Annotated in this window: 54 protein-coding genes (1 of these 54 running past the window's edge); 25 read left to right on the forward strand and 29 right to left on the reverse strand. The window is 46.4% G+C overall.

The genetic code is table 11. From position 1 onward, the window contains the following. The 3 genes from LQZ19_RS01415 to LQZ19_RS01425 form a co-directional block, all read left to right on the forward strand. Positions 1-1,177, forward strand: a 1,177-nt coding sequence (locus LQZ19_RS01415; RefSeq protein ID WP_411045846.1) for a leucine-rich repeat protein, incomplete at its 5' end; no start/stop codon positions are given. Between the two features lie 27 nt (positions 1,178-1,204). After that, a complete protein-coding gene (locus LQZ19_RS01420; protein ID WP_411045847.1) occupies positions 1,205-1,642 on the forward strand; it encodes a hypothetical protein in 438 nt (145 codons plus the stop codon). Between the two features lie 86 nt (positions 1,643-1,728). Beyond that, complete coding sequence (locus tag LQZ19_RS01425) at positions 1,729-3,006, forward strand: HDIG domain-containing metalloprotein (RefSeq protein ID WP_411045848.1); 1,278 nt, start codon at positions 1,729-1,731, stop codon at positions 3,004-3,006. 5 nt (positions 3,007-3,011) lie between these two features. On the opposite strand, the gene LQZ19_RS01430 is transcribed toward LQZ19_RS01425, so the two are convergent. The 5 genes from LQZ19_RS01430 to LQZ19_RS01450 all read right to left on the reverse strand — a co-directional run bounded on the left by LQZ19_RS01430 (position 3,012) and on the right by LQZ19_RS01450 (position 8,478). Continuing rightward, on the reverse strand, positions 3,012-4,196 hold the full coding sequence (locus LQZ19_RS01430; protein ID WP_411045849.1) for an aryl-sulfate sulfotransferase: 1,185 nt from the start codon (positions 4,194-4,196) through the stop codon (positions 3,012-3,014). A 117-nt stretch (positions 4,197-4,313) separates the two neighbouring features. Further along, complete coding sequence (locus tag LQZ19_RS01435) at positions 4,314-5,795, reverse strand: aryl-sulfate sulfotransferase (RefSeq protein WP_411045850.1); 1,482 nt, start codon at positions 5,793-5,795, stop codon at positions 4,314-4,316. A gap of 15 nt (positions 5,796-5,810) precedes the next feature. Continuing rightward, entirely contained in the window at positions 5,811-6,848 is a 1,038-nt protein-coding gene (locus LQZ19_RS01440) for an ABC transporter substrate-binding protein (protein WP_411045851.1), read from the reverse strand. Positions 6,849-6,872: 24 nt separating this feature from the next. Beyond that, a complete protein-coding gene (locus LQZ19_RS01445; protein WP_411045852.1) occupies positions 6,873-7,658 on the reverse strand; it encodes an ABC transporter permease in 786 nt (261 codons plus the stop codon). A gap of 13 nt (positions 7,659-7,671) precedes the next feature. Continuing rightward, positions 7,672-8,478, reverse strand: coding sequence for an ABC transporter ATP-binding protein (locus LQZ19_RS01450; RefSeq protein WP_411045853.1), 807 nt, complete (start codon positions 8,476-8,478; stop codon positions 7,672-7,674). Positions 8,479-8,705: 227 nt separating this feature from the next. Here LQZ19_RS01450 and LQZ19_RS01455 point away from each other — a divergent pair, with 227 nt between their 5' ends. From LQZ19_RS01455 to LQZ19_RS01470, 4 genes are all read left to right on the forward strand, one after another. Next, a complete protein-coding gene (locus LQZ19_RS01455) occupies positions 8,706-9,578 on the forward strand; it encodes a 4Fe-4S binding protein (RefSeq protein WP_411045854.1) in 873 nt (290 codons plus the stop codon). After that, positions 9,553-10,449: a DMT family transporter gene (locus tag LQZ19_RS01460; protein ID WP_411045855.1), complete on the forward strand. Its 897-nt coding sequence runs from the start codon at positions 9,553-9,555 to the stop codon at positions 10,447-10,449. The genes LQZ19_RS01455 and LQZ19_RS01460 overlap by 26 nt, the downstream gene beginning before the upstream one ends. A 61-nt stretch (positions 10,450-10,510) precedes the next feature. Next, the gene (locus LQZ19_RS01465; RefSeq protein WP_411045856.1) at positions 10,511-10,765 is read left to right on the forward strand and encodes a sulfurtransferase TusA family protein; all 255 of its coding nucleotides are present in this window, start codon (positions 10,511-10,513) and stop codon (positions 10,763-10,765) included. Between the two features lie 10 nt (positions 10,766-10,775). Beyond that, entirely contained in the window at positions 10,776-11,600 is an 825-nt protein-coding gene (locus LQZ19_RS01470; protein ID WP_411045857.1) for a HesA/MoeB/ThiF family protein, read from the forward strand. A 3-nt stretch (positions 11,601-11,603) separates the two neighbouring features. On the opposite strand, the gene LQZ19_RS01475 is transcribed toward LQZ19_RS01470, so the two are convergent. The 11 genes from LQZ19_RS01475 to LQZ19_RS01525 form a co-directional block, all read right to left on the reverse strand. Next, the gene (locus tag LQZ19_RS01475) at positions 11,604-12,965 is read right to left on the reverse strand and encodes a nitrogenase component 1 (protein ID WP_411045858.1); all 1,362 of its coding nucleotides are present in this window, start codon (positions 12,963-12,965) and stop codon (positions 11,604-11,606) included. Positions 12,966-12,967: 2 nt separating this feature from the next. Further along, on the reverse strand, positions 12,968-14,377 hold the full coding sequence (locus LQZ19_RS01480) for a nitrogenase component 1 (protein ID WP_411045859.1): 1,410 nt from the start codon (positions 14,375-14,377) through the stop codon (positions 12,968-12,970). 9 nt (positions 14,378-14,386) lie between these two features. Next, the gene (locus tag LQZ19_RS01485; RefSeq protein ID WP_411045860.1) at positions 14,387-15,265 is read right to left on the reverse strand and encodes a nucleotide-binding protein; all 879 of its coding nucleotides are present in this window, start codon (positions 15,263-15,265) and stop codon (positions 14,387-14,389) included. 98 nt (positions 15,266-15,363) lie between these two features. Beyond that, entirely contained in the window at positions 15,364-16,200 is an 837-nt protein-coding gene (locus LQZ19_RS01490; protein WP_411045861.1) for a phosphorylase family protein, read from the reverse strand. A gap of 61 nt (positions 16,201-16,261) precedes the next feature. After that, positions 16,262-17,620 (reverse strand): sulfate adenylyltransferase subunit 1, encoded by a 1,359-nt coding sequence (locus LQZ19_RS01495; protein ID WP_411045862.1) that lies wholly within the window; start codon positions 17,618-17,620, stop codon positions 16,262-16,264. Next, a complete protein-coding gene (gene cysD / locus LQZ19_RS01500) occupies positions 17,620-18,516 on the reverse strand; it encodes a sulfate adenylyltransferase subunit CysD (RefSeq protein ID WP_411045863.1) in 897 nt (298 codons plus the stop codon). The genes LQZ19_RS01495 and cysD overlap by 1 nt, the downstream gene beginning before the upstream one ends. Then, positions 18,513-19,220, reverse strand: a complete 708-nt coding sequence (locus LQZ19_RS01505) for a phosphoadenylyl-sulfate reductase (RefSeq protein ID WP_411045864.1) — start codon at positions 19,218-19,220, stop codon at positions 18,513-18,515. The genes cysD and LQZ19_RS01505 overlap by 4 nt, the downstream gene beginning before the upstream one ends. Beyond that, positions 19,192-20,259, reverse strand: a complete 1,068-nt coding sequence (locus LQZ19_RS01510) for a sulfate/molybdate ABC transporter ATP-binding protein (protein ID WP_411045865.1) — start codon at positions 20,257-20,259, stop codon at positions 19,192-19,194. Before LQZ19_RS01510 ends, LQZ19_RS01505 begins: the two co-directional genes overlap by 29 nt. A gap of 11 nt (positions 20,260-20,270) precedes the next feature. Next, a complete protein-coding gene (cysW, locus tag LQZ19_RS01515) occupies positions 20,271-21,107 on the reverse strand; it encodes a sulfate ABC transporter permease subunit CysW (protein WP_411045866.1) in 837 nt (278 codons plus the stop codon). Next, positions 21,104-21,949: a sulfate ABC transporter permease subunit CysT gene (gene cysT / locus LQZ19_RS01520; RefSeq protein ID WP_411045867.1), complete on the reverse strand. Its 846-nt coding sequence runs from the start codon at positions 21,947-21,949 to the stop codon at positions 21,104-21,106. The genes cysW and cysT overlap by 4 nt, the downstream gene beginning before the upstream one ends. Positions 21,950-21,963: 14 nt before the next feature. Then, positions 21,964-23,037, reverse strand: a complete 1,074-nt coding sequence (locus LQZ19_RS01525) for a sulfate ABC transporter substrate-binding protein (protein ID WP_411045868.1) — start codon at positions 23,035-23,037, stop codon at positions 21,964-21,966. Between the two features lie 216 nt (positions 23,038-23,253). Between LQZ19_RS01525 and LQZ19_RS01530 the strand changes: the two genes are divergently transcribed. The 12 genes from LQZ19_RS01530 to LQZ19_RS01585 all read left to right on the forward strand — a co-directional run bounded on the left by LQZ19_RS01530 (position 23,254) and on the right by LQZ19_RS01585 (position 36,894). Beyond that, positions 23,254-24,159: an ABC transporter ATP-binding protein gene (locus LQZ19_RS01530; protein WP_411045869.1), complete on the forward strand. Its 906-nt coding sequence runs from the start codon at positions 23,254-23,256 to the stop codon at positions 24,157-24,159. Between the two features lies 1 nt (position 24,160). After that, the gene (locus tag LQZ19_RS01535; protein WP_411045870.1) at positions 24,161-25,006 is read left to right on the forward strand and encodes an ABC transporter permease; all 846 of its coding nucleotides are present in this window, start codon (positions 24,161-24,163) and stop codon (positions 25,004-25,006) included. A 20-nt stretch (positions 25,007-25,026) separates the two neighbouring features. Beyond that, entirely contained in the window at positions 25,027-26,061 is a 1,035-nt protein-coding gene (locus LQZ19_RS01540; protein WP_411045871.1) for an ABC transporter substrate-binding protein, read from the forward strand. Positions 26,062-26,079: 18 nt separating this feature from the next. Beyond that, positions 26,080-27,132 (forward strand): ABC transporter substrate-binding protein, encoded by a 1,053-nt coding sequence (locus LQZ19_RS01545; protein ID WP_411045872.1) that lies wholly within the window; start codon positions 26,080-26,082, stop codon positions 27,130-27,132. A gap of 22 nt (positions 27,133-27,154) precedes the next feature. Next, on the forward strand, positions 27,155-28,453 hold the full coding sequence (locus LQZ19_RS01550) for a radical SAM protein (RefSeq protein WP_411045873.1): 1,299 nt from the start codon (positions 27,155-27,157) through the stop codon (positions 28,451-28,453). A 15-nt stretch (positions 28,454-28,468) separates the two neighbouring features. Continuing rightward, positions 28,469-28,939 (forward strand): hypothetical protein, encoded by a 471-nt coding sequence (locus LQZ19_RS01555; protein WP_411045874.1) that lies wholly within the window; start codon positions 28,469-28,471, stop codon positions 28,937-28,939. Positions 28,940-29,007: 68 nt separating this feature from the next. Next, complete coding sequence (locus tag LQZ19_RS01560; protein ID WP_411045875.1) at positions 29,008-29,856, forward strand: acyl-CoA dehydratase activase; 849 nt, start codon at positions 29,008-29,010, stop codon at positions 29,854-29,856. A gap of 52 nt (positions 29,857-29,908) precedes the next feature. Further along, positions 29,909-30,955, forward strand: a complete 1,047-nt coding sequence (locus LQZ19_RS01565; protein WP_411045876.1) for an ABC transporter substrate-binding protein — start codon at positions 29,909-29,911, stop codon at positions 30,953-30,955. A gap of 77 nt (positions 30,956-31,032) precedes the next feature. Next, entirely contained in the window at positions 31,033-32,331 is a 1,299-nt protein-coding gene (locus LQZ19_RS01570) for a radical SAM protein (RefSeq protein ID WP_411045877.1), read from the forward strand. Positions 32,332-32,393: 62 nt separating this feature from the next. Next, positions 32,394-34,433 (forward strand): 2-hydroxyacyl-CoA dehydratase, encoded by a 2,040-nt coding sequence (locus LQZ19_RS01575; protein ID WP_411045878.1) that lies wholly within the window; start codon positions 32,394-32,396, stop codon positions 34,431-34,433. Next, positions 34,433-35,647: a 2-hydroxyacyl-CoA dehydratase gene (locus tag LQZ19_RS01580; RefSeq protein WP_411045879.1), complete on the forward strand. Its 1,215-nt coding sequence runs from the start codon at positions 34,433-34,435 to the stop codon at positions 35,645-35,647. The genes LQZ19_RS01575 and LQZ19_RS01580 overlap by 1 nt, the downstream gene beginning before the upstream one ends. Positions 35,648-35,664: 17 nt before the next feature. Then, positions 35,665-36,894, forward strand: a complete 1,230-nt coding sequence (locus LQZ19_RS01585) for an MFS transporter (protein WP_411045880.1) — start codon at positions 35,665-35,667, stop codon at positions 36,892-36,894. An 87-nt stretch (positions 36,895-36,981) separates the two neighbouring features. Here LQZ19_RS01585 and LQZ19_RS01590 read toward each other — a convergent pair whose 3' ends face one another. Continuing rightward, positions 36,982-38,235, reverse strand: a complete 1,254-nt coding sequence (locus LQZ19_RS01590; protein WP_411045881.1) for a radical SAM protein — start codon at positions 38,233-38,235, stop codon at positions 36,982-36,984. A 408-nt stretch (positions 38,236-38,643) separates the two neighbouring features. Here LQZ19_RS01590 and LQZ19_RS01595 point away from each other — a divergent pair, with 408 nt between their 5' ends. Further along, entirely contained in the window at positions 38,644-39,984 is a 1,341-nt protein-coding gene (locus LQZ19_RS01595; protein WP_411045882.1) for an MATE family efflux transporter, read from the forward strand. Between the two features lie 65 nt (positions 39,985-40,049). On the opposite strand, the gene LQZ19_RS01600 is transcribed toward LQZ19_RS01595, so the two are convergent. The 10 genes from LQZ19_RS01600 to LQZ19_RS01645 form a co-directional block, all read right to left on the reverse strand. Beyond that, the gene (locus LQZ19_RS01600) at positions 40,050-41,363 is read right to left on the reverse strand and encodes a radical SAM protein (protein WP_411045883.1); all 1,314 of its coding nucleotides are present in this window, start codon (positions 41,361-41,363) and stop codon (positions 40,050-40,052) included. 33 nt (positions 41,364-41,396) lie between these two features. Beyond that, complete coding sequence (locus tag LQZ19_RS01605) at positions 41,397-42,383, reverse strand: ABC transporter substrate-binding protein (RefSeq protein WP_411045884.1); 987 nt, start codon at positions 42,381-42,383, stop codon at positions 41,397-41,399. Positions 42,384-42,568: 185 nt separating this feature from the next. Beyond that, entirely contained in the window at positions 42,569-43,801 is a 1,233-nt protein-coding gene (locus LQZ19_RS01610) for a radical SAM protein (RefSeq protein WP_411045885.1), read from the reverse strand. 85 nt (positions 43,802-43,886) lie between these two features. Next, positions 43,887-44,657, reverse strand: a complete 771-nt coding sequence (locus tag LQZ19_RS01615; RefSeq protein ID WP_411045886.1) for an ABC transporter ATP-binding protein — start codon at positions 44,655-44,657, stop codon at positions 43,887-43,889. A 19-nt stretch (positions 44,658-44,676) separates the two neighbouring features. After that, on the reverse strand, positions 44,677-45,501 hold the full coding sequence (locus LQZ19_RS01620; RefSeq protein ID WP_411045887.1) for an ABC transporter permease: 825 nt from the start codon (positions 45,499-45,501) through the stop codon (positions 44,677-44,679). 102 nt (positions 45,502-45,603) lie between these two features. Further along, positions 45,604-46,623 (reverse strand): ABC transporter substrate-binding protein, encoded by a 1,020-nt coding sequence (locus LQZ19_RS01625; RefSeq protein WP_411045888.1) that lies wholly within the window; start codon positions 46,621-46,623, stop codon positions 45,604-45,606. Positions 46,624-46,668: 45 nt separating this feature from the next. Next, positions 46,669-47,880, reverse strand: coding sequence for a radical SAM protein (locus tag LQZ19_RS01630; protein ID WP_411045889.1), 1,212 nt, complete (start codon positions 47,878-47,880; stop codon positions 46,669-46,671). Positions 47,881-47,910: 30 nt separating this feature from the next. Next, positions 47,911-49,086 (reverse strand): methionine adenosyltransferase, encoded by a 1,176-nt coding sequence (metK, locus tag LQZ19_RS01635; RefSeq protein ID WP_411045890.1) that lies wholly within the window; start codon positions 49,084-49,086, stop codon positions 47,911-47,913. Positions 49,087-49,257: 171 nt separating this feature from the next. Further along, complete coding sequence (locus tag LQZ19_RS01640; protein ID WP_411045891.1) at positions 49,258-50,469, reverse strand: radical SAM protein; 1,212 nt, start codon at positions 50,467-50,469, stop codon at positions 49,258-49,260. A 298-nt stretch (positions 50,470-50,767) separates the two neighbouring features. Then, on the reverse strand, positions 50,768-51,316 hold the full coding sequence (locus tag LQZ19_RS01645; RefSeq protein ID WP_411045892.1) for a pyruvate kinase alpha/beta domain-containing protein: 549 nt from the start codon (positions 51,314-51,316) through the stop codon (positions 50,768-50,770). Between the two features lie 146 nt (positions 51,317-51,462). Here LQZ19_RS01645 and thiS point away from each other — a divergent pair, with 146 nt between their 5' ends. The 5 genes from thiS to cobA all read left to right on the forward strand — a co-directional run bounded on the left by thiS (position 51,463) and on the right by cobA (position 55,265). After that, entirely contained in the window at positions 51,463-51,672 is a 210-nt protein-coding gene (gene thiS, locus LQZ19_RS01650; RefSeq protein WP_411045893.1) for a sulfur carrier protein ThiS, read from the forward strand. Beyond that, positions 51,666-52,070: a M67 family metallopeptidase gene (locus tag LQZ19_RS01655; RefSeq protein WP_411045894.1), complete on the forward strand. Its 405-nt coding sequence runs from the start codon at positions 51,666-51,668 to the stop codon at positions 52,068-52,070. Before thiS ends, LQZ19_RS01655 begins: the two co-directional genes overlap by 7 nt. A 4-nt stretch (positions 52,071-52,074) precedes the next feature. Further along, complete coding sequence (locus tag LQZ19_RS01660; RefSeq protein ID WP_411045895.1) at positions 52,075-52,644, forward strand: precorrin-2 dehydrogenase/sirohydrochlorin ferrochelatase family protein; 570 nt, start codon at positions 52,075-52,077, stop codon at positions 52,642-52,644. A 4-nt stretch (positions 52,645-52,648) separates the two neighbouring features. Beyond that, positions 52,649-53,584, forward strand: a complete 936-nt coding sequence (gene hemC, locus LQZ19_RS01665) for a hydroxymethylbilane synthase (RefSeq protein WP_411045896.1) — start codon at positions 52,649-52,651, stop codon at positions 53,582-53,584. Positions 53,585-53,762: 178 nt separating this feature from the next. After that, the gene (cobA, locus tag LQZ19_RS01670) at positions 53,763-55,265 is read left to right on the forward strand and encodes a uroporphyrinogen-III C-methyltransferase (protein WP_411045897.1); all 1,503 of its coding nucleotides are present in this window, start codon (positions 53,763-53,765) and stop codon (positions 55,263-55,265) included. 24 nt (positions 55,266-55,289) lie between these two features. Here the strand turns inward: cobA and LQZ19_RS01675 are convergent, their stop codons facing one another. Further along, on the reverse strand, positions 55,290-56,777 hold the full coding sequence (locus tag LQZ19_RS01675) for a mechanosensitive ion channel family protein (protein ID WP_411045898.1): 1,488 nt from the start codon (positions 56,775-56,777) through the stop codon (positions 55,290-55,292). Positions 56,778-56,796: 19 nt separating this feature from the next. Continuing rightward, positions 56,797-57,671 carry the 3' portion of a threonine synthase gene (gene thrC / locus LQZ19_RS01680; protein WP_411045899.1) on the reverse strand. Its footprint extends 430 nt past the window's final position, so only the last 875 of its 1,305 coding nucleotides appear in the window; the start codon falls outside the window, past its right edge; its stop codon occupies positions 56,797-56,799.

Genomic DNA, 57,671 nt, shown 5'->3' on the forward strand with positions numbered 1-57,671 from the left:
TGCGAACATTACCAGCGGGAACATGGGCGAGAACATACGGAACGATATTGCCTGGAGCAAACAATGGACTGCCCGTTTGGAGGAGGCCGAGAAGGTCTACGCGGACAATGTGAAGGGACCCACTCCCTACTATCTGGTGTATGATTTCAATATTCAGCAGGGAGCGGTCGATTATAAAAACGAAACCGTAACTATCAGTGGAGTTACCGTTGATCTGGTGCCGGTTGCGGCCTGGTTTAACGCATCTGCAAGCGTGGTGAATGTGGTCAATGTGGTGCGGCAGGGCTTATTGGCGACCGGGAGGGCCGAGACCTGGGGGCTGAACTGGCCCCGCAACAGCGTGGGTCGAAACTATCCCTTCGGCGGCCAGAGCGAGAGCTTTACGGTGGTGGTAGAACTGGTGAACCAGGACGGCACAACCATCGGGAGCGAGCGGGTTACCGTGGAGGGCGGCTGGAATCTGCGGTGGAAAGATAATGACAAAGCTCTCTGGGGACTCATTCCCCGCATACAAGGCTCCCGAAGCCTGTCCTTTCAGCGGGTGAACGCCAACCTGATTACTCCCCAGTTGACTATCCGGATAGCAAGCATCGACGGGGTGAATGCGGAAACCGCGTCAAAAACCAAGGCCATCAATATTCTGCGGGAAGCGGAATATGCGCAGCTGCCGGAGGTTAGGGCGGGAACAGACAGCCGGAGTGTTGCCCGCCTGATGCCGGATATTGAAATAAGCCCCTCCGGAGAAATTACCAAGTATAAAGGCGCCGGCGGAAATGTTGTTATACCCGCCAGTATCTTTGGGATTCCGGTTACTGCGATTGGTGCCGAAGCTTTTACGAAAAGAATTTATACAGGACCTAATAATTTTCAATATCAGTCAGTAGAATTAACCAGCATAACCCTTCCTAACGGCCTTACCCGTATTGGAGATTCTGCGTTTTTTGCCACTCATTTGGCTGGCATCGCTATCCCCAACAGTGTTACCGAGATTGCTAAACACGCGCTTGGTGGTTCTGTATTAAGCATAACCATCCCGGCTAATGTTACACTTACCGATGAAATAATATTTTATAGCAAATTTGTATCCTTTTATAACAAGAACGGGAAAAAAGCCGGAACCTATACGCGGCCCAAATCCAAATATATTATATCCACGAGGTGGACATATACGCCGTAGGGCGCCAGATACTTTAGGAGGTAAACTATGGCAAAGAAAATTTTATTGTTGGGAATGCTTGTAACAAGTTTGGCATTCGGTTTTAAGTCGGCCGCTTGTGATGAGTTAGCAAGCGATGATTCATCCCACGGCAGCTACACGATTGAGTTCAAGGTAGAATATTTCAATGGCTTTATTAACAGCGGGGCTATCACCCAGATTGAGTTTATCAATGGATCCAGCAGCGGGTCCCCGGTGCTGGCAACGGAAACGGTCAACCTTGTCTCCCGTGATTTGTCCAATGTATACCGTGTATCCGGCTTTTCTAATAAAGAAGGTGACGGCCGCATTTTTGGTGTTAGGGTTACTCTTAAAAGCGGAAAAACCCACTTTGACTGGTCAACTGCCGCTGAAGACGGAGCCAAGGTCAAGGTTCGTTTTTCCGGGCCGCTTTGGGTAATGCAGTTTTCCGGCGGAAACTGGTAACTCATCACGCCGGGTTTATGGCGCCTCTCGTAAAGGTATAATCCTGATGGTTTGACAGGAAAAGTTGATATGCTAAACTGTGAATCATGGACCATTCAGCAATCTTCGGGCCCCTTGTTTCCGCTGGTTATTCGGTAAGGCTTCATAGTTTCAGCGCCCTGGATTGCTATATGGGACTGGCCCCCCTGCCCTATACCCTGGCGGAAACCAACGCCGATATTCCGGTATTGGCACGGCTCCTGGAAGGGCTGCGTTTTCCCGGCGCGGATATCGCCGATGGCGCTGTTGATATGGACGGGCATAGCTGGTACTTCCGCTGTATCGATCCCGAGGAAATTCGTCATGCGGATTCAAATGCCCCTTCCTATACCCTGTTGTCTTTCCGTCGGGACTGGAATACCAAACGTTTTCAAGATCCCCTGGATCTATACCCCCTGCTCCGGGCGCTCCGCAGGGAACTTCCCCGGAACATCCGGGAAAACCTCCCGCAAAACAACGACAGCCCCCGTCCCGATCCCGGTAACCGGAAAGAATACAGTCTGCCGGTCCAAGAGTACCCGTCTTGGGAGGCCGGCCTTAACCCCGGGGTTGACCTCTTCCGGGCGCTCATGGACGGCGCCCTTATCCTGGCCCGGTACGGCCCCGAACAGGGCGGGCCGTCCCCGGCGAAAATGGCCCGGCTTATAGAGACCCTAGCCCCGGGATTCCCGCCGAAACCCGAGGCGCAGCGGCTCCTCCTGACGGGTATCCTGGTATCCCCCAATCCCGGCCGGGGGCTGGAACTCCTCAAGTCCGCCGGGTTCATTCGGGAATTCTGGCCGGAACTGGCTGCCCTGGACGATGTGGATCACTCCAAGGAATTCCACCCGGAAGGCAACGTATGGAAACACACCCTGGAAACCTTCCGGTACCGAAAAACTATTGTCCATAACCAATCGGCCTACGATCTCCGGCTTTCCCTGGGACTCCTGCTCCATGATGTGGGTAAGCCCCTGTCGGCATCCTCGGGAAGCCATCGTTTCAACGGCCATGCCGAACTGGGCGCCGAAGCGGCACGAAAATTTTTAGAACGCCTGGAATTCAAATCATCCCTTATCAGTGATATTTATTATCTGGTAAAAAACCACATGCTTCCCGCAGCTCTACCCCGGCTGCCCTTAATCAGAACCCAGGAAGTTTTGGAATCCCCCCTGTTCCCCACCCTGCTGGAACTCTACCGTTGTGACGAGTCATCGTCCTTCAAGGGCTTGGACGGCTACTATGAAAGCAGCGCCGCCTATCAGAGCTACCTGCGGAACCGCCGTAACCCCTACCGGTCCGCAGACGGGAAAAAGATGGGGAAACGGAGTATCCGCAGATATTAAGCGGCCTAAATCGATTCTTCTTTCGGGACCGCAAGCTGGGGTATCCACTCATAGGGAACACGGTATGCGCGATACACCATATTTAATACTCCCCCAAGGGATTCTGAATAATAGGGGTTGATATATTCCCAAACGGTCCGGTAATCCGGAGTTACCTCAAAAATACGCCCATCGGAACCTTCGGTAATCATAGTATTACCGTTGGGAAGCCGTTGTGCGGCACTGATATAGGGGCTGTAAAACCGGTAGTTATCCGCAAATCCCGCTTTGGGGGCGGTGTATTCCCAGACAATTTCCAAGGTAACCGGATTAAATTCGGTTACCCGCGAATAGTCCCGATGAACACTGTTAATGCCGTAGCGGGAAGTCCCCGCCGGTGATCCGTAACCGCCCCAACCGCCGTTATCAAAGACCAACAGATTACCTTCCCCAGGAAGTCCCCGGGGAATCATATGCAGATGATGCTGCCCGATAATCCAACCGAGTTTTTTTAATTCCGGGGTTTCGTTAAAATCAGGACCTATCCGCCAAACTATCTTCCCCGTCTTCTTGTCCGTGATAGCAAGGATATTCGCATTCCTTGCATCCCAGATAATATTATCCGGGTGGAAGCGCTGGTCCCCCGCATCGTACCATTTATTCGGTCCCAAGGTAGAAAGCGAATTAATATGAAGCCAGTCGCCTCGTCCGGTTGCAACCACCGAGGGATCCCGAAACAAAAGGTTTTTAGCCGGTTCATCAAACCCCAGTTCATCAAAATGTTCGTTTGGAAGCCATTCCCAAATAACAGCACCCTTCCAGTCAACCTCAATAAACCGATCATCCAAAAGAATTTTGTCGGATATACCGGAATTAGTAATTTCCTTGTGTACTAAAATCAGCGTATTACCACTATCGACTTTTGGTTCCAACCCCGGTGCATAATATCCAACCGGAGATCCTTCACGCTGAAAATCATGATGCTGCCGCGCAACATACCTGGGATTTGAACCGGGATCACTGATATGCTCGTTTTGCTCATATTTCCAAACTATATTTCCATCCCAATCAACCTGAAGTAAATCAAGTTGATCCTGATAGCCGTATTGGGGGGCGCGTGACCCGGAAGATCCAAATACATATCCACCGGGAAGAATTTTATTCGGAAATCCATCAAGTCCTGCCCAAAGCTGTACTTCATTGCCCCGCATATCAATCAGGAGCGCACCCTTTGCGGATGGAAAAATTGTATAACCACTCCAAGCCGTATCTGCATTATATAAAGTTGTACCGGTTGGATATATTCTTGGATGTCCCATGATTCCTCCTTATTTATCGTTGCCTGAATTCAACACACAGAAATTTGACGGCTCCTTACGGACCGCAACCGCCGCCTGAAAGGGATCATCAATCAGTTTTTCCCTGTTTGGATTAATACCTTGAATTGTAGTTACCTTCCCTCCGGGGCCAGGGGGAGCGCCGGGAACACGGAGCTTGGTGACATTCTGTGCCGGCACATCTGTTTCCACGGGTTTTTTCAACTGCGGAATCCATTCATAAGGAACACGGTACGCACGGTATACCCGGTTTTCCTTTAAACCGTTCTTAGCGGTTCTGAAATAGGGGTTAACGTATTCCCAAATAATTTTATAATTCCGGGTTATTTCAAAAATACGGCCATTTACTCCTTCGGTAATCAAGGTGTTACCATTCGGAAGCCGCTGGGCCGAGCTGATAAAGGGACTGTACAGTTTGTAGGAATCCAGGGGATGTATATACCCCGCTTCAATCGGCGTATACTGCCACTCGATCTTTTGAGTAAGCGGGTTAAATTCCAAGATCCGTGAATAATCTCTCCGCTGATTTGCCGTACCATGGATCGACACATCCCGGGGCGCCCCATATCCGGCCCATCCGCCGTTGTCGAATACCAGAAAATTTCCTTCCCCCGGAAGCCCCTGGGGTATCAGGTGAAAATGATGGGGGCCAATAATCCATCCAAGTTCGGTCTTGCTGAAATCCGGCCCTATACGGTATACAATCTTGCCGGTTTTTTTATCGATAATCCCAAGAATATTCGCATTCCGGGCGCTCCAAATGATATTATCAGGATGAAACCGTTCGTCCCCCGCATCATACCATTTGTTTTTTCCCAGGGTAGAAATACTGTTGATGGCAAGCCAGAACCCATGTCCGCCATGGGCTAATTCATCGGAGGGCAGACGGTAAATTACGTTTTTTGCCGCCTCATCAAAGCCCAGCTCCTCAAAGTGATCGCTGGCGTTCCATTGCCAAAGAATTTTTCCATCCCAGCTTACTTCAATAATTTTACTGTCCAACAGCGTCTTCCCGGAAACATGGGGGTTATTAACTTCATTATTCACAATAAGAAGCGTATTCCCTCCCTCTGTTTTCGGCTCCGCTCCGGGCGAAAAATAACCGGTGGGCGACCCTTCACGCTGATAATCATGATTCTGCCGTGCTGCCCACCTTGGAGCCTGGCCTGGATCGGATATATACTCCAGGCGGTCAAATTTCCAAACCGTATTCCCATCCCAGTCTTTCTGGACTAAGTCCAGGTTGTCAAAGGGATGGGCCTCCGGGTCCCGTGATCCCGTACTGCCTAACACATACCCGCCGGGAAGTATTTTATTCGGATTTCCCCCAAGACCTTCCCAAAGGTGTACTTCCCGTCCGTTCATATCAATCAGAAGAGCCCCCTTTGCGGAAGGGAAAATAGTATAACCGTTCCAGGCCGCTTTCTTGTCATAAACCGTTACCCCGGTTGGGTAAATTGTCGGATGCCCCATACTTTTTATCGCTCCTTATTTAAAATTACCCCGGCCAGGGAAGGCCTCCTGTAAGGCCGTTGTATCCACATATGTATGCAGATCATAGGGATATTTAATGATACCGCTCTGTTCCGTCCACCCATATAAGCTGCTGAGCGCATCAAAAAATCTTTGATCCAAATCAACATAGTTAACCTGACTGCGTATGGTGATAAGCGCTTGTTCAACCGGAGTAGCAGTACGTTTGTTAACAATTTCCGCCGCCCGTTGAGGGTCCTTCTCTATGAGATCATAGACCTCCTGAACCACTTTTACATATTTTACCACCGCACTATGATGTTCCTTAAGAAACTTGTCTGTTGTAAGCGCTATATTCAGCGTAGGCGCACCCACTGGGGTAAGATCGGTAATCGGATGTACTCCATCAATCTTATTAAGTGACTCGGCGGGACGGGCGTTTGCCCACATTGCCACCGCAGCTCCACTCTGAATAAGGGCCACACCTTCCATGGTACTCTCCACCGGAAGGAAATTAATTTTACTACTGTCAACCCCGGTTGCGGCATAGGTCTTGGCATGCCAATACTCAATCACGGTACCAAGCTGGGTAACCACCGATTTCCCCGGTAAATCCGCAGGGCTGTTAATTCCGGCGCCCCGGCCATAGAGTTTCCATGAATCAAAACGTCCTTCCCCTAAACCTGAAAAAATCCGTAAAATCGTATTTGGCGAACCACCTAAACGGTTGATCATTGCAAAATCCGCTGCGTACCCTATATCCATCTGTCCAACAGTTACCGCATCAACCGTATTAATACCTACCGCAAAGGACGCCACATCGGTTTTGAGACCATATTTGGCAAATAGCCCCTCCTCATTTCCGATTTCTGCGATGTACGCAGAGATCGTATCGGCCATTACCCCAAGCCGAATCGTTTCAAGTACGGGTACATTACCCTGTCCTCCGGCCGCCTCTTTTTTACTGCACCCGGTAAATAAAACCAGCGCTGCCGCAAAAATACTTAATGTCTTGCAAGCGATAATTTTGAACTTTTCTACTCTTTCTTTCATTTCTGTACTCCTATTAATTGTACTTTATTTTCGATCGGTAACACCGAATCTTTTTAAGACTGTTCTTCCGAAATAACGCAACAACCGGTCTGAAAAATAACCGGTTAACCCCAGGGTCAGGATACCGACAAAAATCCAATCGGTTCTAAAATACAAACGGGATGTATAAATCAGGTAGCCAATGCCTTTTTGAGCCGCCAACATTTCTGCAGCAACAATAGAAATAATCGCGCCGCTTAAACCAAGCCTCACGCCGGTAAAAATATGGGGTACCGATGCAGGAACCGTAACGGTAAAGAATATCTGGCCGGCGCTGGCCCCCTGAGACTGCGCTACCTGGATCATTACCGGGCTGATGCTTGACACCCCGGCAATGGTATTAATGATAACGGGAAACATGGTGGCGTATATAATGATGGCGATTTTTGATTCTTCCCCGACACCGAGCCACATTAAAAACAGGGTTAAAAACCCTATTGCCGGTATAAAACGGAAAAAATTAATAAAGGGCTCAAGGATACGTCTGACTATACGGAATTGTCCGATTAAAAGCCCGATAGGGACGGCGGTCACTATCCCTAAGGCCCACCCGGTAAAAATCCGCATAAAACTAATTCCCATATACTGAAACAAGACCCCGTTTACTACAATTTCCTTTCCGCCCCGCAGGGTTGTAAGCGGACCGGGTAAAAATTCAGTACCGTTAATCAGCGCAGCAATCCCCCAGATCAAAACTAAAAGCGCCCAAGTCACCAGGCCCTTGTTCAGTAAAAAATCAAAAATTTGGGCCGCCAGCTTTTTCATATCCATCCTTTTATCCAGTCTAGATTGTGTATTCAACATCAAACAACGTTTGAATTTGTTGAATAATATCTGCCGTATTTCGTTCCGACAGATCCCTTGGGTACAAAAAAGGTAATTCAATTGTTTTCATAATTTTTGCATTTGGCGCACGGGACAAAATACTGATCCTCTGTCCAAGGTACACCGCCTCATGAATATCATGGGTAACAAAAAGGATGGTTTTACGGGTTTCCGTCCATATATTTATCAACTCGTTCTGCATTAACCTTCTCGTCTGGGCATCCAGCGCACCGAAGGGTTCATCCATGATAAGTATCTTTGGATTATTCGCCATGCTTCGGGCAATTTGTACCCGCTGTTTCATACCGCCGGATAATTCATGGGGATATTTTTTTTCGTGTCCATCCAGACCAACAAGGCTGATGCAGCGCCTGACCGTTTCGTTCCGTTCAGAAACCGGGACTTTTCTAATTCGTAACCCATATTCCACATTTTTCCAAACCGTAATCCACGGGAAAATAGCGGAATCGGCATTTTGAAAAACAACCCCACGGTCAACTCCGGGCTTTTTTACCTCCCTGTTGTCAACCAGTACCCGGCCGGATGTCTTTTCCACAAAACCGGCGATAATATTCAATAATGTCGATTTACCGCATCCGCTCCAGCCGAGAAATACATGGAATTCCCCCTGCTGAATATTGAGGCTGATATCATCAAGCACATAACCGGCTTTTTCTTCACCGGTCTTTATTAATCCCTTGCCCCCCGCAGACTGGGCATAGCTTTTTGATAAATGATCAATACAAATAATGGCTTCATCTTCCATATCAACCAGCCTTTGTTAAAAAGTCCTCATCGCTTATGTCTTTTATCATATACTATAAAGCAGATATATTTAATAGGATAATGAATTATTTGTCAATAACCTTTAGAAAAAACATTAAAAATTTCATCTTTACCTCCCAATTGACAAGACACTTTAAATCAATATAGCCTAGAACACCTAGTATATTAATAAGTGAACTAAAATCCTAATATATCGCGGAGGTAATAATGGCGGAAGTTGATTACGCCACCCTAAAAAAGGGTGGTTTTATGCGGCAAGTTCAGAAGGATCAGTTTTCCATGCGCCTTAAAGTAATAGGCGGACAACTCAAATCGGAACATCTGCAAAAAATTAGCGAGATCGCAGAAAAATACGGCAAAGGCTATATTCACCTGACCAGCCGTCAAGGGGTGGAGATTCCATTCATCGCTCTAAAGGATATTGAGGAGGTAAAGAAGGAACTCGCCGCCGCGGGGGTTAGTATCGGCGTCTGCGGGCCCCGGGTACGGACCGTTACCGCCTGCCAGGGCTCGACCATCTGCCCCTCCGGCGCAATTGAAACCACCGACCTTGCGGAGGAACTGGACGCCCGGTATTTTGGCCGGGAGCTGCCCCATAAATTCAAGATAGGTATCACGGGCTGTAAAAACAACTGCCTCAAGGCGGAGGAAAACGATCTGGGTATTAAGGGGGGTATCTCCCCTCAATGGAACAAACAGGGCTGTACCTACTGCGGGGTCTGCGAAGCGGTATGTCCTACAAATGTAGTAAAGGTTGATAAGAATAAACAGGACCTCGCCTTTACCGATTCCGGCTGCGTCTACTGCGGCAAATGCGTTAAGAGTTGCCCCACCGGCGCATGGGAGGGAAAAAACGGCTACTTCCTTGCCTTCGGGGGTATGTTCGGCAACGAAATAAAGGAGGGACTCCATCTCCTGCCCCTGCTCTTTGACAAGGAACAGGTTTTTAAAGCGGTGGACACCACGGTTCAGTTCTACCAGAAAAACGGTAAGGGCGGAGAACGGCTGGGACGAACCCTTATCCGGGTTGGAACTACGGAATTAAAAAAAGAACTTGAGACGGCGGTGCAATATTCTTAAACCGTTTCGTTTACGCGGTCAGCATGCGATTATTTGCTGCGCTATTCTCTGGAGTACCAGCGGACTTTTCATCAAGCTGGTTAATTGGCATCCCATAGTTATAGCCGGAATGCGGAGCCTTACGGCAGCTGTTTTTATGCTGATCGTCCGCGGTTTTTTCCCTCCAAAAAAATCCCAAAAAAATCCCCCGGGTCTGCTCTGGGCCGGGGCCTTGGTCTATTCCTTTACCATGCTTGCCTTTGTTACTGCGAATAAACTTACGGCGTCGGCAAACGCCATAGTGCTCCATTACAGCGCCCCCATTTGGGCAGCCTTACTGGGATGGTTCCTTATCAAGGAAAAACCCCGGCGGGAACATTGGGGAGCCCTGGTGATGATCCTTGGGGGGCTTTTCCTGCTTTTTAAGGACGGGCTAAAAAGCGGCAATTTGTTAGGGGATGTAATCGCCATGTTTTCCGGTATCTTTTTCGGCGCCCATTCGGTGGTACTTAGGATGATGAAGGACGGGAACCCCCGGGATTCTATGATTCTCGGCCATGGAATTAATTTTATTATAGCCATCCCCTTTCTCTTTCTCTTTCCCCCCGATGTAAACCCCGGCTCGGTTCTCCCCATTCTTTTCTTGGGGATCTTTCAGATCGGCTGCGCTTCTTTGTTGTTTGCCTATGGCACCAGCCGGATCAGTGCAATTCAGGTTATGATCATCACCATGATAGAACCGGTGTTAAGCCCTCTCTGGGTATTCTTAGCCATAGGGGAAAAACCATCCTCTTCGACGCTTATCGGCGGACTTATCATTATTGTTGCTGTGGCCGGATCGTCAATCATCGGAAAGCGGCGGGAATTGTCCGTCCGCCAAACCCTATCTTGAAAAAGATCGCCATAAAACTTAGAATACCGAAAGGCTTAATACAGTATAATTTGGAGGTACAATGAGCGATACCCAACATATAGACGCCCGGGTGGACATCACCACGGTGGTATGCCCGGTAACCTTTGTTAAAACAAAGGTGGCCCTGGAAGAACTGGATGACGGCCAGGTGCTGGAAGTCCGGCTCAATGATGGCGAACCCATTCAGAACGTACCCCGCAGCCTCAAGGACGAAGGACACCGGGTAACCAATGTTACTAAAACTGAGGACGGAACCTGGCTTCTCACGGTAGTGAAGGGCGGGCTGTCCGCTTAACGGAGTAATCATGGCTTTTACGGATGAACAACTGGAGCGGTATTCCCGCCACATTATTTTAAAGGAAGTCGGCGTCAAGGGACAAAAAAAGCTCATGGCAGGAAAGGTCCTGATCATCGGCGCCGGCGGCCTTGGAGCGCCTGCGGCAATGTACCTGGCCGCGGCCGGGGTGGGAACCATTGGCATTGCCGACGCCGACTCGGTGGATCTTTCCAACCTTCAGCGGCAGATCATTCATTCAACTCCGGACGTGGGGAAACACAAGGTCATCTCCGCAAAGGAAACCATGAACGCCATGAACCCCGATGTGGAGGTGGTGACCTACCGGGAATGGATCAACTCCACCAATATTACCGACATTATCAAAGACCGGGACTACGATTTTATCATCGACGGGACCGACAACTTCCCGGTAAAGTTCCTAATCAACGATGCCTGCGTTATGCTGGGCAAGCCCTTCTCCCATGCGGGGATTATCCGCTTCCAGGGCCAGCTTATGACCTACATACCCGGCAAAGGCCCCTGCTACCGCTGTGTATTCAAAGAGCCGCCTCCGCCCGATGCGGTCCCTACCTGCCGTCAAGCGGGGGTTATCGGCGTCATGGGAGGAGTCATCGGAACCCTCCAGGCCACGGAAGCCCTGAAGTACCTCATGGGCCTGGATGGCCTTCTTAACGGCTATCTTTTAACCTACAACGCCATGACCATGGAATTCCGTAAGATCAAGCTTGCCCCCAATCATGACTGCCAAGTCTGCGGGGAGCATCCTACCATCACCACGCTGATCGATTACGAACAGGCGGTGTGCGATCTGAAGGAATACCATAACAACTGACCATCAAGATAAGGGATCTAAGAAGCCAGTATCGAGACCCTTCAGAAAACGTTCCTTTTCCTCCCGTAGTTCTGCATTGTTCCGCAGAACTGCGCTTGCATAGTCTTCCAGAAGAAAATACGCGCCCGATATTCCGGCGTAGGTCTTATGAAGCAAAACCTGATCCCCGTTCGGGGCCGAAATCGTAAGGTGAGGGATTTTAAGACGCTTCGATACACCGGCTTCCAGGACACTGCCCAGGACCATCTCCACATCGGCGTCGCTGAGGATCTGATCAATCTCCGCACTGTCATCGGTCTTAAAAACTTCTCCTGCCAATCCTTCAGGAATCGCGGGACGGCTGTCTTCTTTACCATGGGTATATACATCGGTCAGCACCGCCGTATGGATCACCGCGCCCAGGGAATGTTCCAGAAAGGGACCTATCCGTTTTACGGCGCTGATATCTCCCACCAATGCGATGTTTTTCTGCAGAGTTTCCCCAAAATACACGTCCGTTATGGATTTGAGGTAATACCGGTATTGTTCTTCTTCCCGCTCCAGAAAAGCAGCAGCCCCCGTCTCATCGGTTTTAAGCGCCAATGAAAGTTGTTTATAAAAATCTGCTGTTCCTTCAATTCCCAGCGGCAGGCTTTCAAAGACCGTATAGGGAATGCCGTATTGCTCTTTCAACTGCTCCGCTGCGGCAAGCCCCCAATGGGAAAATACCAGGCTATGTTCCGCCCGGGCGCTCCGTTCCAGTTCAGCCACACCGTCCCGGGGACCGAAAAAAATATTGGCCTCCAATCCTACGGCTTCCAAAAGACGGCGGATTTCCCGGAGGTCCCCTTTGTAAAAAATATCCGTCTTAGGCAGTATCCCCAGGACATTGACCAAGCCCGGTATTTTTTCAGTTGATATTTTTTTTACCGTCGGTATCTGACGGATTAGGCTCTTCATAAGATTGGCGTGGCCCCAGTGGCTGCCCCCCTTAAATCCTGCGGAAAAATAAAAAATTACCGGTAGTGCAATATCAATGGCCTCTTTGGTTATGGCCGCCAGATCGTCTCCCACCATGGCGGCTTCACAGCTTCCCAGGATGATATATAATGAACCGTCAATTACCTTAACTGCATTTTTGAGTTCTTCCCGCAGACGGGATGCTCCGCCGAAGACTATCTGCTTTTCAATGACTTCGGTGGCGGGAATCTCCGGCCCATAGAGACTTCCGCCCGCCAGAAAACTCGCCCTGTCCGCCAGATAATGCTGATACACACAGCCGGCATTGGCATGGACAACAGCGACCGCACCGGAAATTTCTTCCAGGGACTGCAAGGCGCCGTGCAGATCGCACCCATGACGGGAATTCTTCAGTACCTCATGCATGATTACTTTACCTCAAATTTGACATACCAATTTCCACTCCGCTTAAGCCATGATTCAGAATAAGAGGCTCCCGAATTTTGACCCAGTAAAGAAGCATGGTTATTATTCGCCATCGGCTTCAAAGCCCGCTTTACCACTTCGCCGATTCCCCGGTACCCATAATAAGTAATCCCGTCAAGCGGAAGAGGGTGCACACCAAACCGGGCTGCCGCTACTGCAGTTTCGGATCTTCCTATATAAAAGTCCGCCGGATACTTGTTCAGAACATTGACAATTTCAAACTGTTGCCCATGGGCCACTATAAAAGGGACGGTTCTGGACAGTATCGAAAGATCTTTTAATTTACCTGCATTCTGAATATCCAGATGGGGAATTACAATACCGGATACTTCTCCCCCCAGTTCTTCAACCAGAGAGGAAAAGCTCACTACCCGGTGCAAATCCATCTCCAACAGAATCCGCTTTCCCGCAAATGGTTTTTTACTGCGCCGGCCGCCAATTTTCTGTTCTTCGTTTTTTATCAACGATTCCGCCTGTTCGCTTCGGTCAAAACGGGCGGCAATTTTTTTAACAAAATCGTAGACCGCTGCGGTTCCTATAGGCGGATTTGTTTTTACTGCGGGAACTCCATACTGTTCTTCAAGTCCAAGCATAATATATTCATTTTCCGCGTCATCCAGCGAAACACTGCAAAGGGCCCCGGAAGCGCTGCATATCCCCTTCACACCGGAAAACTGCGGAATAATATTGCAAGGAATATCCAGGGCCAGGAGCAATTCCACGATGGCAGCCACATTGTCGGGACTTTCCGATACGGTAAAAAGATTAAGAAAAGGCCTAACCGGATTTTGCCTTGGTTCCACCAGATGTTTCAGGAATGCATGGAATACCACATCATAGCCGGAAATGGCGTTTTTAGTTTTAAAGCCGTTTACGTCTATATAAATAATTTTACATCCCAGCTCATCTCCAAGCTCAATGACCACCGAATCCACATCATCATTATTGATTGCGATTATGGGAGTCCCGATGATAAAAATTGTTTCCGGATGATTTTCGTTATAAGCCCGCAGGATAGCGGCCCGCAGTTTTTCATCACCACCAAGAATAGTATCGCTTTCATTCAGGTTGGTAGTATACCAGGAATGATTTCCGCCTGAATTAAACCATACCCCCGATGCCGCGCAACCCAGAGCGCCGTGAATAATCACCACCGCATCATGGATGCCGCTTACCGCCTGCAGGGCGTATACTATTTCACCGGGAGAACTCTGGGATAAAGTACGGACCCGGGGCTGAAGTTCTTTCCCCGAACTGTCTTCCAAAATGGACGCCAAGGTTCCATGATAATGGCTGAGCGCACCGTTTCGTTTCTCTCTGGTTAATGCCTTTCTGGTATCAAGTAATGCCATTGGTTTTCCTTAAATCGCTTCTCTACTGCCTGCGACTACCCCTTCTTCCAGTTTAAAAACCTTATCGCCCCAATCCTTGGCCCAGGAACGCAGCTCGGTGGTAGCCAAAGGGTTGGGTATCATCAAATCCTCATTCTCCGCTACGGACTTGGCCAATTTGCGGTATAACTTGGCGTGTTCCGATTCGGGACTGGCTTCAATCACTGTTTTTCCATAGAGCTCGCTCTGGGAAACAACCAGCGATCGAGGAATATAGCCCGTCACTTTTGTGCCGGTCTTTTGGGCAAAGTCATCGATAATGTTCTGGGAGTATCCCGCCGAAAGACCGTTCCCAATAATACCCCCCAGCTTTGCTCCCCCCGAAGGGGCATATTTACTGATGGCCTTAAAAAGATTATTGGCGGCATAAATTGCCATGAAGTCCGAAGAGCTGACCACATAGGCCCGGTCGGTAATCCCGTCCCGGATGGGTACCGCAAATCCGCCGCATACAACATCGCCTAGTACATCATACAGTACATAATCGGGTTTGAACTCATCAAAAAGGTGCAATTCCTGCAGCAAGGTTACTGCGGCATTGATCCCCCGGCCGGCGCAGCCAACCCCCGGTACCGGGCCGCCTGATTCTATACAGAGTACTCCGCCGAATCCAAGGCGGGAAATATCGTCCAAATGGACCTTGCTGCCGTCCCGCATACTGTCCAGTACGGTGGGCAGATATTCATTCCCCCGCAGGACATTGGTGGAATCGCTTTTTGGATCACAACCAATCTGTATTACTTTGAAACCCGCCTCAGCCAATGCGGCGCTGATGTTCGAGGTAGTGGTTGATTTTCCAATACCACCTTTGCCATAAATGGCAATGTGCTTTCCTTCTTGATTACCCATGATCTAATCCTCAAATTTTATTCTTTACATTATTAATTACATATTATTACTAGGAATTATATCCTTTGTCAACCCCTTTTTACAAAAATCTCCTTAATTTAAGGAAGTGAGTCTATAACTATCCGGGTTATTATCTCATTCCGGATAAAATCCCTTTTTTCCCTTTCCTCTCTGAAGTCGTTTCCGTAAATTGATTTTCCTCCAATAGAGTTATCGGAAACAAAAAAAACTGCCCCGGCCTTTATGTCACAGACCTCAGCGGTCCGGAACAGCAGGGCGGTTTCCATTTCGATACTGTCGCACCCCAGGTTAATAATTTCCTCCAAATGAGCGAATTCGGCAAATATATTATCCACACTGAAGGTTCTGGTTTTATGCCACCCAATTTTATACTCCTCGCAGACTTTTCTCGCAGCGGCGTTAATCCTTTCGAATATCTCCGGATGGGGATAATATTTTAGGCCGAAACAATCGTTATCCTTAACCTTTTTCTTGGTTATATACCGGCTCGCTCCGTCCCCGGCGACCGAATATTCCGGTATCAAAATATCTCCAACCTGTTGATTCTCCACCATCCCCCCGGCGGTACCGATAAAAATAATATTTTTGCAGGGAGTACAGCTCAAGGCGAAGACCGCATGGGCAACCGCCGGAGATCCCGGGCCGGTACGTATAAAGGTTACTTTTTTGCCTTCCAGTACCAATTCATCCACCTTGCGTATAATACCCTCCGTCTGGGGAGTTATTGATTCCGCCCAGGGAGCAAAAATATCCGAATCCCACATCGGCGCCAGGATAACCCTCTCACTGATAAGCTCCGGCTCGCACTTGAAGGCAAGACGGCAAATATTCTCAGGTGTGCCGCCAAACCGGGTAATTCCCGCAAGTAGATGCTGGTAAACCAAAGCATTTTTTCCGACAGTTTCTTTTGACATGGTAAAATCCTTTTAAAAATTATTTCTCGTTTTATACACAATATTACTATAAAAACACGCTTCACTCGAACCTATGGGGAAAATGTTTTTTCAACAACGCAAAAAGCTCTTCTTCAAAATCCCCATGACCATCGGCCTCCTCAAAGCTATTCAGGTTTTCCAGCACTATCCCCCCGCCGGCGGCATCATAACCGTCGACAATAACGAACCGGCCCAAAACGGGATTATCGAAAAAGGTGGAAACCGCAACCGGATGAGAGAGGCTCAGGATAACGCTGCCACAGTCGTTACGGCGAAGTTCGCTATATTTTTTCCGATCACCTTCTCCAAGGAAACTTTCTATCTTTTCAAGCCGGGCATTCACCTTTGCGCTCCCCAGCTTTAACAGGTAGGATTTGTTAAACGTAAAAGGCCGGGTTCCAAGCCAAATTAGATTAGCCCGAATCCGTTCGGTCGTCTCCACCGGGACCTTCTCGGCAGATTTGACCATCACCTCCCCCCGCTTTACGTAAATTTCTGCTTCCAGGGTAAACCCCGCCGCCTCGGCAGTAATGGCCCTGGTCTTCGCCGGCGCGTTCCAGACCTCAATATTTTTGATACGCGCTTCCTTGCGGGAGGGCAAAAAACGTACCGAATCCCCTACACTGATTTCCCCACTTACAATGGTACCGGCGTAAATCCGCCGGTTATCATTTTCATTACTGAACCGATACACATCCTGAATAGGCATGGCAAAAAAGGAATCTTCGTTGGAAGGGAGGTTACGAAAACTGTCGAGAATTTCCAGAATCGTTTTCCCGGTATACCAGGGCATCTCCGGCGCAAGCTCGGTAATATTTTTTCCCTCCCGGGCGCTCACCGGCACAAAGGCCAGGGGCTTTACCTTAAGAGTTTCCAGGTAGGATTCATATTCCTTTTTAATATCCTCAAAGACCTGCCGGTCATAGTTTTTGGCATCAAGCTTATTCACCGCTACCAAAACCTGGGATATCCCCAGGAGGGAGAGCAGCAGACCGTGGCGTTTTGAATTTTCCGCCACCCCTTCAACGGCATCTATCACCAAAACTGCCGCTACTGCCCGGGAAGCGCCGCTCAGCATGTTCCGTAAAAATTCGATATGCCCCGGGGCATCAATGATGATATACTCTCTAACTTTGCTCTTAAAAAATATCCTGGCGCTATCTATAGTAATGCCCTGTTTCTGCTCATCCTCCAGGGCGTCCAAGAGAAAAGCGTATTCAAAAACCCGGCCATTCTTTTTACATGAATCCTTTACGGCCTGTAATTTACCCTCCGGTAAAGACTGGGTATCCGCCAGGAGCCGTCCTACCAGGGTACTCTTGCCATGATCCACATGACCGGTAATAACGATGTCCATCCGATCCCGGTTGGCAGTTCCCGCCGCCGTTGTTACAGCCATCACATGTAGCCCTCTTTCCGCAGGGTCTCCAGGGTACCGCCGCCATCTATGTCCTGCGCCCGGCCGGACCGCTCAGCGATATTACGGAATTTACCACTGATCAGTTCCTCGATAATTTCCTTGGGATTATGGGCATCCGAATCCACCGGACTGGTGCAGGGATAACATCCCAGAGAACGGTAGCGTTTGCCATTACCCTGATTGTAGTAAACAGAAATGGTGGGGATCTTTTCTTTTTCGATATATTCCCATACATTAAGCTCGGTCCAGTCCAAAAGAGGGTGAACCCGCACATGGGTCTTGGGGGCAAATTCGGTTTTATATAGGTTCCACAATTCCGGGGGCTGGGCGCTGGCATCCCATTCGCTCTTTTCGTCCCTGGCGGAAAATACCCGCTCCTTGGAACGGCTCCCCTCTTCGTCACTGCGTACCCCCACAATTACCGCATTGTAGGGTTCGGCGGTTTCAGCCTCTTCCCATACATCCCTATTGGGGTCGTAGACCCGCCGGGCGCCGATACCGTCCAGGGTTTGCCTGAGGGGTATGGTTTTCAGTTCCTTGCAGCAAGTGATCCGATCCAGACCGTCCACAAAGGTACGTTTTTCCGCCAGGGCTTTTTTGTTTTGTCCCACCACAAGCCGCAGTTTCAGTTCCTTTGCCAGGGCGTCCCGGTAGGTGATCATCTCGGGGATCTTATAGTTAGTATCGATGTGGATCAGCTCAAAGGGTATATGACCAAAAAAAGCTTTTTTGGCGAGCCATAACAGTACCGTACTGTCCTTGCCGATGGACCAGAGCATACCGATATTCTTGAAAGATTTATAAGCCTCCCGGATAATAAAAATGCTCTGGGATTCCAACCTATCCAGCTTAGTCAATCTGTTTTCTTCACTCACGATGTTTTCCTCTTATTGTTATGCAGACCGCATTCCTTATGATCCGGGTTTTCCCACCACCATCTACCGGCCCGTATATCCTCCCCTTCCTGTACCGCCCGGGTACAGGGAGCGCAGCCTATACTTTTAAAGCCCTGACTATACAGGGGGTTTAGGGGTATCCGATGTTCTTCTATATAGGCGGCCAGGTCTTCATCGCTCCAGGCAGCCAGGGGGTTTATTTTGATAAGCCCATTCTGTTCATCGTATTCCAAAACTTGAAGACCCGTCCGGGTAACCGACTGGGCGGCCCGAAGGCCTGTGATCCAGGCGCTTTTACCTGCAAGGACTTTACCCAGGACATCCACCTTTCTTACCCTGCAGCACAGCCGCCGTTTCTCCGGGCTTTCCCGCATACCCCATTCGCCAAGCTCTTCTTCCAGCTTTTTTATCGCATCCCCGTCGGGGCGGTACCTTTTAATAGGAACCTTAAAAAACTTTTCCGCTTCCTCGTGGTACGAAAGGGTTTCGGGAAATAGTTTTTCTGTATCCAGGGTAAAGACTTCCAAGCCCCCGGAAGCGAATTCCGGAACGGACTGTAATATCAGGTGTAATACGACAGCGTCCTCCGCCTGATGGCTGAACGCAAGCGCCATGGGTCCCCTGATCTTGTCAAGTATAGATGTCAGTACCTGATTAGATAGCGTAGTCACTCCAAACTTCATCCTTTGAGTATATTTTAGCGCCCGAAAAAATAATATACACCGTATCCCGGTTTTCTTTTTTTATAAGATTCCACTGTTTCTTTTCGATATCCGCTTCAATTTCCTTATCCCCCACCAGGGTTTTGAGGTTCACCCGTACCCTGCCGCCAAGAATTCTGTGGGTTAAGATTTTGGCCTCAATACCCCGTTTATCCCCATCCAAGAGGTCAATAGAAACATCCTGGGGCCGGACAAAAAAAGAAACTTCCGTATCCTGGCCTTCGTCTTCCCGTGTTTCAAGGTTTATGATTCCCTTATCCAACCGGGCGTGGAACAGATTTACATTACCCAGAAAACCATATACAAAGGGATTCGCCGGATGGTCATACACATCCTCGGGAGATCCGACCTGCTCAACCTTCCCCTTGTTCAGAATAACAATATTATCCGAAACTTCCAAAGCCTCTTCCTGGTCATGGGTAACAAACACACTGGTAATGTGTATCTCATCGTGGAGGAACCGGAGCCACCGCCGCAGTTCCTGCCGTACCTTGGCGTCCAGGGCGCCGAAGGGTTCATCCAGAAGCAGCACCCGGGGCTCAATAGCCAAAGCCCGGGCGAGGGCAACCCGCTGTTTCTGTCCGCCACTTAACTCCGAAGGCAGCCTGTTCGCCAGGGATTCCAGCTGAACCAGGGAAAGCAGTTTAAAGACCTTGTCGCGGATCTCCGCCTTTGTGGGCCGTAAGTTTCGGGGACGAATCCGTAGTCCAAAGGCGATATTCTCAAAGACGCTCATGTGCTTAAACAGGGCGTAGTGCTGAAAAACAAAGCCCACCTTTCTATCCTTGGTCTGCTTATTGGTAGAATCCTCACCGAATAAACCGATAGTCCCCGCATCGGGGGTTTCAAGGCCGGCGATGATTCGCAGTAATGTTGTTTTTCCCGACCCCGATGGTCCCAGGAGGGCGGTAATCTCCCCGGTGGGAATGGAAAGGTTAACGTTCTCCAGGGCGGTAAAATCCCCAAATTTTTTATGTATCCCGGCGATTTCTATACTCATAAGGCGCTTCCTTAAACTTCAGCGGATTTCCGCTGCTCCGCAATAAAATGTTCAATAATTGTCTTGGCAATAAGTGTTACCAGGGCAAGGAGGGTTAAAAGAGAGGCCACCGCAAAAGCGGCCCGGAACAAATATTCCCCGTAGAGGATATCAATGTAAAGCGGCATAGTGGTAGTTACCCCCCGGATAAGCCCGGAGACTACCGCCACCGCGCCGAATTCACCCATGGCCCGGGCATTGGTCAGGACCACCCCGTAAAGGAGCCCCCACTTAATATTGGGAAGGGTGATTCTGAAAAAGGTTTGCAGACCATTGGCCCCCAGAGTCATGGCCGCCTCCTCATCATCCTTGCCCATCTCCTGCATCAGGGGGATCAGTTCCCGGGCCACAAAGGGGAAGGTGACAAAGGCGGTGGCGATAAAAATACCCGGAACTGCGAAAACAATTTTAACATTATGGGCCATAAGCCAATGTCCAAACCAGCCAAAGGATCCAAAGAGAAAAATAAAAAGCAGTCCCGCAATAACCGGAGAAATGGCAAAGGGTATCTCAATGAGGGTAATAAGAATGTTTTTACCCTTAAAATTAAATTTAGTAATAGCCCAGGCAAGCAAAACCCCAAAAAAGGTATTTATCGGAACGCAAACTAAGGCAGTAACCAGGGTGAGCCGTATGGCCGCAAAAATATCCGGGTTACTCAGCGCCTTAAAATAGGCGCCCACCCCAGAATCAAAGGCCTGGATAAAAATTGAAATGAGAGGAATAAAAATAAACACTCCCATAAATGCTATAGTAAAAATTAACAATACCGGCTTTATCCAAAGGGGTTCACTGTTGATTCGGTTCAATTAATTTTCCTCCTCCGCGCAAAACCCTGCAAGAGGTTAATTAACAGTAAAAGTACAAAGGCACAAACCAACATGGTTACACCTATGGCGCTTGCCCCCCGGTAATCAAACTGTAATAGTTTTTTTACTATTAATAAAGGAACGATTTCCGTTTCATAGGGCATGTTGCTGGAGATGAATATAATGGAACCATATTCTCCCAGCCCCCGGGCAAAAGCCAGGGCAAACCCCGTAAGGAGGGCGGGAAAAACAGCTGGAAAAAGAACCCTGAAAAATATCTGGTAGAAATTTGCCCCCAGGCTGCTGGCGGCTTCTTCCAGTTCCTTGTCCAGTTCCTGTATAACCGGCTGTACGGTCCGTACCACAAAGGGCAGTCCGATAAATATCAGGGCTATCACGATTCCCGCTCTGGAATAGGCGATCTCAATACCGAATTTATGCAAAAAGGTTCCAATAATCCCGTTACGGGAAAAGATCGTGGCCAGGGAAATACCTGCCACCGAAGTGGGAATGGCAAAAGGCAGATCGATCAAGGCATCGAGGATACGCTTACCAAAAAAACTATACCGGGTTAAAACCCAGGCCAGGATAAGGCCAAAGAAAAAATTAAAAATTGCCGCATAAAAGGTTGATGAAAAGGAAATTTTAAAGGCTGCAATAACCCGCTCATCGGAGATAAGTAACCAAAAATCCTTTGGGGGTAAATGGGCCGCATACAAAATCAGGGCGCTCAGGGGAATAAAAATAAGGAGGGACATATATACCATAGAAAGTCCCAGGGTTAATCCAAACCCTGGCAGTTTTGCGGTGTTTTTTTTCTGTCCGAATAATTTTACTCCCATGACCGCCCAAATCCTTATTTTTTCTTCAGTTCTGTAAGAATAGTATCAAACTCTCCGCCATCGGAAAAATAATAATCATGCACTTTTCTCCAACCGCCGAAATATGAATCAATAGTAATAAGTTTCAGGGTGGGAAACTGATTCGAAAATTCCTGGGCTATCTTCGGGTTTGAAGGACGATAGTAGTTCCTCCCGGCTATCCGCTGGCCCTCATCGGAATACAGATAGGTCAAATATTCTTTGGCCACCTCAAGGGTTCCCCGCCGGGAAGTAACCCCGTCTACCCAGGAAACGGTGGGTTCCGCAAGGATGCTCAGGGAAGGAACCACAATTTCAAACTGCCCTTTACCAAGTTCGTTAATGGAAAGAAAAGCCTCATTTTCCCAGGCCAGGAGTACATCCCCCAAGCCCCTCTGCACGAAGGTATTGGTGGCCCCCCGGGCGCCGGAATCCAGGACCGGGACATTATTGTAAAGCTGTTTCACAAAATCCCTGGCCTGGGCATCGCCGCCGTATTTTTCTTTGGCAAAGGCGTAAGCCGCAAGGTAATTCCACTGAGCCCCGCCGGATGTCTTTGGGTCCGGGGTAATAACCTGAACACCGCTCTTTATCAAATCGTCCCAATCTTTAATATTCTTGGGGTTCCCCGCCCGTACCAGAAAAACGATGGTCGAAGTGTAGGGTGAACTGTTATTAGGCAGCCGTTCCTGCCAACCCGTATCAATAATATTAGCCTTATCCCCTATCTGCATCACATCGTAGGCCAACGCCAGGGTAACAACATCCGCTTCGTTACCTTCAATAACACTCCGGGCCTGTCCGCCGGAACCGCCATGGGACTGCCGGACGGTTACCGTAACCCCCGCTTTGTCTTTGTAATACTTCGCAAAGGCATCATTGTACTCCCGGTACAACTCACGGGTGGGATCGTAGGAAACATTGAGCAGTTCTACCGTACCCCCCTTACTTTCCGCCGATACCGGTCCGGCATCATTTTGGGCGCCCGCACTGACCCCGGTTGCCACTACAAAAAGCAGGGAAACCGCTAACGCATAGGGTACTAATTTACCAAATCCTTCTTTTTTCATTCTTTTCTCCTTTTTATATCCTACTAAACGTAGGTAATTAATAATATATTGAATTAAGAATCACCTGTCAAGTAAATTTGGAACTCTTTATTAAAAAAAATAAAATTTTTTATTTTTTTTATAAAACCCTTGACAATAGTAATTTGATCTGAATACTAAGATATATATCCGATTGGAATACTAGGATATTCCAAGAATTTGAAAAAGGAGCCTAAAATGGGTATTCAAGGGAAAATTAAGATCGAATCGAAGAAAGTCAGCTTAACCTTTGCGCTCAGACCTCAAAAGGGAAAGAATAAAAATGGGCCTAAACAACCCGATAGTTTTACCGCCCTTAAGGATGTGGATCTGGAAGTACGGGATGGTGAGTTTTTGGTCCTGGTAGGCCCCAGCGGCTGTGGAAAGACTACTTTTCTGCACCTAGTCGGCGGTTTGGAGACAGCTACCGGTGGGTCTATTTATATTGATGGAAACCTTGTTACCGGACCGGGGCTTGATCGTGGCATAGTTTTCCAGCAATATGCCCTGCTTCCCTGGAAAACTGCCCTAGGAAATGTGGAATTCGGCTTAGAGGTTAAAAAAGTTCCAAAAAAACATTGGACTTCCATTGCAAGGCAATATCTCCATCTGGTAGGACTTGACGGTTTTGAAGAGCATTATCCGCATGAGCTTTCCGGCGGTATGCGCCAGCGGGTGGCCATAGCCCGGAGTTTGGCCTATGACCCGGACGTCCTCCTTATGGACGAGCCCTTCGCTGCCTTGGATGCCCAGACCCGGGAAACTCTGCAGGATGAACTATTACGCATCTGGGAAGAGACGGGGAAAACTATCGTATTTATAACCCATTCTATTGATGAAGCGGTTTATCTGGGCCAACGGGTAGCGGTAATGACCTCAAAACCGGGCAGGATTAAGCAGGTAATAGATATACCCCTTCCTTCTTCCCGGCAAAATATTGACGATTTGCGTTCAGACCCGGAATATGTTCGGATTCGGCATACCATTTGGGAACTTTTACGCGAAGAGGTTAAGAAAGCCCAACGTGAAGGGATTCCACAAAGGTTTGAAGAGAATATTACCAAAACTGAAACTGTAGATGGGAAATTAAAAAAGGTGGTTTAGGATGAGCGAAGCGATATTAGATGCCGCACCGAGTGTAGCTACTATAGAAGATAAGACACAAACCAAAAAATATGAGGAATTTATTCTCTTAACTATCGGAAAACGTCTGTTTGTGATCCTGCTGGTTGTGGTAGCTTGGGAAACGGCGCCTCGTTTGGGGTTGGTAGACCGTACTTTTCTACCGCCGCTTTCCATTATTTTGGCGGAATTTTTAAAAATGATAAAATCGGGAGCGCTTATAAAGCATGTGTCTATTAGCCTTTTTCGGTCCTTTACGGGTTTTGTTATAGCCATTATTATTGGAATTCCTCTGGGTTTGATTGTTGGTTGGTATAAAACCGCTAGAGAAGTACTTAGTTTACCCATTGATGTATTAAGGAATACTTCGCCCTTGGCAATGTTGCCTGTATTTATACTCTTTTTGGGTATCGGGGAAACTTCAAAACTTACCATAGTAGCCTTTGCTTGTTTATGGCCGACTCTTCTTAATACAATTAGTGGTATAAAAAATGTGGACCCTCTGCTTATCATGTTGGCAAGATCAATGGGACTTAACAATGCGCAAATGTTTCGAAAGATAATTGTACCAGCAGCTATTCCATCAATATGTACTGGATTGCGGCTTTCTGCGGCATCGTCTGTTCTTGTAATTATTTCTGCCGAGATGATAGGCGCCAAATCCGGATTGGGGTATCTAATTATCAATGCCCAATATAGTTTTCTATTACCAAGAATGTATGTCGGTATTATTACAACTATGATATTGGGTGTTTTAATAAATTATTTAATTGTTGGATTGGAAAATAAATTTACTTCTTGGAAACCAAAAAGTAACAGTTCCAAATAATAAAAATTATGGAGATTAAAATGAAAAAACAAAATGTATTAGTTTTATTGAGTGTAATATCTTTTTTATGCATTTTTGGATGCGAAAAAAATAAGAAAACCAACATTAGCAATGAAGACACGGAAACCGGAAAATACGAAACGCTTGAAATACGACACCAGGGTTGGGCCAATATAGTAACCCAGTTCGAATTAGCTGAGGACTTGGGATATATTACGCCATTAAAATTAAAATGGGTTGGAAATACCATTAGTGGTCCTCAGGATATACAGACTACCCAGACAAATGAAACGGAAATAGGCAATGCCTTTACAACTGCTATTATTAATTTGCAAGCTGCTAATGGATCATTGATTGGCGTTATCGGATATGGTGGCAGTGATGTAAATAAAACATCAAGTCTTATAGTGTTGGATAATAGTCCGATAAAATCGGCCAAAGATCTTATTGGTAAAACAGTAGCAGTTAATACCCTCGCGGCAGCGTCAGAAACTTATGTTAGATCGTATCTTGTTAGTGAAGGACTAACTCCAGATGAAATTGAGAAGGTAGAGCTTATTATAATACCTCCGGTAAGTATGGAACAAACTTTAAGATCAAAACAAGTAGATTCCGCAATGATGAGTGGGATTTATAAAGACAAAGTTCTTGAATCAGGCGGTGTACGACTTGTGTTTTCTGATATTGATATTTTTGGAGATTTTACCAGTTCTCTTTGGACCATGAGAAAAAGTTTTATTGAGCAAAATCCCAATACGACCAGAAGGCTGGTAGAGGGAATGGCGAAAGCAATTGAATGGTCTAAGAATTCACCTGTAGAAGAAGTAAGAGAACGAATGAAAGATATAATACGGCGGAGAAATCGCGATGAAGATGAGAAAATAATAGATTATTGGCAAACATACGGCCTTGCAAGTAAGGGAGGGCTTATTTTTGATAAAGATATAGAAATATGGATAGACTGGTTGATAAAGAAGGGTGATTTAAATGAAGGCCAAATTAAACCTTCGGATATATATACCAATGAATTTAACCCATATAAGGATGAATTGTAGAACTAAAAGGAGAAAAAAATGAGAAGAGAGAATTTGAAGCTACAAAAAATAATCGGTTTATTGCTAGTTTTGTTTATATTAAATGCCATGGGATGCAAAGGGAGTAAGAGCTCCGCTGTCGCATCTGTTAATAATTCAGAGCAAGGACAATATGAGACCATTGAAATTAGGTATCAAGGAACCATAAACGAGGTTAGGCCTTTTGAACTAGCTGAAGATCTCGGATACTTGGCACCTTTGAAACTTAAATGGATTGGAAATATGATTAGTGGCCCTCAGGATATACAAACTACCCAAACAAATGAAACGGATGTTGGTATTGCTTTTATGTCAGCTGTTATCAATCTTAAAGCCGCTAATGGAACATTGATAGGTGTTATTGGTGCAACAGGGAGTGACCGGCAGAGAAGTTCCAGTTTGGTAGTTTTGGATAACAGCCCTATAATATCCGGAAAAGATCTTATAGGTAAAACAATAGGTGTTAATACACTAGCTGCCGCATCGGAGGTGTATATCAAAAATTATCTTGTTAAAGAAGGTCTTGTTCCTGAAGAAATAGAAAAAGTTGAACTTGTTATTATACCTCCTGTAAGCATGGAGCAGGCATTGCGTTCAAAACAGATTCATGGAGTCCAAATGAGCGGTTTGGTGAAAGACAAAGCTCTTGAATCAGGCGGGTTACGGATTATATTTTCTGATGTAGATCTTTTTGGAGATAATACCAATAACGTTTATGTTATTAGAAAAAGTTTTGCCGATCAAAACTCGAATACAGTTAGAAAATTTGTTGAGGCCACTGCAAAAGCCGTTGAATGGTCAAAAACAACACCGATAGAAGAAGTTCGGGAAAGAATGAAGAGTATTATAAAAAAGAGAGATCGTGATGAAGATCTAAATGTAACGAATTATTTTAAAAGTTATGGCCTTCAATCAAAGGGTGGACTTTTATATGATAGAGATTTACAAGTATGGATAGATTGGCTGGTAAAGCAGGGTGATTTAAAAGAAGGTCAAATTAAACCTTCGGATATATATACCAATGAATTTAATCCATATAACGATCAGAAATAATTTGATTTTAAGGGAGAAAAAAATGCCACAAAATAATACTACCAAAGTTGTAGATCAATTTAATGAAAACGTAGAAGGAATAAATGATGTAAAATTCCTGATAGAAAAATATTCGGATGTTTCACCTTTTGTAATTCTTAAAACTGATGTTCAAAGGCGAGGTGTCCATTATACAGAAAGCGCTTTGAGTCAGCTGGACCCTGAGGTGCATCAAACCAGGAATACTTCACAAATATTTGGCGCCAGAGATAAGAATTTACAGGTTGGTTTGATTCCCTCTTCTCTTCTGCTTCGGGACGGAACTTCAATTTGTGTGGATGCTGCTTCCCCTGATTCCAATCCATATTATGTGGAATATATTGATGGGAAAATAGTACTTACTGATAAAGGTGAAGTTTTCGAGGAAGTAGAATATTGGGAAAAACCGGCTTTTTTTGATAAAAAAACAAGTTCCGGAAAGCAAATGTCAAAAATTGTTAATGCCCGGCCACAGCGACTTAGTTTGGCCCCCTATGGCTATTGTCATTTTTGGGATAATGGAAACGGCTGCCGTTATTGTGATGTTTTTACCCAGACCAAAGCGCGCAAGTCGGCGGAAAAGGATAATTTTAGTATTAAAACAGACCCCCGAGATATTTCTGAAACCTATAAGGAAGCCCTGAAGGAAGAAGGGCGATATACTACCACTTGTCTTACTTCCGGTTCACAGACCCATGGGGCAGAGCCTTTTGATGATGAAGTTGATTATTATATAGAGGTAATTCAGGCGATAGGAGAGAATTTTACTACAAAAAAATTTCCTATTCAACTTATTGGCACTGCTTATAATGAAAAGCAACTTAGGCGTTTATATGAAGAAACCGGCTTATCGGGATATACCTCGGATATAGAAGTTCTGGACCCTGAATTATTTAAATGGATATGCCCTGGTAAATCCGAATGGATTGGTTTTAATAATTGGAAACAACGGCTTTATACTGCTGTTGATATTTTTGGCCGCGGTAATGTAAATAGTGGTATCGTTGGCGGTGTTGAGCTGGCCCAACCCAATGGTTTTAAAAACGAAGATGAAGCTTTGAAGCATACATTGGAAGGAGTCGAAGAACTTGCTCAACATGGAGTAACGGTTGTTAATACCGTATGGATTCCCCGGCAAGGTTCATATTTTGAGCATCTCAAGATACCTTCCCTTGATTATTATGTCCGTCTCGCCAAGGGGATCTATGATATTACTGAGAAATATGACCTAACAAATGATACCGATGATTTCCGCCGGTGCGGGAACCATCCCAATTCAGATTTGCTTAGATTGCATAAATAAAAAAGGAGATTTTGTATGTCGATTAAATTGGATAATGAAATTACGCAATTATTAGAAAGTAATAATACGGTAAAGGCGTTGGCTACCATTGGTGGACATGGCGAACCTTATGTTATCATCAGCGATCTTATTTATCCTTATGAAGATGGGAAAATAATATTTCTTGAACTTCTCGAATCTTCAAATACTAACAACAATCTGGTGCGTAGTATATGGTTTGATAAGGAAATCTCCCTCGGCATCAAAGCTGGGAATGGCCGCAGCCATCAAATTCGGGGACGGATTGTAAAATCTGTTATCGCTGGTAAAGTTTTTCAGAAATACTATAAAAGCGTTCGGGAAAAATTGGGGGATGTGGACCTTTCAGCAGTATGGGTAATTGAACCTCAGGAAATATCCAACGAGACTTTTGAAGATCGAAAAAAGTATGAGGAAACTTATCATCCGTTTTTTAAACATTTGGATAGGATCGCTAAAAAACAATAATTAGCATAAGTAAGAACGATTCTAATGTTTTTTTAACAAAAACTGATTTTATATAAAGGATGGAATGTATGAATCTTTCGTCAGTGATTCCGAAAAAACTACTTTCGGAAATAAAGGAAACTATTACCATAGGCGTGGATATAGGGTCCAGAGCCAGCAAGGCGGTATTACTAACTGGAGATTCCCTCCATACAGGTATCACCGCTACTTCGGTGAATATGCAGCAAACCGCAGAATACTTGATAAAAAAACTTTTAAGAGAAACCTCAACGGACTTTTCAAAGGTTTCATTTATCGTTGGTACTGGATATGGGCGTATTTCCATAAAATTTGAAGATACCCCTACCAAAGTGGTTACGGAAATTTCCTGTCATGGTATGGGCGCTCATTATCTTAATGCCGGGACTGAAACAATAATAGATATTGGCGGTCAGGATTCCAAAGCCATCAAAATCGATCCTGAAACGGGGAAAGTGGTGGAATTCATCATGAATGATAAATGTGCTGCGGGAACCGGCCGATTTCTTGAACGGGTCGCGGAGCTTCTGGAAATTCCTTTGGAAGAAGCGGGGGAATTGAGTCTTAAAGCCAAGGGTGAATTGGAAATATCCAGCCAATGTGTGGTTTTTGCTGAATCGGAAATTATTACCTTAAAAGCCCGGGGTGAACCCAAAGAAAATATTCTTAATGCGGTAAATCTGGCATCCGCACGTCGAGTGCGAAATCTGGTCAATAGGATTGGGTTTAAATCGGAATTAATTTTTTCCGGAGGTGTTTCAAAGAACCCTGGCATGAGGGCAGCTCTTGAAAAAGTAGTGGAACATCAATTTGCGGAGACTAAACTGGATATGATCTATAATGGAGCTCTCGGGGCTGCTATTATCGCCCAGCGGTATGCCTTCGGCGATGAACAGTAAATCTTTTTAAGATGAGATTTAGAATATATATATTTTATAGGAGTGCATAAAAATGAAAAAGATTGTTGGTAATGGAAAAATTTGTATTGTACTATTAAGTGTCATTCTTTTTATGGGATTTTTAGGGTGTAATAAAAATTCCGATCGCCCAATAAGTACGGAACCGGGGGCCTATGAAGTACTTGAAATAAGATATCAGGGATATACCGATGAAGTAAGGCCCCATGAACTAGCTGAAGACTTGGGATACTTGGAACCATTGAAGTTAAAATGGATAGGAAATGTCCAAGGCGGTCCCCAGGATTTGCAAATGACTCAAACCAATGAGGTTGATATAGGCGGCGCTTTTATGACTGCGGTAATCAATCTAAAGGCAGCCAATGGAACACTGATAGGGGTTATAGGTTCCTTGGGGAGCGATGCTACTAGAAGCAGCAGCCTTGTAGTCTTGGAAGACAGTCCCATAAGGTCTCCTCGGGATTTTATAGGAAAAACCTTTGGCGTTAATACCCTTGCCGCCGCATCGGAAGCCTATATAAAAAACTACCTTGTCAAAGGAGGTCTTACTCCTGCCGAAATTGATAAGGTTGAACTTGTTGTTATACCTCCAGTAAGTATGGCTCAGGCATTGCGATCAAAACAAATTGACGGAGCGCAAATAAGTGGAATAATTAAAGATAAGTCTCTAGAATCGGGAGGACTGCGGATTGTATTTTCTGATATAGATATTTTTGGTGATAATACCAATAATCTTTATGCCGTCAGAAAGGAATTCGCTGAACAAAATCCAAATTCTACCAGAAAACTTGTAGAGGCAATGGCAAAGGCGATTGAATGGTCCAAGGAAACACCCATAGAAGAAGTAAGAGCCAGGATGAAAGATATAATTAAAAAAAGAAACCGCGATGAAGAGGTGACTACCGTAGATTACTTTAAAGGGTTTGGCCTTGCAAGCAAGGGTGGGCTTGTATATGACAAAGATTTACAGATATGGATTGATTGGTTGGTGAGTCAAGATGATCTAAAAGAAGGGCAGCTGAAACCTACTGATATTTATACTAATGAATTTAATCCTTATAACGATGTATTGAATAAATAGAAACTGTTGGGGCGATTTCAAAATTTGATATTTTAAAATCGCTTTAACTAGCTATATAAAAAATCGGGAGTATTATAATGTCAGAAAAGCATGCCAGAGAGGCAGATAACTTTTCAAATGCGGCTAAGTATGAAAGAGATGATGTAAAATTTCTGATAGAAAAATATCCTGATGTTTCGCCCTTTGTAATTCTTAAGATCGATGTTCAAAGGAGGGGTGTTCATTATACAGAAAGCGCTTTGAGTCAATTTGATCCCAAAGTACATCAGGCTAGTAATGCTTCTCGAATCTTTGGGATTAGGGATAAAAATATTCATGATAGTTTAATTCCATCATCGCTATTACTCAGGGATGGAACTTCAATTTGTGTTGATGCGGTTTCACCGGATTCCAATTCATATCTTGTAGAATATTTTGATGGAAAATTGGTTCTTACCGACAATGGAGAAATTTATGAAGAAGTAGAATATTGGGAAAAGCCGTCTTTTTTTGATAAGAAGACAAGTTCAGGAAAGCCGATGTATACAATCGCAAGCGCCCGTCCTCAGCGGCTTAGTTTGGCCCCCTATGGTTACTGTCATTTCTGGGACAACGGAAAAGGCTGCCTTTATTGTGATGTTTTTACCCAGGCAAAACTGCGAAAGGCTACAGACAAGGAGGGGTATAGTATTAAGCTAGATCCTCGGGATATATCAGAAACTTACCACGAAGCGCTTAAGGAAGAAGGTCGATTCACCACTACCAGTCTTACTTCTGGTTCCAATACCCATGGATTTGAACCATTTGATGCCGAGGTGGATTATTATATTGATGTCCTTAAAGCCATGGGAGAAAATTTTGCGATTAAAAAATTCCCTGTCCAGCTTACAGGAACGGCATACAACGAACGGCAATTACGGCGCCTTTATGAAGAAACCGGTTTAATGGGCTACACTTCTGATATAGAAGTTCTGGACCCTGAATTATTTAAATGGATATGTCCCGGAAAATCGGAATGGATTGGTTTTGATAACTGGAAAAAGCGGCTTTATATTGCGGTGGATATTTTTGGCCGAGGAAATGTAAACAGCGGCATTGTAGGTGGAGTTGAATTGGCCCAACCGAATGGTTTTAAAAGCGAAGACGAGGCTTTGAAACATACTCTGGCAGGGGTCGAAGAATTAGCTGAACATGGGGTTACGGTAGTAAATACCGTTTGGATTCCCCGACAAGGTTCATATTTTGAACATCTTAAAATACCTTCTCTTGACTATTATGTACGTCTTGCAAAAGGGATTTATGATATAACCGAAAAATATGATTTAACCAATGATACTGATGATTTTCGCCGATGCGGTAATCATCCGAACTCTGACTTGCTGCGGCTACATAAATAATATGGAGAAAATCGCCCAGGGGTGCTGGAAGGCGATAAAGAAAAACATAGAAAGAGGTATTTATGAAATTAACGGAAGTGATAGATCCCAAGCTGGTTGACCGTCTTGCGGATAACAAAAAATACAATATTATTGGCGTTGATATTGGATCCCGTACCAGTAAAGCCAGCTTATTAAGCGGGGATAATATATATACCGCTCTGATTGGGACAGGTTTTAATATGCAGGAAACCGCCGATGAATTGATAAAGGATTTGCTGGAACAAGCGGAATTTTCATTAAAGGATATTAATTACATAATTGGAACAGGCTATGGCCGGGTCTCATTAAAATTTGATCCCATTCCAAATAGTATACTTTCAGAAATTTCCTGTCATGGGCTTGGAGTCCATTACCTGGATGCGGATACTCGAACCATCATAGATATAGGCGGACAGGATTCCAAAGCCATAAAAATTGATGCCCATACAGGCAAAGTTATCAATTTTGTAATGAATGATAAATGCGCTGCCGGAACCGGTCGATTTTTGGAGAAGGTTGCAGCCATTCTTGATTTAACCACCGAAAAACTCGGAGAGGCGTCTCTAAAGGCAAAACGCCAGTTAAATATTAGCAGTACCTGTGTGGTTTTTGCTGAATCGGAAATCATTTCTCTGCGCGCGGCCGGTGAATCCCCGGAAGATATTGCCGCTGGTGTTCATTACGCTACTGCATCCCGAGTGTATACGCAGCTCAAGCGGGTTGACATGGAAACTGCTTTACGGTTTTCCGGAGGGGTTTCCAATAACGAAGGGATGATCCGCGCGTTTGAAGAATTAACCGGTGAGACTATCGTTAAAACCAGACTGGACGCCACCTACGCCGGATGTCTCGGCGCATCTATTTACGCCCTGGAAAGTATTTCCGCCGAGGATAAAAAAGAATCAATATTTATTTCAGGGGGAATTTCCAGACTTGACCTTTCGGATTTGGAAAATGCGATTCAGGAAGAACAGGCGACATTTATTGCAAAAGCGGATGATGAAAAAAGGGTAGGGTATTTGTGTTCCTATACCCCCCTGGAACTTTTTGAAGCTGCGGGCGTTAAACATGCCAGAATTTTCAAGGCCGGCAGTGCGGATGATATATCCCTGGGAGAAATATTAACCCAGAGTACTTTCTGCGATGTTATCAAGAGCTGCTTGGGTTCCTTTAAAAACAATAACCCATTTTACCTGGCAATTGATCGTATGTACGCTTTTTATACCTGCTCGGGAATTTTCAGGGCTGCCGAATCAATCGATACCAATTTTGTCAGAACCGATATTTTTCATTTACCCCGAAAACCGGATAGTGAAAACTGCCGGGAACAATTCCGATTGGAAATAGATCATTTTCGTAACAGCTTGGAGGAATTGACAGGACATCCTGTACTGGATGAAGATATCCGGAATAAAATTAAACTATATAATCAGGTTAAGCAAAGAATCAGAAAAATATCAGAACTGAGAAAAAAAAGCGATCCTCCTATACGGGGCGGCGAATTTTTGGAATTAATTAAAGGTTTTTATTATCTGAAACCTGAAAAATATATCCCCATTCTGGATAATCTCCATACTCGTCTTTCAAAACAACCTGATTCAGGAAATCGGAAAATACGGCTAATGATGCTTGGCGGAATAGTCAGTGATGGCGACAGGCGGCTCATAAAAATTATCGAAGAGGATATAGGCGCACGGGTAGTAGTAGAAGATCATTGCACAGGATTAAGTTCAGTCTATTATGATCATAGCGAAGAGGGAGATCCCCTTCTATCCTTATCTAACGGGTATCTGGACATGGCGCCTTGTGCGCGGATGACGCCGATTGAAAAGCGGGTCGAATTTAGCGCAAAACTGGCAGAGGATTATTATGTGGACGGTGTTATTTACGCCTATATGAAATTTTGCCCCTGCTACGGAATTATCAAAAGTAATTTTATTAATAAATTTCATGAATTGGATCTACCGGTCCTTGAACTTTCAATTGATTATTCAAAAAGTGATGAAGGTCAGTTAAAAACCAGGGTTGAAGCATTCGTTGAAGTGCTGTTGGAATTACAGAACGAAAGGAAGGGTGCATAATGTCTGAAGAATTCAGGTTTGAAACCCAGCGGGATTATATTAATTATAGTAAAAAAATGCATGGCTATTCAAAGGCTGTCAGCAAACTCTTGGACTTGGTGACCGGCTATATCCAGTGGGCGGAGGATCAGGCCCGATTAGGGAAACGAGTATCCTATACTGCCGGTTCTTGGGACGCCCCTCTTTTTTACGGGTGCAATACCATCCCGATAGCTTTTACCGAACTGGGCCGGCTCGGTTCCAGGCAGGCAATAACCCTGGCGGAAAACCAATTTCTAACGCCGAAAGAATCCTGTTCCATGGTTAATTCCATGCTGGGTGAATGGTATATGCGCAAGGATGGCCCGATAAAGAAGGTGCTCCTTACCACTGGTATTTGTGAAGCTATTGTCATGGCCGGTGAATTGATTAAGAAAGAGGGGTATAAACTCCATTTTATTGAAGATATTTTTCTTCCCAAATGGCTTTCCGAGGATGAGCAGGAGGAAAGAATACGGTTTTTTACCCGGGAATTACGGGACGCTGCAAAATTTCTTCTGGATGGAAAAGAGCCGGATGAAACAAAAATAAGTGAAGAAATTAAACGCCTTAACCGTATTATTGATAAGGTACATCATATTATTGATCTGCGGAGAGATAAGCCTCTGTATATCAAAAGCCTTCCAACTATGTACCTCCTCTGCGGTTTGGGGCATCTTTACGGCCGACCGGAAGTATTCGAAGATGTGGTGACTGAACTGGAAGAAGAACTCCTTCACGATAATCCGGAGTTTGATAATAATAAAAATGTTATTCCCGTGGTATGGGTCGGGGCCAGAGGGCAGGAGTTCGGAGTTTATCATGCGGTAGATATTTGCGGTGGAGCTATTGTAGGTTGGATAGCGGTAAACAATTATACCAGGAAGTATCCCGAGGATGTTCCACCCCTTGAATCCATCACCCGGTATCTTTTCGGCAATACCCAGTCCAGGAACCTTCCAATAATACACCGGAATCAAGCTATTGAACGGGAGGTACAGAAGGTTAACGCCAAGGGGGTAATCCTCTACGGATATGTTGGATGCGCCCTGCAGGGGGTTCAGACAGAATTACAACGAGCCTATCTGAAAGAAAGGGGAATTACCAGTCTGGGGATTGAAGGGACCTTTCAGGTGGGACAGCCTTCAGGGCAGCTCCTTACCCGGGTAAGCGCATTTATGGAGATGTTAGCATAAAAACGAATAATAAATTTTTGTTAAAACTGGCGATTATTTCCGCTTCGACGATAACGTCCTTTGTTGGTCTTACTATCCCTGCATTGGGCGCCTTTGTTCAGGCTTTTCCGGAAACAAATCCGGTTATTATAAAATCAATTACCACCATACCGCCCCTGATGTTGGTTATATTTTCGCTGCTTTCGGGACGGATATGCCGGTTAATTTCCAAAAGGAATGTGTTAATCCTTTCTTCCTTTTGTATCCTCATTGGCGGAACGGTCCCCGCATTTTATGGAGATATTTATTTCATCCTGTTTATGCGTCTTATTTTCGGTATAGGTTACGGCCTTGGCTTTCCCGTTACCCTCGCGTCTATTATGGAATATTTTCAAGGGAATGAGCGGGTAAAACTAATGGGTGTTTATATGGCCATAAGTTCCATTACCGGAATTCTAATTAAGCTCCTGGGTGGATACTTGGCGCAGCGGCATTGGCGGACTGTCTTCTGGGGACATAGTCTAATTTTGATTAGTATGATTGTTGTTATTATTGCTTTTCCCAAAGAAAAGAAAAACCCTCCATCCTCCAAAGAAATAGAATATCACCAAAACCAATCAAACCCAAGGGGATTTTCCGCTCTGAAGGGAATAACATATTTTTTGGGAATTCTTCCTCTTTTCTCCAGTTTTTCCCTCTGGGCTTTCTTTAATAATATTTCCATCGTTCTTACCCAAGAAAAACTTGGCGGTCCAGGGTTTGCCTCTATTTTGATGAGTATGGAATCCCTGTTTATGTTTTCCATGGGAATAATTTTTCAAAAGATTTATCGTGTTCTAAAAAACTATACAGCGGTGGTGGGAATTATTATTTTTGGTTTATCCTTTTTTTTCCTGTCTAAGTCTCATACCGGTATGGAATTTATTATCGCAAGCTGCGTATTGGGGATAGGATACGGAACCTATTATCCATCAATACATCTTGCCATAGGCGGTTCGGTACGGGACCCAAAAAATGTAAATGCTGCAGTCTCATTCGGTACTTCCGCCATGGGAATAGGACAATTCATTTCTGCCTACGCCATGGCCGCCATGACCACTCTGTTCAAAATCTCCGGTGGCCGGGGTGAATGGCTGCTAGCCATGATCCTCTGCATGGGGGGCGGACTTACCGGCGCTGTGGTGATCCTGCTCTACTATATTTTGGAACAAAACAGGGGTCGACCGGTAGAACAAGAAAAGCATCCGGAAAGGAAAAAAACCGCTTAATAAACCTTATGTTTCTTTCTGAGCAATGTCAAACTTTTTAAGTCCCCCGGCAAAGCCGGGGGATTAGTGATAGATTTATTTTCCTCTTTAAGCTACTTGATTTTGTTTTATTCCTGCGGCGCCAAGAATATCAAAATAATCATTCTCTATACGAAAAATATCGTAAGATAGAGTTGCAGCGCCGGAAGCATCATGAATAATATCCGCAGTAAAGCCAGCCTTTTTCCACATTTCCGCCAATTTGGTTGCCAAATCAACATACCATCCCGCCTCAGGACACCGATGTCCTTCAAGGGCAGAACCAACGTTAGGAGCCCATGTAGTAAAGTTACATACTACGCCCTTGTCGGAAAGATACTCAAATCCCTGAAGAGTTTTTGCCTTGGGTTCAATACCGGGTACAAAATTAGAACGTACACGACCCCAGCCAAAAACCTCTACCGCATATTCCAGAGCTTTAAGCCAGTTATCCCAACCACCGCTATTCCGTGCTTTTCCTGGACAAACCGCCTTATAATAATCCTTATCCCACAATTCCAAGTTCATGGCCGTAGTCCGGAAACCGGCTTCTTTAAGCTTAGGAATATTATCAAAATCAACCGGAGCCGCCACGGTAGCAGTACCATTGAAAGCCTCTACTCCAAGTAGTTCCCGAATTGATTCGCCCACATCGGTGTAGTATTCTAGTTCTCGGCGTTCCGCGATAACGCCTCCGGTAACGGTAACATGATCCGCCACCCCTTCGCTAAACCCGGCCTTTACCGTCTCCGCAATCTGTTTAGGGGTCCGCCAATAAGGACCGTATTTTTCGGTATAAAGATCTTTATCGTAATTGATATTACAGAAATGGCAATCTTCATCCCTCTCAATATAGCAACATTCATTGCTGTAAAATACCGTCATGTTCCGATCATAGAAATCCCCCGGGCCAATTAGTTTTAATGGTATTCCATCAGAAGTTTTCTGATTATGATATTTAGGCCGTGGTGCATACCGAATTGGCACTAAATTTTTATCCTCCAGGGTAAGATAGTGTTTACCATCTACAAAATCTACAACATATGGAGAAGATTTATTCCACGTAAAGGGAATTTTTAATCCATAGGGTAGAAAAAAACAACCAGGTAGCTCAACACCAATACTAAGCTGATGATTACGACCTCCGCCCAGGTTTTGTTCAACAAATTTATCTCCAACCTGAGCATTTTGGAGAGCTGCATTTGAAATAGTAACCCCCCGAGAAGCAATATCCGCCTTCAACCATAATTCTTCCCACAACCTTTTTTTAACCTCGTTTTTTGACAGGTTGCTGACATCTGCGGTCCAAAATTTTAAAGCCATTTTTATCTCCTTTTTGTGTTTAGCTTTTACAAATACTTCTTACCATTCCCAACCTGATCCAGCACTTCCCATGGCAAATCAATATCAGCAGGTAAAAGGTCTTGCTAAATTCCTATTTCTCCTAAGTAAATAATAAACATTAACACATAGAGATATACTAGGAATTAGGCTCCTTGTCAACCCTTTTTTATAAAAACAATACAAAAATCGGTATTTTTTCGAATTTAATGGTGTATTCGAGCAAAGTTTTCAGGACAATACGGATAAGGGCGGGCGATCTCCCCAATCCCCTCATATGGATATAGCATATTATTCCTAGGTATATTATATTATATAGAGCTATTATATACTTCACTTCAAACAACTTCGTCAAACATGGCCGGGTTGAATTCTTGCAAAGGAATAGGAATGGCAATAAAGCAGCAAAGTAATAAATTTATACAAATGACCACCGCACCGGTGGAACGGCTTATATGCAGCCTGGCGATTCCCAGTATCGCGATTATGCTCACCACCGCCTTCTATAATATGGCGGATACTTATTTTGTTGGTTCCCTGGGGACCAGCGCGGTGGGGGCCGTGGGGATTGCATTCCCCCTGATGGCAATTATCCAGGCCATGGGGCTCTTCTTCGGACAGGGGTCGGGAAATTACATTTCCCGGGCCTTGGGCGCCGAGGAAACGGAGGGAGCTTCAAAGATGGCGGCGACGGGGTTTTTTACCGCCCTTATCGTGATGGCATCCCTCTCCATCCTGGGACTCCTCAATTTACCCTCCCTGGTCCGTCTCCTCGGGGCTACCGAAACCATCCTTCCCTATGCCATGGAATATATCTCTTTTATTCTTGTTGCTTCTCCCTGGATGGCCGCCGCCATGGTCTTAAACCAGCAGCTCCGCTTTCAGGGAAGCGCCGTTATCGCTATGGTAGGAATGTTAACCGGTGCAATTCTGAACGTTTTTCTTGATCCGCTTTTTATTTTTGTTTTTGACCTGGGTATCCGGGGAGCGGCACAGGCTACCATGTGTAGTCAGATAGTGAGCATGGCAATCCTGCTGATCGGCGGCTCCAAAAAAGATAATATCCGTATCCGGTTCAAGCATTTTTCCCCAAGATTGTCCATATACCGGGAAATGATCCGGGGAGGCATCCCGGCGCTGTTACGCCAGGGATTGATGAGCATTTCAACTATTGTTATAAATCACTTCGCCGGTGTTTACGGGGATGCGGCAATTGCGGCAATTTCCATTGTAAACCGGATATATATACTTGCCGGTTCGATTATGTTTGGCTTCGGGCAGGGCTTTCAGCCGGTATGCGGCTTTAATTATGGGGCAAAGCTCTACGCCCGGCTCAAAAGGGCGTTCTGGTTCTGTATACGACTGTCTTCCGCCGGCCTATTGCTAACCAGTGTGGTATTTGCCATCTTTGCCCCCCGGATAATTGCCCTCTTCCGGAATGATCCGGAGGTGATCCGCATCGGCGCTCTGGGACTCCGTCTGCATTGCATCAGCCTTCCTTTTACTGCCTGGTTAGTCATTTGCAATATGATGACCCAAACCATAGGTAAAGCTCTGGAGGCAAGCCTCCTTTCCATGTCCCGGCAGGGGATATTCCTGTTACCCGCCCTATTTATTTTAACTCCCCTTAAGGGCCTTTTAGGTATTCAGCTAAGTCTACCGGCGTCGGATATTGTGGGCTTTATCGTTGCCATTCCCCTGGCGACCAGGGTGCTACGCCAAATGAAATAAGAACACAATAGTTCCTAATTTATATGCTGTAATCTGTGGGGATTTCATCAGATTCAAAAAATTCCTCATAAACTGCCTTTCGCAAAATCCACACTTGTACGATCCCTGGGCCGGGGAAGCTGTACGGGAACAACAGTCTTTATCTTCCCCGGCTTCGCCGTCATGACCACCACCCGATCTCCAGGTTCTTCCACTTCTATTCCCTGATCCAACCGGTATAGATCATGGGCAACCGAATCAGCCGAAGCATTGGCTGTCCGCATCTCTTCCCAGGTAAAATTGTACTTTTTATAAATAGTTGCGGTCTTTTCAAAAACATCCCAATGCCAATCCTGACTCGGCGTTCTGTGTCCCTCCAGAGGAGAACCGATATTCACATTCCATTGACTCGTCTCTACGACCACTCCCCGTTCAGCCAGATATTCAATTCCTTCAATCAGGGATTTCTTTGGTTCAATTCCCGCGACCAGTGTAGATCGGACCCGATGCTTTCCGAATACCTGTAATTCCTCGTCCAGGGCATTAAGCCAGTTTTGTCTGCCGCCGCAGAGCTGCGATTTACCGGGACAGATTACATCAAACATTTTTTCATTCCATATTTCCAAATTCGTTGCAATTGTACGGAAACCAGCTTCTTTATATTTGGCAAATACCGATAAATCCGCCGGCGCTCCAATACAGGCGGTTCCGTTGAAATCCTCAAGCCCCGTATGCTCCTGAACTGCTTCAGCCACATCAATGTAATATTCAACTTCCCGGCGTTCCGAAATAAATCCACCGCTCACCGTCAAATGATCAAAACCTTCTTTATACCCTGCGGCTATGGTTTCTCCCACCTGCTGCGGAGTTTTCCATTTAATATTTTGGGCTTCACCGTAAATAGACTTTGTGGCATTGATATTACAAAAAAGGCAGTCCAGCCCTTTTTCCTTCAGCGAACATTCATTGCTGTAGGAGACAAACATTGCACCATAGCCGTAATCTACTGCTACCGTACGCATTGATACTCCGTCCCGGGTATTAAGACGGTAATAATTGGGCCGCCTCGCAAACTTGACTTTTTCAATGCTGAGTCTGTCCTTGTCATAAATATTGTATTGGCCATCTTCGTATTTAAGAACAAGAGGACTTGACTTGTCCCATCGCAGCTGCGTTCGGTAATTTCCTTCCGGCGTCAGGATACAGGCTGGAAACTCAATTGAACTATGGGAATGTTTATCTCTGGCAAAAAGAACATTCACCTGTTCAATATATTTCCCTCCCAGATCCAGATATTTAAATATCTCCGGATCAAAAGCTATACCTTCTACTAAAAGACGGTTCTTCAAATATATCTCGTCTCTCAGTTTCTTTTTTTGCAGCTCGCTGATAGTACTCATCACTGACCTCTTATTAGATTTTCCTTTACTACGTTATTGTATTCCCGCAGCTTCCAGGTAGGAAACATCAATATGGCCCGCAACGTCGATCTTTTGCGTAAGCAAACCGTAACTCAGCGACTGATCGGCGCCAATAACCAATGCGTTTATCCTGTCCTTGGGAAGGGCAAGATTCAAATCACGCTTGTCAATATTGAGCTTTATTGATTCCAGATCGACTCCTGAAAAATCAGAAATGATTTGAGCTGCCTCATCCCTGTTTTCTTTTGCCCATTTTCCCGCTTTATCCAGTATTTTAAGTAATTTAGCAGTCTGCAGGGGATTTACGGTGATAAACTCTCCACGGGCTATTATAGGATTAACAAAAAGTTTTAAGCCTTCAGCAGTAGCAAGCTGGCTTACTCCGCCTGAGTGTAAGGCACGGGAAAGGTTGGGCTCAGAAATTACCGTAGCGTCAATTCTTCCGGTAGCGATGGCTGCTACCGAATCGGTAAACGAAAGGTTTATTATTTCGACTTCCGTATCTTTTAACCCCGCCTTTTGTAAATAAAGATAAAGCAGAGGCTGGCTATTGCTGCCGAAAGGTACTGAAACCTTTTTACCTTTCAGATCTTCAAGCTTTTTTATATTGGCAGCGTCCCGTACGGCCAGAGCGATATGGGTTTCGGAAGTGCTGTAGGTTCCGACAATGGTAATATCAACCCCGTTGGCTATGCCTGAATAAGCCGGCAAATCCCCCAAAAGGCCAAAGTCTACATTCTTGCTGGTAAAGGCTTCAATAATAGGCGGCCCGTAGCTGAAAGTGATAAGTTCCACATCCAGACCCTCTTCTTTAAAATAGCCCAATTCCTGACCCAGTGTCGGCTGAATATCCCCAGGCTGAATTGCCAAACGAATCTTCACCGGCGCTTCTGTACTGCCGGGGGCAACAGAAGAAGGTTGATCCTTTGTACCACCGGCGTATAGGCCGACAGACAAAACCGAAAATACAAATAATGCGAGCAGCAAATTCCTTTTCATTTCAAACTCCATAAAAAATACGACATTCTATTCCTGGGGAAGCAACACATCCCTATACCATTTTTTAACCTACGGATATTCTTCTCTTCCCTGACACAAATAACTTCGCTTGCCTTCACTGCGGATAATTTTTTTAACTGAGAACAACATACCCGGCTCCTTTTTATGTCCTATATGGGCTTGTCTTACGCAACTCGGCTGAATTCCCTGATGGGATATTCATATTGTGATAAACCAATTCCCTTCTCAAGCCTGAAGAGATCATGAATGACCGCATCGGTTCCTGCATTGCAATCCCGTATTTCATCCCAGCTAATTCCGTTTTTCAGATAAAGAGTAACCGTTTTCTCCGCTACATCCCAATGCCAATCCTGGTTGGGAGTACGATGACCTTCCAGGGGTGAGCCGACATTAACATTCCACTGATTGGGTAGCACAACAACACCGCGACCGATTAAATACTCAACTCCTTCCAGAAGCGATTCCTTTGGCTCAATACCGGCTACCATGGTTGAACGGACTCGGTGTTTTCCGAATATCTGCAATTCTTCTTCCAGCGCATTGAGCCAGTTCTGCCTGCCGCCGCAAAGCTGTGCCTTTCCCGGACAGATCACATCAAACATTTTTTCATCCCATATTTCTATATTGGTTGCAACAGTCCTGAATCCTGCTTCCTTATATTTAGCAAAAATAGAAAAATCTTTCGGCGCACCTACACAGGCAGTCCCATTAAAATCCTGTAAACCAGTATGGGTTTGTATAGCCTCGGCCACATCCATGTAATATTCTACTTCCCGACGCTCGGCAATAAAGCCGCCGCTCACCGTCATATGGTCATAACCTTCCTTGTAACCAGCAGCTATGGTTTCCCCTACCTGCTGGGTCGTTTTCCATTTAATCCCCTGAGCCTCACCATAGATTGCCTTTGTTGCATTAATATTGCAGAAGAGGCAATCAAGATCTTTCTCTTTCAGAGCACACTCATTACTGTAGGAAACAAACATGGCTCCATTACCACGGGAAATCGCCACAGTCCGCATGGAAACGCCATCAGAAGTTTTAAGCCTGTAATAATCAGGCCGTTCAGCAAATTTTACTTTTTCGATACTAAGTTTATCCCGATCATACAGGTTATACTGGCCATCTTCATATTTCAAAACCAGGAGGCTATTCTGATCCCAACGGAGTTGGGTCCGGTAACGCCCTCTGGGAGTTAGAATACATCCGGGGAATTCAACTTTTTCATGGGCATGCTTATCAGCGGCAAACATTACATTCACCTGTTCCAGATATCTACCACCCAAATCAAGATTCTTAAATATTCCAGGATCAAAAGAAATCCCCTCTACCAGTATCCGGTTCTTTAAATAGATCTCATCTTTTAATTTCTGTTTCTCTGTTTCATTCACCGTTCCCATCTTGTTCTCCTTTTAAACAAAAAATGCAAAAATCGATGATTTTTGAGTGTATTCGAGCAAAATCGGCCGACAATGATCTCAATAATTATATACTGTAATCTGTGGGGATTTCATCGGATTCAAAAAATTCCTCATAAACCTCCTTTCGCAAAATCGCAAAATCCACACTTGTACGATCCCTGGGCCGGGGAAGCTGTACGGGAACAATAGTCTTTATCTTCCCCGGCTTCGCTGTCATGACCACCACCCGATCCCCAAGATAAATGGCTTCGTCAATATCATGGGTCACCAGGATCATGGTGGTCTTTTCCTTTTCCCAGATCCGGAGTACCTCTTTCTGCATGGAAATTTTAGTGAAGGCATCCAAAGCGCCAAATGGTTCATCCAGCAGCAGGGCCTTAGGCCGATTAATAAGAGTACGGGCCAGACTGACTCGTTGCTTCATACCGCCTGAAAGCTGGCTTGGTAAGGCCTTTTCAAAACCCGTAAGACCCACCAATTTTATATGTTCCTGGACAGATTGTTTTCGCTCCGCCCTTGAAACACCATTGGAAAGACCAAACTCAATATTCCGTTCCACCGTACTCCAGGGGAAAAGCCTGGATTCCTGAAATATTATCCCCACATCCTTGTGAGAGGGTTTGGTAATCTCCCGGCCATCAATAGAGACAACACCCGAAGTTGGATGATCCAGTCCCGAAATGATTTTAAGAAGGGTACTTTTCCCGCATCCTGAGAGTCCCACAATGCTGACAATTTCCGCATCCTCAATCTGTAAATTTATATCCCGAATGGCTACCAACTCGGCCTGATTGATAAAAAAAATCCGACCAACATTATCGATAGATATAGCCACAATATTCCCCTTGTATGATTTACTCTTTACCCGAAGGTCCCCAGTAAATTACCTTTCGCTGTAACGTTAATACGCCAGTATCAATTATAAGGCCGATGGCGCCAATGGTTATCACCCCAACAAACATTAAACTGGGCTGGGCCAGTTCCCTGCCATAGGCAATCAAAAAACCAATCCCCCGGGAAGCGGCAATCATTTCAGCCGTAACCACCGCAGTCCAGGAACTACTAACTGCCAGGCGCAGACCCGTAAAAATAGAAGGAATGGCCGAAGGTATGATTATCTTTCGTAATACCTGAAAATAATTTTTTTCAAAGGCTTGACCAAGCTCCATCAACTTAGGATCCGTAGTCTTGATTCCATGGATGGTATTCAACAGCACCGGCCAAAAAGATCCAACAATGATGACCGCGATTTTTGACTCTTCGCCAATGCCCAGCCAGAGAATCCAGAAAGGGATATAGGCAACAGAAGGGATAGGCCGCAGAATACCGATAAGGGCAATCAGAGACTGGTTTACCCAAGGAAATAAAGCCGCCAAGGTTCCTACGATTAGTCCGCCGGTACTCCCCCAAAAAAAGCCTTGAGCTACCCGACCCAAACTGGAAAAAATGTGCTGTGAGTAGGTTCCTTTAGCAATAAGTTGATTAAGGGCATTTATGATCCTACGGGGACCGGGAAACACAGACTGGTTGAGGATTCCATTATCGACTGCCAGCTGCCAGCTGATAATCAGCAGTACCGGCAAAACTGCGGCTGCCAATATATTGGCGCCATGGATACCATATTTTTGCCATATGATTGGTTTCGATTTAGAAATGATTAACACACTTGACTTAGTCATACTTTCTCCATTTTTCTAAATAACCAATTGAGTTCCGGATATAACAAATATTTTCTTTTTTCCGGTAAAAGTACCCCGGGGTATCCCCCAGGGTATTTTATATTACTGAACTCCCGCCGCTTTCAAGAATGAATCATCAACATGGGACCGGACATCTATCTTTTCCGGAATAAGTCCGTATTTATGCGATAGTTCCGCACCTAACACAAAGTTATCGACCCGTTCCTTGGTTAAGGTAAAATCCAGTTGTGCCTTGGTAATGGCCAATACTTGGGACTCCTTACTCCCTCCGGTAATATCGGCGATTAACTGTCCCGCCTCGTCTGCGTTCGCATTTGCCCATCTCCCGGCTTTATCAAGAGCCCGCAACAGTTTGGCGGCCTGTTCAGGATATGTTTTAAGAAAGGCGGTATGGGCAATAACGGGATTAGAAAATACACGTATTCCTTTGGTATCAGAAAGCAAGGTAATGCCTCCCGCCTGTACTGCCTGAGTTATCCGTGGTTCGCTTGTGACTACGGCGTCAATCCGGCCGGTGACCAAGGCGCTTACTTGTTCACTAAGCGGCAGATTGAAAATCTCCACATCACTTTCTTTCACCCCGCCCAGATCCAGATACTGGTAAAGTAAGGGATGGTTGTTGCTGCCGAATGCAACGGCGACTTTTTTCCCTTTTAAATCAGCAAAACTTTTAATATTAGCCGCATCCCGAACAAGAATCCCTGTTATGGTGTCGGAGGTACTGTAAAAACCAACAATAACAAGATCAACTCCATTGGCAATTGCTGAATAGGATGGCAAATCCCCCACCGTACCTATATCCAGACTGCCGGCGGTAAAGGCCTCAATTTCGGGTGGGCCATAGGCGAAAACCGTAAAATCCACATCAAGCCCTTCATCGGTGAAATACCCCAATTTTTCCGCTATCCGGGCATGGGTCTGTGAAGTAACGGTTGAAGCCAATCGAATCTTCACAGGTTGTTCCTTGCCTCCGGGAACAGCCGCTGGTGCGGTACTCTGTGCCCCCCCTCCCGCAAAGATCTGAACTGAACCAAACAACGCTATAACCGCAAAAAGGATATAACCCTTCAGTCCGCTTGTAAATCCGTAAAACTTTTTCATCTTAGTACTCCTTTTTTATTTTAATTTTTTGCAAAAAAACGAAAACTATACTACCTCTTTCTGTTCATGAAAGACCGGTAATGCCTCTTCCTCGATCAGCAGCATCACGTGAGGATAAGAGTGGGCGCCGCCGGTGTTAAAAGCTTCCGTAGAGGTACGCCCATACTTCCGCAGTAAAGCGGTATTCTTTAATTGAACTTCCCAATGCCAATCTATTGTGGGTGAACGGTGTCCCTCCAAAGTTGAGCCTATGGCCGGTATCCAGGGATCAGGATTCGGTATGGTCCCCAGCTCTGTCAAATATTCAAGTCCCTCAAAAAGTTTTTCCTTAGGCTGCAACCCGGCAACAAAATTATTCCGTATCTTCCCTTTCCCAAATGTGCTTACCGCATATTCAACCGTTTTTACCCACTGATCAAAGGGCGCACATTCGGTTACTTTCCCGGGGCAATAAACGTTAAAGTATTCCTCCCCCCAAACTTCCAGGTTAAAGGACATATTGTCATATCCTACTTCCTTGTACTTGTTAATAACCGAAATTTCCTGGGGGGCGCCAATGCACGCAGTAAGAACATAATCATCCTTTCCTTCCAGATGCTCCTGTACCGTTTCCGCTACGTCAAGATAATATTCCAATTCACGCCGTTCCGGAATAAAACCGCCGGTTATATTTAAACGGTTGTAGCCTTCCTTGTGCGCTTCCTTAAAGGTTTCGGCGATTTGGAGCGGCGTCCGCCATGCCGGTTGTTCTTCGATTTTATCCAACCCTTTGTTTCCATTATATACACAGAAGAGGCAGGTCTTCCCCTTGTCCTTAACTGAACATTCCTGGCTGTATGCTACGGAGATACCCTTCGCGCCCCCTCCCTGTTGATCCTGGGCGATTTCACGCATACTGACACCATCACTTGTCAGTTTAGAATAGAAGAGAGGCGCTTTTGGAAAAGTGATATTGGTGATCCACTTGCCAAAGTAAGTTATACTGAATACCCCGTCTTCCTCCACTATCTTGTAGGGAGATTTTCTGTCTACTACCAAATTTACCAGAAAACCATAAGGAAGCAGGAACTGGTAAGGAATATTGTAATTTTTTTTTGTTACCAGTTCCTTATCCCGGGTACACACTTCTCTCTTTCTACTGGACGGATCCTGCTGCAATAATTTATCAAAAACCCCAACATCATATTGGACACCCTCAACGGTGAGGGCTAATCTAAGATACAACTCGTCATACAGTTTCTGTTTAATATCACTCATAATCACTCCTTTTCCTTTTACAAATACTTCTTACAAATACTTCTTAACATCCCCAACCTTATCCAAGGCTTCCCAGGGCAAATCAATATCAGTCCGTCCGAAATGTCCGTAGGCGGCGGTTTGTTTGTAAATGGGCCTGCGCAGATTAAACTGTTTGATTATCGCATCCGGCCGGAGATCAAATTCCTTCTCGATAATCTCCACGATTTTTTCTTCCGGCAGTTTCCCGGTACCAAAGGTATCCACCGCTATGGATACCGGCCGGGCAACCCCTATGGCATAGGCCACCTCTACCTCCAGACGTTTCGCTGTGCCGGCGGCCACCAAGTTCTTGGCTATCCAGCGGGCGGCATACGCGGCGGACCGGTCCACCTTGGTCGGGTCCTTGCCGGAGAAAGCGCCCCCTCCGTGCCGCCCAACCCCGCCGTAGGTATCCACCACAATCTTCCGGCCCGTCAGCCCGGAGTCCCCCTGGGGTCCGCCTATATGAAAGCGTCCCGTGGGATTAATGAGATATTTGGTATTTGCATCCAGAAGTACCGCCGGCAGCGCTGTTTTTATCACCTTTTCAATAATATCCTTCTTCAAAGTCTCCTGGCTTACCTCTGCATCGTGCTGGGCAGAAAGTACTACCGTATGAATCCGATTTACCTGTCCATCGCCGCCATATTCCACCGTTACCTGGGACTTCCCATCGGGCCGTAAATACGGGAGTGTCTTGTTTTTCCGCACCTCCGCCAGCTTCCGGGTAAGGGCATGGGCGTAAAAAATAGGCGCCGGCAAATATTCCGGGGTTTCGTCGGTGGCATAGCCGAATACCATGCCCTGATCCCCCGCGCCGGTTTCCTTTTCCGCCGTCCCTGCCGCCTTGGCCTCATAGGCGTTATTCACCCCCTGGGCAATATCCGGGGATTGTTCGTCTAAGGCGACCAGTACCGAACAGGTCTTTCCGTCAAAACCGCCGCTATTATTGTGATACCCGATATCCACAATGGTATTTCTTACTATTGAAGGAATATCCACGTAAGCTTTAGTGGAAATCTCTCCGGCCACCAGCACAAGCCCGGTGGTCGCCAGGGTTTCGCAGGCTACCCGGGACTCCGGGTCCTGGGCAATCAGCGCATCCAGGATAGCGTCAGAGATCTGATCGCAGAGTTTATCGGGATGTCCTTCCGTCACCGATTCAGAGGTAAAAAGTCTTGCCATAATCCTATTTCTCCTAAGTATATAATATACAATAATACATAGAGGTATACTAGGAATAATGTTCCGTGTCAACCCTTTTGTAAAAAAAATTCAAAAAACTCAACTTTTTTCGAAGTTAAGAACAAAAAAGCCGCGGACACAAAATGCCGCGGCTAAAGACCAATGCACCCCTTAAACGGCGGCTTTCTGCTCCTTGAAAATCGGTAAGGTTTCATTCTCTATCTGGTATATCTCATAGGCATAATTCCGGGCTCCTGCCGTATTAAAGATATCCCTTGAAGTACGACCATATTTTTTAAGAAGCTCCGCATTTTTCACCTGAACATCCCAGTGCCAATCCACCGTAGGGGAACGATGCCCCTCCAGGGGTGAACCAATCGCCGGAACCCAGGGAGAAGGATTGGTCACTACGCCGATGGAGATTAGATATTCGAGACCCTCAAGTAATTTTTCCTTCTGCTGCAAACCGGATACAAAATTACTACGGATATTACCCTTTCCAAAAACACTTACCGCATACTCAATCGCCTTAACCCAGTTATTAAAGCCGCCGCATTCGGATACTTTCCCGGGGCAGAAAATATTAAAATAATCCTCGCCCCATACCTCCATATTGAAGGACATATTGTTGTATCCAACTTCCTTGTACTTATCAATAACCGCTAAGTCCTGGGGCGCCCCGATACAGGCGGCGCCGTTAAAATCTTTCCGGCCCAACTGGTCCTGGATAGCTTCCGCTACATCCAGGTAATAATCCACCTCCCGCCGTTCGGGGATAAAGCCCCCGGAAATATTAATCCGGGTAAACCCTTCCTCGTAGGCCGCTTTGACGGTCTCCGCTATCTGGAGGGGATTCCTCCACGGCGGCCGCTCTTCGCTGTTTTCCAGTCCAAGGACTCCGTTAAAGGTACAAAACAGGCAGGTTTCACCCTTGTCTTTTACGGAGCATTCCGAACTGTACATGACCGCGATCCCCTTGTCATCGGCACAACCTGTACCGTCGGCGGCGATTTCCCGCATACTGGTACCGTCACTGGTTACCCCTGAAAAGAACGCCGGCGGCTGGGGGAAGGTAATGTTACACACCCACTTACCAAAATAGGTAATGCTGAAAACCCCATCCTGCTCTACGATTTTATAGGGAGACTTCCGATCCGTAATCAAATTTACCCGAAACCCATTAGGAAGCTGAAGATCGTAGGGAATATTGTAACTTTTGGTTGTTATCAGTTCCTTATCCCGGGTACAATACTCCCGCTTTTTAAGAGTGATATTCGACCGTAACAGTTTATCAAAAGTTCCAACGTCATACTGAACCCCTTCAACATTTAACGCCAGCTTGAGATAAAGCTCATCATACAACTTATCTTTTAAAGTACTCATTTCGTTTCTCCTTATTATTCTAAAAATTCCGGACAAATTACCCGCTGCGACAGCCTTTTCAAATAAAGACTACACAAATAACCCCTATTCCCTTCATTTCGCAGGATGTACCTATTTACCGAAATAAGGGTTAAAAAACTTCCGGAAATTCCGGTTTTTGGGATTTCTTGTATTTTTAAATACATTTTACCCTCCTTTATTAACATAGAATTCCGATCAAATTACTATGTTTATAATTGATACTGAATATCTTGTCAACTACGCGGCCGTAGTTCACCATATCCAGCAGCTTCTTTTTCTATAAAGGTTTACATATTATTTCATGAATCCGGGTATCAAATATCGCGTTTGCATGGGCTGGGCTTACAATTGCAACAGTATCAGCTCCCCTATTAGTTCCGCCAACCGCAACAATTTTTTCTCCGTAGGGAATTAAACCAGCGTCCAGAGCCATAACCGGTATTTCCACGCAAACCTTTATCCCCGCACTTAACATGCGTAAGGTATGAGCTATAATCTCTACCGGATATTCTCCGCCGAATTTCCGCTGTAAACCGCGTTCAGCGCCGCTTAACACATGGGTAGTGGTCAATACCTTAATACCGGCAGCTTTTAGCTCTTCCCGCAATATATCGGAAACTTCGTTTTGGCCCTTCTCAATCTGTCCATAAGCATGGGTAACACAAACTATATTAAAAGCCGAAATATCTCTTTTTAAGAATGCTTTTGCGGTAGAACCGGTACTGGTAGCAAATACAATATGCTTTAAACCCCTGTCCCGTGCAGCCTCAAAAGCAAGATCCAGAGCTTTTTCCGTATTATCAGGACCACCTTTATCAAAATACATATTTCTCCTCAGTATTTTATATACTATTAAACAAATGTATATACTATGAATATAAACTTGTCAATCCTTTTTTGAAAAAAAATCGGTCCCCTACGGCTTGCAAAAAAGGCATAAAAATGTAATAAAAACCCCTGGAGGAAACGCCGGTGACTATTACATCTAATGGGAAGAAAATTGAGATTTCCGGGGAGATCAGCGTCAGTAAACTGCTTGAAGAGGCTAAGGTCGATATGCCCGAGTATGTCAGTGTCCAGGTAAATGATGAAATGATCCTGCGGGCCAACTTTGACGCTACCATCATCAAAGAAGGGGCGGTGGTCGAATTTCTCTATTATATGGGCGGCGGCGGATGCTGATCCTTCCCAGGGAGTATTTTGACCGTATGATAGCCCATGCGCTTACGGGGCTTCCCAATGAAGCCTGCGGCCTCTTTGCCGGTGAAATTGCGGGGGACAACAAAACCGTCAAGGAGGTTTACTGCCTCACCAATACCGACAAAAGCGCCGAGCATTTCTCCATGGCTCCGGAAGAACAGTTCAAGGCCATCGCGGATATGCGGAAAAAGGGCTATACCCTGCTGGGCAACTTCCATAGCCATCCCGCCACCCCCGCCCGGCCATCGGAAGAGGATATACACCTCGCCTTTGACCCCTCTTTAAGCTACATTATCATTTCTTTAAAAGATCCCGATCCGGCGCTGAAAAGTTTTGTGATTCGGAACGGCGCCGCTGCGGAAGAACCGGTTCAGGTATAACCCGGTGCCCTTTTTCCCCCTGTTTGTGGATCTGTCCGGCCGGCGCTGTGTGGTGATAGGCGGCGGCCCGGTAGCGGTACGAAAAATACAGGCCCTAGTCGATTTTGGAGCAAAGCTTATTGTCCTGGCTTTAGAGGCTTCGGAAGAGGTTCGGGCCCTTTCCCGGCAGGATACCATCACCTTGGAGGAGCGCTCCTATGGCGGCCCGGCGGATTTAGCCGGGGCCGTACTGGTGATCTCCGCCGCCAATGACCGGGAGCTGAACGCCCGGATAGCACGGGACGCTAAAGATGCGGGGATACCCGTAAATATCGCGGATGACCCGGCGCTCTGTAGCTTCTTTTTCCCGGCCCTGGTCCGGCGGGGAGATTTGACGGCGGGTATTTCCACCTCCGGCGCTTGTCCCCGGCTTGCGGCGCGGCTGCGGGAACGGCTGGATAAGGATTGGCCGGCGGATCTTGGGAGATCCCTGGAAATCCTTAGGGAACAGCGCCGCCGTCTTAGGGAGTCGGAACATACCGCCTCCATAGCCGGGGAACTGGATCGGCTGATCTCACAAATGCTTAAGGAGTAAGTACTTGCATGAAATCCGCATAGGCAGCAGGGAAAGCGTATTAGCCATTGCCCAAACCCGCCTGATCATGGACCCCCTGGCGCGGGCCTATCCTGAACTGTCCCTGCGGCTGGTTACCATGAAAACTGAGGGAGACCTCAAACCGGATCTGCCGCTGGGTTCTGCGGGGAAGGCCTTTTTTACCGGTACTTTGGAACGGGCTCTCGCTTCCGGGGAAATCGATCTCTGTGTTCACAGCCTCAAGGATATGGCGGAAACCCAGCCGGAGGATCTGCCTATCCTGGCAATACCGAAACGGGGTAGTCCCTGGGATATGCTGGTACTACCCCAGGATTCTGTTCAGGATAACCCTGAAACGAATATTTTTACGGCCCTTGAGTCCGCCCTACCCATCGGCTGTTCCAGTCTCCGGCGGCATATCCAGCTCCAGGCAATTGCCCCCCGGCTCCGCAGCGCCCCAATCCGGGGTAATGTGCCCACCCGCCTATCCAAACTTGACAATGGCCAATACGGCGCACTGATCCTCGCCGCTGCGGGGCTGGAACGTCTGGGTATCACCCGCCGGGGCGTACGCCTATTCTCCCTACAGGAGATGATCCCCGCCGCAGGCCAGGGCGCCCTCGCGGTCCAGGGCCGGAGCGATTGGGGCTACCCTTTTTTGGATATTCTACGGGACGCGGTTTCCGAAGAGGAAGCCCTGGCTGAACGGACCTTTATCCGAACCTTGGGATGCGGCTGTTCTTCCCCCGCCGCCGCCTACGCACAAATCTTGGGTCAAGAAATTCTCATTACCGGCATGTACGCCCCTATGACTAAAGCGGAAGGGTTCCCCTTTTACCGGGAAGAAATTTCCGGTGAACGGGGACATGCTCTTCTTTTAGCGGAAGAATTGGCCCGCCGGCTCATCCTGGCTGCAACCTCTGGGCCTAATGGAGGCTAAACTTGAACCATAAATCAAGAGATGCTTACCTATCGTTTAGAAATTTTTACCGCAAAGTCGAAGAAGTCGAAAAAGAGGAAGTAAGGAAGGAAAAAAGAGTGCGTTTTCCCTTAAATACTTCTTCGCCTTCATCGACTTTGCGGTTTTTCTTCTTCATTCTTATTTGGGGAGGAAGCCGATGACGGGTAAGCTCGGTAAGGTTTGGCTCGTGGGCGCGGGGCCGGGAGATCCGGGACTTTTAACCCTTAAAGGGAAGGCGGCTCTCCGGCAAGCCACCCTGGTTGTTTATGACCGGCTGGTCTCGGATGCCATACTTTGGACCATACCCCCGGAGGTCCGGCTTATTAACGCCGGAAAATCACCGGGGAACCATCCCCTGCCCCAGGAAGAAATCAACCGCATATTGATTGAAGAGGCCAGCCGGGGCGAACAGGTTGTCCGGCTCAAAGGCGGGGACCCCTATCTCTTTGGCCGGGGCGGGGAGGAAGCCCTCAGCCTCGCCGAAGCGGGTATCTCCGTTGAGGTGATAAGCGGCGTTAGTTCCGCCCTGGCGGTTCCGGCGGATGCGGGTATCCCCCTAACCCACCGGGACCTAAGCTCTTCGGTCCACATCATTACCTGGCACGGTAAGCAGGGAATACCCACCGATGAAGCCCTGTCCGGTATCGCACAAGCAGGGGGAACCCTGGTGATCCTCATGGGGACGGCGGCGTTGAAAGACATCGGAATCCGCCTGATACATGTGGGGTTTAACCCGGACATGCCCGCAGCAATTCTATCAAGGGGTACTAGCCCCCAGCACCGGACATGGATTACCCGCCTAGACAAACTTGGTGAAGCCGCAAATTTTGACGGCCTCCTTTCCCCGGCCCTGATAGTGATAGGTAAAGTTTGTTCCCTGGGAAAACCAACAACGCCCCTGTCCCATCAAACGCCCCAGCTGCCCCTTGATGGGGTACGTGTGGTGGTAACCCGGCCGGAACCGGGAAACGACGAACTCTGTGGGCGGATACGGGAACTCGGCGGAGAAGCCCTGCCCCTTCCGTGTATCAAAACCGTACCCCTGCCCTTTCCGGATGGGAACCTCGGCCTATACAAATGGATAGTATTTACCAGCTCCACCGGGGTGGATATGTTTTTTGATCAGTATCTCTGCGGCGGCGGTGATATCCGCAGCTTTTCTGCATGCCTTTTTGCCGCAGTGGGTCCTGCCACGGCGGAAGCCCTAAGACGGCGTGGATTTATTACCGACTATGTTCCCCCTGCCTACAACGGACAACGCCTGGGGGAAGGGCTGGTAGAAGTTTCCCGCGGAGAACCGGTCCTCCTGATACGTTCCCGGCAAGGCGCTCCGGTCCTGGGAGAGATCCTCGCAAAGGGCGGCGTCCCTTTCCGGGAATTGGCGGTATACGATACGGTTCCCGCCGTAATTGGCGGCCATGCACGGCAGGCCATTGAAGGCGGGCGCTTTGATTACCTATTTTTCACCAGCCCCTCGGCGGTAAGCGCTTTTAACGAAACCTTCGGCAAAACATTTGCCAAGGCTGTGTGCATAGGCGAACCTACCGCGGAAAAGGCGCGGGAATACGGTATGGAAACAGCGATTCCCAAGGAAGCAAGTACCGATGCAATGGTGCAGCTTCTCTGCGATTTAGTTCACAACAGAGAAATAAATCATTGAATTTTTTGTAATTCTTTCCCCATCCTACTTCCCCGAATCTGGCGGCAGCCGTATCTGGTAAGCCGGCGCCGTCAGGCTTATCCCCGCCTCGGTGAACCCATCCTGCAGATTTTGATACAGCTCCGAGTAGATGGCCGGTATTTTTTCTACCGCCTTGGTATACACATTGATCTGGTACCGGGCGTAATAATCATCCAGGGCGGTTTGTAATACATATGGACCGGGTTTTTCTTCTGTAAGAGCGGTTTTTTTTGCAGCGGCAAGAAGTATCTCGTGCACCTGCCGCCAAGGAACCGCATAGCCCATGGTTACATCCGCATGGAGGATCAGTCCTTCCTCATTTTCTGTGGAGGAGGTATGGTAGTTTACGATTTTAGAGGACAGGACCATCAGATTAGGAAAAGTAACATATTCATTCTTATGGGTAATAATTCTGGTTACCACGGCCGACTTCTCCACCACAAAGCCCACAGTATCATTGAGCTGTATCCGGTCTCCGATTTTAAATGGCCGCATATAGGTGATCACCATCCCGGCCACCATGTTTCCAATGGCGGAGCTGGACCCCAGGGAAATGATGATACCCACAAATACGGAAACTCCCTGGAAGGCATTAGACTCGGCCCCGGGAAGATAGGGATAAATAATGGCCACCATGAAGGCGTATAAAAGTATCCGTAAAATATTAAAGGTAGGCCGGGCCCAATCAGCGTAGAAACCCGGTATCACCAGCTTTTCTTTTTCAATGCGAAGGGTAAAAAATTTGAGGGTCTGAATTACATATCTGGTTATGATGACAATAATTGTAATGGTGAAAATATTGGGGATATAACCGAGTATCCCCAGGCCGATGGTTTTAAGGGGATTCAGAACATATCCGAATAATTTATCCGCCAGGTTTCTGGTCGGGGCAAACAGCCTGAATACAATAGGAATGGTGAGGAACAGCTGAAAGGCGGTAACAATATATTTAGCTATTTTTAATATGGTAAAAAGTATATTCAGTATCTGCGTGGTATCCATGATGTGGAATTTTTTTATGGTCAGGTATTTAAAATGTTTATTCCCATAAACAGTAAGCTTTCCCTGAAACCACTTAAAAAAATACCAGACGAGCCGTATAAACAGGGCCTGGGCAATTATGATTGCCGCCGCAATCCCCAGGCGCATTAGGATATTCAGCTTAAAACCATTATCCACTTCAACGGCATTTTTTATATTCTCACCCAGCGTTTCTGCGTTCTCGAAAATCCCCTTTTGGGGCGCAGAATCCGTCCCAGGTACGACAGTTCCCGCATCCGGAGCGGCAGTTTCTGCCGATGCCCCGGGTATCGTTTGATCCAGGATTATCCCCAGGGCCGCCGCATCTTTGATAGGGGCTTCGCTGTCCGCAACCGCTTCCGGGGAGGAACTTGCAGCCTCGGCGGAGGATTCCTCCGCCGCCGCGTTGAATGGAAGCAATAAAACTATCAGCGTTATACATAAACCAAATATATAATTTCGAATCTTCATAGCAGCCCCCTTAAGAAAATTAACAGCAACTGGCTATGGCGCCTTCAAGAGCATCAAGTTGGGGTGAAATCGTTGCCATGGGATCAGTTTTTTTCCAGAGATTGGAAAATTTTTCCGGTATATCAATTTGTTGGCCCGTAGCCTGCATAACCAAATCGGCATGTTTTGCCGGATGCCCCGTGGCAAGGACCACCACATGGCCGTTAAACCCGGCAGTTTGGGATAAACGCCGGGCGGCGGCAAAGGCTACCGCACCGTGGGGATCCAGCAGGATATGATAATCCTTCCAGGCCTTTTCCATAGCGTTTATGGTTGTATCGTTATCAATAGTGTCGGGAAATACCATATTCCGCATTACCGCCGGAGCTTCCTTATAAAAAGATGCAAGCCTTTCATAGTTTGAAGGGACGCTAACATCCAGAGCCGGTGAATTAGTCTGAATCAGTTTCCCCGGCTTAAATTCCTTACCCCTAATATAGTCCCCAAAGGCATTATTGGCATTCATGGCGGCGATGAAGCCATTCACGGGCATTCCCATTTTCCAGGCATAGAGCCCGGCGATCAAATTGCCAAAATTCCCCGTGGGTACACTGAATATCAGCTCTCCCTTAAGGATTTTTTTCAGTTTGATAAAGGCATAAAAATAATAGAAAACCTGAGGAAGAAGACGGCCCGGATTAATCGCATTTGCGCAGGTAATCCCGTACCGTTCCGCAAAAGGCCGGTCATTTATGGCCTCAATGATAAGACGTTGGCAGTCATCAAAGGTACCCTTAATCTGAATGGGAATGACATTGCCGCCATTGGTGATATAGGACTTGGGGTCCAAGCCCCGGACCGGACCGGAGGGATAGAGTATAGCCGAAATCATACCCTTACGTTGGGAAAAGGCAT

The organism is Treponema primitia (genome assembly GCF_046533075.1).
Taxonomy (GTDB): domain Bacteria; phylum Spirochaetota; class Spirochaetia; order Treponematales; family Breznakiellaceae; genus Termitinema; species Termitinema primitia_B.

Excerpts from the sequence above, each read along its gene's own strand:
- LQZ19_RS01420 (WP_411045847.1), top strand. The coding sequence starts at position 1,205 with ATGGCAAAGAAAATTTTATTGTTGGGAATGCTTGTAACAAGTTTGGCA.
- LQZ19_RS01425 (WP_411045848.1), top strand. The coding sequence starts at position 1,729 with ATGGACCATTCAGCAATCTTCGGGCCCCTTGTTTCCGCTGGTTATTCG.
- LQZ19_RS01430 (WP_411045849.1), bottom strand. The coding sequence starts at position 4,196 with ATGCGGGGCAATGAAGTACAGCTTTGGGCAGGACTTGATGGATTTCCG.
- LQZ19_RS01435 (WP_411045850.1), bottom strand. The coding sequence starts at position 5,795 with ATGGGGCATCCGACAATTTACCCAACCGGGGTAACGGTTTATGACAAG.
- LQZ19_RS01440 (WP_411045851.1), bottom strand. The coding sequence starts at position 6,848 with ATGAAAGAAAGAGTAGAAAAGTTCAAAATTATCGCTTGCAAGACATTA.
- LQZ19_RS01445 (WP_411045852.1), bottom strand. The coding sequence starts at position 7,658 with ATGGATATGAAAAAGCTGGCGGCCCAAATTTTTGATTTTTTACTGAAC.
- LQZ19_RS01450 (WP_411045853.1), bottom strand. The coding sequence starts at position 8,478 with ATGGAAGATGAAGCCATTATTTGTATTGATCATTTATCAAAAAGCTAT.
- LQZ19_RS01455 (WP_411045854.1), top strand. The coding sequence starts at position 8,706 with ATGGCGGAAGTTGATTACGCCACCCTAAAAAAGGGTGGTTTTATGCGG.
- LQZ19_RS01465 (WP_411045856.1), top strand. The coding sequence starts at position 10,511 with ATGAGCGATACCCAACATATAGACGCCCGGGTGGACATCACCACGGTG.
- LQZ19_RS01470 (WP_411045857.1), top strand. The coding sequence starts at position 10,776 with ATGGCTTTTACGGATGAACAACTGGAGCGGTATTCCCGCCACATTATT.
- LQZ19_RS01475 (WP_411045858.1), bottom strand. The coding sequence starts at position 12,965 with ATGCATGAGGTACTGAAGAATTCCCGTCATGGGTGCGATCTGCACGGC.
- LQZ19_RS01480 (WP_411045859.1), bottom strand. The coding sequence starts at position 14,377 with ATGGCATTACTTGATACCAGAAAGGCATTAACCAGAGAGAAACGAAAC.
- LQZ19_RS01485 (WP_411045860.1), bottom strand. The coding sequence starts at position 15,265 with ATGGGTAATCAAGAAGGAAAGCACATTGCCATTTATGGCAAAGGTGGT.
- LQZ19_RS01490 (WP_411045861.1), bottom strand. The coding sequence starts at position 16,200 with ATGTCAAAAGAAACTGTCGGAAAAAATGCTTTGGTTTACCAGCATCTA.
- LQZ19_RS01495 (WP_411045862.1), bottom strand. The coding sequence starts at position 17,620 with ATGGCTGTAACAACGGCGGCGGGAACTGCCAACCGGGATCGGATGGAC.
- LQZ19_RS01505 (WP_411045864.1), bottom strand. The coding sequence starts at position 19,220 with ATGAAGTTTGGAGTGACTACGCTATCTAATCAGGTACTGACATCTATA.
- LQZ19_RS01510 (WP_411045865.1), bottom strand. The coding sequence starts at position 20,259 with ATGAGTATAGAAATCGCCGGGATACATAAAAAATTTGGGGATTTTACC.
- cysT (WP_411045867.1), bottom strand. The coding sequence starts at position 21,949 with ATGGGAGTAAAATTATTCGGACAGAAAAAAAACACCGCAAAACTGCCA.
- LQZ19_RS01525 (WP_411045868.1), bottom strand. The coding sequence starts at position 23,037 with ATGAAAAAAGAAGGATTTGGTAAATTAGTACCCTATGCGTTAGCGGTT.
- LQZ19_RS01530 (WP_411045869.1), top strand. The coding sequence starts at position 23,254 with ATGGGTATTCAAGGGAAAATTAAGATCGAATCGAAGAAAGTCAGCTTA.
- LQZ19_RS01535 (WP_411045870.1), top strand. The coding sequence starts at position 24,161 with ATGAGCGAAGCGATATTAGATGCCGCACCGAGTGTAGCTACTATAGAA.
- LQZ19_RS01540 (WP_411045871.1), top strand. The coding sequence starts at position 25,027 with ATGAAAAAACAAAATGTATTAGTTTTATTGAGTGTAATATCTTTTTTA.
- LQZ19_RS01545 (WP_411045872.1), top strand. The coding sequence starts at position 26,080 with ATGAGAAGAGAGAATTTGAAGCTACAAAAAATAATCGGTTTATTGCTA.
- LQZ19_RS01550 (WP_411045873.1), top strand. The coding sequence starts at position 27,155 with ATGCCACAAAATAATACTACCAAAGTTGTAGATCAATTTAATGAAAAC.
- LQZ19_RS01555 (WP_411045874.1), top strand. The coding sequence starts at position 28,469 with ATGTCGATTAAATTGGATAATGAAATTACGCAATTATTAGAAAGTAAT.
- LQZ19_RS01560 (WP_411045875.1), top strand. The coding sequence starts at position 29,008 with ATGAATCTTTCGTCAGTGATTCCGAAAAAACTACTTTCGGAAATAAAG.
- LQZ19_RS01565 (WP_411045876.1), top strand. The coding sequence starts at position 29,909 with ATGAAAAAGATTGTTGGTAATGGAAAAATTTGTATTGTACTATTAAGT.
- LQZ19_RS01570 (WP_411045877.1), top strand. The coding sequence starts at position 31,033 with ATGTCAGAAAAGCATGCCAGAGAGGCAGATAACTTTTCAAATGCGGCT.
- LQZ19_RS01575 (WP_411045878.1), top strand. The coding sequence starts at position 32,394 with ATGAAATTAACGGAAGTGATAGATCCCAAGCTGGTTGACCGTCTTGCG.
- LQZ19_RS01580 (WP_411045879.1), top strand. The coding sequence starts at position 34,433 with ATGTCTGAAGAATTCAGGTTTGAAACCCAGCGGGATTATATTAATTAT.
- LQZ19_RS01590 (WP_411045881.1), bottom strand. The coding sequence starts at position 38,235 with ATGGCTTTAAAATTTTGGACCGCAGATGTCAGCAACCTGTCAAAAAAC.
- LQZ19_RS01595 (WP_411045882.1), top strand. The coding sequence starts at position 38,644 with ATGGCAATAAAGCAGCAAAGTAATAAATTTATACAAATGACCACCGCA.
- LQZ19_RS01600 (WP_411045883.1), bottom strand. The coding sequence starts at position 41,363 with ATGAGTACTATCAGCGAGCTGCAAAAAAAGAAACTGAGAGACGAGATA.
- LQZ19_RS01605 (WP_411045884.1), bottom strand. The coding sequence starts at position 42,383 with ATGAAAAGGAATTTGCTGCTCGCATTATTTGTATTTTCGGTTTTGTCT.
- LQZ19_RS01610 (WP_411045885.1), bottom strand. The coding sequence starts at position 43,801 with ATGGGAACGGTGAATGAAACAGAGAAACAGAAATTAAAAGATGAGATC.
- LQZ19_RS01620 (WP_411045887.1), bottom strand. The coding sequence starts at position 45,501 with ATGACTAAGTCAAGTGTGTTAATCATTTCTAAATCGAAACCAATCATA.
- LQZ19_RS01625 (WP_411045888.1), bottom strand. The coding sequence starts at position 46,623 with ATGAAAAAGTTTTACGGATTTACAAGCGGACTGAAGGGTTATATCCTT.
- LQZ19_RS01630 (WP_411045889.1), bottom strand. The coding sequence starts at position 47,880 with ATGAGTGATATTAAACAGAAACTGTATGACGAGTTGTATCTTAGATTA.
- metK (WP_411045890.1), bottom strand. The coding sequence starts at position 49,086 with ATGGCAAGACTTTTTACCTCTGAATCGGTGACGGAAGGACATCCCGAT.
- LQZ19_RS01640 (WP_411045891.1), bottom strand. The coding sequence starts at position 50,469 with ATGAGTACTTTAAAAGATAAGTTGTATGATGAGCTTTATCTCAAGCTG.
- LQZ19_RS01645 (WP_411045892.1), bottom strand. The coding sequence starts at position 51,316 with ATGTATTTTGATAAAGGTGGTCCTGATAATACGGAAAAAGCTCTGGAT.
- LQZ19_RS01655 (WP_411045894.1), top strand. The coding sequence starts at position 51,666 with ATGCTGATCCTTCCCAGGGAGTATTTTGACCGTATGATAGCCCATGCG.
- cobA (WP_411045897.1), top strand. The coding sequence starts at position 53,763 with ATGACGGGTAAGCTCGGTAAGGTTTGGCTCGTGGGCGCGGGGCCGGGA.
- LQZ19_RS01675 (WP_411045898.1), bottom strand. The coding sequence starts at position 56,777 with ATGAAGATTCGAAATTATATATTTGGTTTATGTATAACGCTGATAGTT.